The organism is Salibaculum sp., assembly GCF_035270045.1.
Taxonomy (GTDB): Bacteria; Pseudomonadota; Alphaproteobacteria; order Rhodobacterales; family Rhodobacteraceae; genus Salibaculum.
Genome location: NZ_DATFIP010000035.1, coordinates 1 through 56,208, shown reverse-complemented (window position 1 = coordinate 56,208; position 56,208 = coordinate 1). Strand labels below are relative to the sequence as shown.

The following is a 56,208-nucleotide window of genomic DNA, read 5'->3' as shown; positions in this document are numbered from 1 at the left end:
GGGATCAGCGCCTGGCCCAGTGCCGCCTGCGTTTCCGATGTCACCCGGTGATCGTTCAGCCTGTTGTAGCGGCCCTGCTGATAGTTTTCGAGGCTGTTGAGCTTGATCGGCATGATGCCATGGAAAACCTCGTCCAGCCGGGTTGACATCGAGGCCGCGACCGCGCGCGCGGTGCGGGCCTTGCCGCGCACGTAGCGCTGCGCCATGAGCGAAGGCGCCACCAGCAGAGGAATCCCAACCAGCGCCACCAGTGTCCATTTCCAGTCGATGTAAAGCGCCACGCCGAACAGCCAGAACACGGAGATGACGTCCCGCCCCAGCCCGGTGATGATGCCGATCCAGACCTGGCCCAGGGCCTGCACGTCGCCCTGCACCCGCTCGATCAGGGTGCCTGGCGAATGGGCCTGGTGAAAGGCCATGTCCAGCGTCATCAGGTGGGCCATGAGGTCGGTGCGCAGTTGCGCCGCGCTAAGCTCGGAGACCCGCTTGAGCAGCACACGGTGCACCACCGAGGTGATGGCGCGCAGGAAGAAAACCCCCATGATAATCAGCCCGACCACCCAGAGCGCGGTCATGTCGCCGCCGATGAAGACGTTGTCGAACATGGGCTTTGTCATGTAGCTCATGACCCCCAGAGTGGAGCCCTCGATCACCATCACGACCAGCGCGATCGAGATGATCCGCAGGTGCCGACGCAGGTATCCCGACCAGAGCCAGCGCCCCATGGAATGGCGCCGCGCGGTCATGCCCGGCCCCGCCGGGCGGCGAAATTGGCCGCGGTGGTTTCGGGGTCATAGTCCTGGGCCACCCAGTCGCGAAAGCCGATCTCGCCCTCTTCCCGGCGCGCGGCGTAATCCTCGACAAGCTGGTCCAGCACCCCGGTGGCGGTGCTGCGCAGGTGCAGGTAGCGCCAGGACAACATGCGCCGGGCGCCCGCGATATCTGTCTCGTCACGGATCAAAAGGACGACGGCACTGGCCAGCCCCGCCCTGTCGGCGCCGGATTTGCAATGGATCAGCAGCGGTGTCTCCAGCGTCGCCAGATGGTCGATCAACTCCAGCAAGGCCGCGCGCGGCGGCGCACGGCGCGCGCTCAGGTGCAGATCGACCAGCGTCAGTTCGAGGGCCGCGCAGGTCTCGCGCTCGAACAGGTAGGCTGAATGGGCCGTCGCGCCGCGCAGATTCAGCACCGTGCGGATGCCGCGTGCAGCCATGCGCCGCAGGCGTCGCGGGTCCGGCTGGTTTGATCGGTAGATGCCGGGTGCGACCCGGTCGTGGTTTGTCCAAAGGTGGCGCAGGATGCCGTGATCGAGAAACTGGTAGTGCCACCACGCGCCGCGCCGTGCCGCGGGGGTGGAGATATCCCGTCCCAGCCGGTTGTGCAGGTCCCGCTCCCAGCGGTGAATTCTTTGGAACAATCCCGAAACCATGGGCGCGCGGGGCCTTTCGATGCCGATCATCCGCGGGGTTTACGCGGAATCGCAGCGGGCGAAAAGGGGCGGCGCAACGCGGTCCGGATTGACGCCGGGGCGGCGTGGCGTAATCTCGCCACGAGGCAATCGAGGACCCTTGGACCGAAATGTTTGCGAAAGGCCTGCCCTATCTGGCGATTCCCGGCCCCTCGGTCATGCCGGACCGGGTGCTTCGGGCCATGCAGCGGCCCGCGCCCAACATCTATACCGGCGCGCTGCACGAGATGACCCATTCGCTGATCCCCGATCTCAGGGCCGTCGCGGGAACGACCGGGGATGCCGCAATCTACATCGCCAATGGCCACGGCACCTGGGAGGCGGCGCTGGCCAATGTCGTGTCCGAGGACGATCGGGTGCTGGTGCTGGCGACCGGCGTCTTCTGCAAGGGTTGGGGGGAAATGGCCCGGGGTCTGGGCGTCGGCGTCGAGTTGCTGGACTTCGGCGAAAGTGCGCCGGTCGATCCCGGCCGGGTCGAGGCGGCGCTGCGCGCGGACCGCGCAGGCCGGATCAAGGCGGTGCTGATGGTTCTGGTCGATACCTCGACCGGGGTGCGCAATGACGTGGCCGCGGTCCGCGCGGCCGTGGATGCCGTCGGGCACGATGCGTTGTTGATGGTGGATGCCATCGCTTCGCTGGGCTGCGATATCTACGAGATGGACGCCAGCGGCGTGGATGTCACCATCGCGGCCAGCCAGAAGGGGTTGATGACGCCACCGGGGCTGGGCTTCGTCTGGTTCAACGAAAGGGCGGACATGCAACGCGGCACCTTGGCCCGCGTCAGCCGCTACTGGGATTGGCGGCCGCGGGTCAACCCGGACGAATACTGGAAGTATTTCGACGGCACTGCACCCACGCATCACCTGTTCGCCCTGCGCGAGGCGCTCGACATGATCGCTGAAGAGGGGCTGACAGCGATCTGGGCGCGGCACGATGGCCTGGCCCGGGCGATTTGGGCGGCTTGCGAGGCCTGGGGGCAGGCGGGGCCCCTGCGGCTGAACGTGCCCGACGCGGCGGCAAGGTCGCGCGCCATCACCTCGGTCGGCCTGGAGCCGGGCCAGGGTGACGCCCTGCGCAGGTGGGTCGAGCAAGCGGCCGGCGTAACCCTGGGCATCGGGCTGGGCCGTGATCCGGCGAGCGCCTACTTCCGGATTGGCCACATGGGCCATGTCAACGCGCACATGGTTCTTGGCGTGCTGGCCAGTATCGAGTGCGCTCTGATCGCCCTGGACATCCCGCACGGCCCGGGAGGTACGGCGGCGGCCAGCGCGGTGCTGGCCGATCTGGCGCAGGATTTGCCGGTCTAGCGGCGGCGCGCACCCAAAGCTCGCAGGACCAGCTCGAGCCCGGTGGCGCTGATCACGACCCAGAGAAACCCCGCGACCGAGGCGATGGTCCAGAGAGATACGAACAGGATGACTCCGACCATCCACAAGAAGGGCGTCGTGTAATTCTCGACCCGGCGGGGGTAGTGATACATGGCGGCCTCCGGCAGTACCCTGCGGGCCACAATAGCGCAGTTTCCCGGAGAATCACCTATGGCTTTCGGGCATCCTCCAGCGCGCCGGGCAGGGCCTCGGCCAGCAGGTCCAGGTCTTGCGGCCGGCCCGCGCTGATGCGGATGCACCGGTCCTGCGGCGCGATAAAGGCCATGCGCGCGAAGATGTCGCGCGTCAGCAGCCCCGATAGCACCGATTTGGCAAAGGCTCCGTCGCCACCGCAATCCACGGCCATGAAACTGGCCGCCGAGGGCAGGGTGACCAAGCTGTTATCAGCCGCGATCGCCCGGATCCGGTCGCGGGCTGCGGCGACCTCGGCCTGCACATGCGCCAGCCAGTCGATATCCTGCGCCGCGGCCAGCGCCCCGGCCTGGCTGACCCGGCCGATTCCGAAGTGATCGCGCACCAGGTTGAAGGCGCCGATCAGGCCCCGGTCACCGATGGCATAACCCACCCGGGCCCCTGCCAGACCATGCGCCTTGGAAAAGGTGCGCATGCGGATGACACGGGGGTCTTCGGGGTCGATCCCGGGGGCGGTGCCTTCGGGCGCAAAGTCGATATAGGCCTCGTCAAGAACCAGCAGGCTGCCTTCGGGAACGGCCTCGATCATGCGGTGGACGGTCGCAGCGTCGTGCCAGGTGCCCATGGGATTGTCGGGGTTGGACAGGTAGATCAAACGCGCGCCGACCTCTGCGGCCTTGGCGATCAGGCGTTCGGGGTCCTCGTGATCGGCGGTATAGGCGACCTTGTGCAGCACTCCGCCGTGGCCGGTGACGTGGTAGTTGAAGGTGGGATAGGCGCCGTCCGAAGTCACGACCGCAGCCCCCTGCGGCACGGTCAAACGCACCAAAGAGCCCAGTAGCCCGTCGATGCCGGCACCTATGACGATGTTTTCCATGGGCACGTCATGCCGGGCGGCCAGTTCGGTGCGCAGGTCAAAACTCTCGGAATCACCGTATTTCCAAGCCTCCTGTGCGGCCTCCTGCATGGCCGTCACCGCCCGTGGCGACGGGCCGAAAACGCTTTCATTGGCCCCCAGCCGCGCCTTGAACGGACGGCCGCGGTCGCGTTCATGCGCCTCGGGGCCGACGAAGGGCACGGAGCGGGGCAGGCTTTGGACGAGCGGTGTCAGTCGCGGATCGGTTGTCATGTCTTCAGAGTGACGCGCGTCCGGCCGTTTGTCCATCAAGGGGCGGTCCTTTCAGGGCTGCATGAACTTCCGCCGCGCTTCGCGCGCGATGTTGTAGCGCAGTTCGAGATCGGCGATCAGTGCCATGGCCAGTCGTGTTTCATCCTCGGTGACGGCCGCAGCATGAGTGGCCCTGGCCGCCTCAAGCGCCTTCTTCAGCTTGAATTCCTCGGGCAGGGCGCCGGCCTCGGCCATGATGCGCGTGGCCACCTCTGTCGCCATGTCGGTGACGCCGCTGCGCCTCGGCAGGGGTTTGCCCTCGCCGGACAGGCCCGATAGCTGGCCCTCGGTCAGCGCCTTCTGGATCTGTTGCTCGGTCAGTTGGCGAAACGAACGGCTCATGCCCCGATCCTGGCACAACCGGCCAGCGCGGGGCATGAGTTTATTTGCCAAGATGAAGCAGCGCCGGTCAGCCGATTTCTTCCAGCCGCGTCATGGCGGCCTGCAATTGCGCCAGTTCCTCTTGCCGCAGGGCGAGATTTTCGCGGGCTTCGTCGACCACTTCCTGGGGCGCGCTTTCGACGAATTTGGGGTTGTTCAGGCGCCCGGCCAGACCGCCGATTTCCTTTTCCAGCTTGCCCATAACCTTGGCGATGCGGGCCTTTTCGGCCTCGACATCGATGATATCGGCCAGCGGCAGCGCGAAATTCGCACCATGGGCCGTGACGGAAAGCGACCCTTTGGGCGCCTGATCCGCATCCTCCAGGCTTTCGATCCGGGCCATGCGCTTGATCAGCGTTTCATTGTTGGCCCAGGCCCTGCGGGCGGCGGTGTCCGCTTCCAGTTGCAGGACGGGGATATACAGCCCGACCGGCACGTTCATCTGGGCGCGGGCCGAGCGGACCCCTTCGATGAAGGAAATGACCCAGCGCATTTCGCGCTCGGCCTCGGCATCGACAAGGTCGGTCCCGTAGCCGGGCCAGTCTTGGTGGATCAGCATCTTGTCCCGGTCACCCAGCGTGCCCCAAAGCTCCTCGGTGATGAAGGGCATGATCGGGTGCAGCAGGATCAGGCACTGGTCCATCACCCAGGCCATGGTGGCTTGGGTCTCGGCCTTTTCTGCCTCGCCTCCGTCCAGCAACAGCGGCTTGGAGAATTCGACATACCAGTCACACACCACGTTCCAGACGAAGTGATAAAGCGCCGAGGCGGCCTCGTTGAAGCGATAAGCGGCCAGCGCCGCGTCCACCTCTTCGCGCACGCGGGAGGTTTCACCGATGATCCAGCGGTTCACCGTGGCCTCGGGCCGCGGGATGGTGCCGTCCGATCCTGTGGCGCCGTTCATCTCGGCAAAGCGGCAGGCATTCCAGAGCTTGGTGCCGAAGTTCCGGTAGCCCTTGATGCGGTCCTCGGACAATTTCAGCACACCGCCGATGGCCGCCATGGCCGCATTGGCAAAGCGCAGGGCGTCGGCGCCGTAATCCTCTATGACCGCGATGGGGTCGATGACATTGCCGGTGGTCTTGGACATCTTCTTGCCCTTGGCGTCGCGCACCAGCCCGTGCAGGTAGACGGTGTGGAACGGGTCCTGCCCGACGACCGCCTGCTGCATCATCATCATCCGCGCGACCCAGAAGAACAGGATGTCCTGCCCGGTGATCAGCACGTCGGTGGGGAAGTACTTGGCGTATTCCTCCGTCTGCTCGGGCCAGCCCAGCGTGCCGATGGGCCAGAGACCCGAAGAGAACCAGGTATCGAGCACATCCGGGTCACGCCAGACCGGATAGACCAGTTTCGTCAGGTCCTGCGTGACGTTGTATTCGGCCAGCGCGGCGGCGAAGCTATGCATAGCCTCGTGCTTGTCGGCGACCTCGATAACGCGGGCATGGCTGATCGGGTTGGGCACGTCGATGTTGTCGTTCTCGAAAAGCGGGATGACTTCGTCGAAGCTGAAGGCGCAGTGGCTGACCTCTTGCCGATGCAGCATCCCGCCCTCGGTCAGAAGGCCCAGCAGGCGGACCTCGTCCAACTCGCCGCTCGCGTTCAGGTCGTCGTCGACACCCAGGTTCAGCCCATACCAGACAGGGATCTGGTGCCCCCACCACAGCTGACGAGAGATGCACCAGGGCTCGATGTTTTCCAGCCAGTGGAAATAGGTCTTCTTGCCGCTTTCGGGCATGATCTCGGTGCGGCCCTCGCGGACGGCTTCCAGCGCGGGACCGACGACCTTTTGCGCATCCACGAACCACTGGTCGGTCAGCATCGGCTCGATCACCACCTTGGAACGGTCGCCGAAGGGCTGCATGATCTTCTTGTCCTCGACCTCGATCATGAGGCCCTCGGCGTCGATGTCCGCGACAACGCGCTTGCGCGCTTCGAAGCGGTCCAGCCCGCGATAGGCCTCGGGGACAAGGTTGATCGCATCGACCTGCGCCATGGTGAAATCCGCGCCTTCGGCAAAGTGCCGGGCGCGCCCAGCCTCTTCGGCGTAGGGGGCGCCATCCGCGCGCATGTGCCCGCTGGTGTCCATCAGGCGATACATCGGGATGCCGCCGCGCTTGGCGACCTCGTAATCGTTGAAATCATGCGCACCGGTGATCTTGACCGCGCCGGATCCGAAATCCGGATCTGGGTATGCGTCGGTGATGATCGGGATCAGCCGGCGATGGTCCTTGGGGCCGACGGGAATTTCACAGAGCTTGCCGACGATGGGCGCATAACGCGCATCATCGGGGTGCACCGCGACGGCCCCGTCGCCCAGCATGGTTTCGGGTCGTGTCGTGGCAATGGATATATAGTCGCGCGTCTCGCGCAGGGTGACGTTCCCGTCCTCGTCGCGCTCGACGTATTCGTATGTCTCGCCACCCGCCAGCGGATACTTGAAGTGCCACATGTGGCCGTCGACCTCGATGTTCTCGACTTCCAGGTCGGAGATCGCGGTCTCGAAATGCGGGTCCCAGTTGACCAGCCGCTTGCCGCGATAGATCAGCCCCTTGCGGTGCATGTCCACGAAGACCTTGATGACGGCATCATGGAAATTGCCATCGTTGCCCGCGGGGGCGCCGGGGGCGCCGGACATGGTAAAGGCGTTGCGCGACCAGTCGCAGGACGCGCCGAGCCGTTTCAGCTGGCCGATGATCTGGCCGCCGGAGTTTTCCTTCCAGTCCCAGACGCGCGCCAGGAAATCCTCGCGGCTCAGATCGGTGCGGCGCTTGCCTTCTTCGGTCTTGAGCTTCTTTTCCACCTGTAGCTGCGTGGCGATGCCGGCATGGTCCTGACCCGGCTGCCAGAGCGTGTCGTAGCCGCGCATGCGGTGCCAGCGGATCAGGATGTCCTGAAGCGTGTTGTTGAAGGCATGTCCCAGGTGCAGCGCGCCGGTCACGTTGGGCGGCGGGATCATGATGGAAAAGGTCTCGTCGCGTTTGGCGTTGGCGCCCGCCGCGAAGGCGCCGCTGTCTTCCCAGGCCTGGTAGATGCGCGGTTCCGCCTGGGCGGCGTTGAAGGTCTTTTCCATGGGCATGATATGCGTTCCCTGACTGTCGCGCTCCCCCTGTAACCCGCACGGGCGGCGGCGAAAAGAGGGACCGAGCGCACGGGCTGGACACGGCCCTTGGAACCGGTAGGGTCGCGGCAACAACCACGAGAGGCCAGCATGGAAAAATTCGGCAAATCCCAATCGGTCCGCCGGGTCGAGGACCAGCGCTTCCTCACCGGCCATGGCCGCTACGTCGATGACATCGCGCCGGCCGGGGCCCTGCGCGCCGTTTTTCTGCGCGCGCCCGTGGCGCACGCCCGCATCACCGACCTCGACGTGGCCGAAGCGCGCGCGGCGCCGGGCGTGCACCTGGTGCTGACCCTTGCCGACCTTGAGGCAGAGGGCTTGCAGGTGACCATGAAAAGCACCGTTGTGCGCAACGCCGACGGCAGCCGCGGTGCGCGCCCCGACCGCCCGCTGCTGGCGGGTGACCGGGTGCGCTACGTGGGCGAGGCCATTGCCATGGTCGTTGCCGAGACGCTCCAGCAGGCCCGCGATGCGGCCGAAATGATCGCCCTGGACTTCGAGGATGAGGAGGCGCATGTCGAGGTGGCCCCGGGTGGGCCGCAACTGCACGCGGGCGTGGACAATAACGTTGCTTTCGACTGGGCGCTGGGCGATGCCGCGGCGGTGGACAGCGTCATGGAAAATGCGGCGCATATCCTGACCTACGAGATCAGCGACAACCGCGTCATCGTCAATTCCATGGAACCGCGCGGGGCTTACGCCGAGCCCGAGGGCAATGGCCGGCTGCATATCGCCGTGAACGGCCAGGGGGTCTGGGGCCCCAAGGAAAGCGCCGCCCGGCACTTGGGCCTGGCGCCCGAGGATATCCGCGTGACCAATCCCGACACCGGCGGCGGCTTCGGCATGAAGGGGATGGACCACCCCGAGACCTTCGTGGTGGCCCAGGCGGCACGGATGCTCAACCAACCCGTCCGCTGGATGTCCGAACGCACCGAGGCCATGCTGAGCGACAACGCCGGGCGCGATCTGCGCACAACGGCCACGCTGGCCTTCGACAGGGATCACCGGCTGGTCGGCTACAGGCTGGACACGCTGGCCAATCTCGGCGCCTACAACTCGCAGTTCGCCCAGCCGATCCAGACCGACCTGTTTTCCAAGGTGGCGCCGGGTGTCTACGATTTCCAGGCGATCCACCTGCGCTGCCGCGGCATCTATACCAACACCGCGCCGGTCGATGCCTATCGCGGCGCGGGCCGGCCCGAGGCGATCTACGTTCTGGAACGGGCCATGGACTATGCCGCCCGCGACCTGGGCGTCGATCCGTGGGATCTGCACCGTCGCAACTTCATTCCGGCGGACAAGTTCCCTTACACATCCGCGACCGGACAGCCCTATGACGTGGGCGATTTCAGCCGGGTTCTTGACCGTTTGGAACACAATGCCGACCGGGCCGGCTTCGCCGCCCGCCGTGCCGCGTCCGAAGCACGGGGCAAGCTGCGCGGCCTGGGGTTGTGCTACTACATCGAGAGCATACTGGGCGATCCCGAGGAAACCGCCCGGGTCGATTTCAACGCCGATGGCACCGCCTCGATCTTCGTGGGCACCCAATCCAACGGTCAGGGGCACGAGACCGTCTTCGCCCAGTTTCTGGCCGATCAGACCGGCATCCCGGCGGACCGCATCACCGTGGTGCAGGGCGACAGTGACCTGATCGCCCAAGGCGGGGGGACAGGCGGGTCGCGCTCGGTCACGGTGCAGAACACCGCGACGCTGGGCGCGGTCGAAGCCATCACCGGCGCCTTTGCCGCTTACTTGGCCGAGAAGGAAGACACCGTGGCCGCGGACATCAGCTTCGACGATGAACGCTTCCGTATTCCCGGGTCGAACCTGACGCCAACCATGCTTGAGGTGGCCGATATGGCGAGGGCCGAGGGACGCGAAGACCTGTTGAGCCATTCGCGCACCACGAAGCTGGAAAACCGGTCCTTTCCCAATGGCGGCCACGCGGCCGAGGTCGAGATCGACCCGGACACGGGCAAGGTCACGCTTGATCGCTACACGGTGGTCGATGACTTCGGCAATCTCATCAATCCCATGCTGGCCGAGGGCCAGGTGCATGGCGGCGTCGTGCAGGGCGTGGGCCAGGCCCTGACCGAACAGGCGCACTACGACGCCGACGGTCAGCTGATCACGGCGACCTTCATGGATTATGCCATGCCGCGCGCAGATGATGTGCCCATGTTCAGCTTCGATACCGAGTCCACCCCTTCGCTCTATAATCCGATGGGGATGAAGGGATGCGGCGAGGCAGGCACGGTGGGGTCGATGGCCGCCACGGCCAACGCGGTGCTTGACGCGCTGGCCACGCGCGGGGTGGCCAGCGCCGACATGCCCTTCACCCCCAACCGGGTCTGGCAGCTTCTGCACGAGGCGGGGAATGGGGTTTCGTGACCGGATCCTGTCGTTCTTCGGCCGCGGCCCCTGGGCCGAGGCCGGTTCGCAGCGTCACCGAGGACCCGCGACGCATGTCATCATCATCGACGGCACCATGTCCTCGCTCGTGGAGGGCGACGAGAGCCACGCAGGCCAGCTCTACAAGCTGGTCCTGGAGGCCGGGCGCAGCGCGAACCTGACGGTCTATTACGAGGCGGGCATCCAGTGGCGGGACTGGTCGCGCAAGGTTGACGTGATGATGGGCCGGGGCATAAATCGTCAAATCCGGCGCGCCTACGGCGTGCTGGCCTCGCGCTACCGACCCGGCGACCGGATCATCCTCGCAGGGTTTTCGCGCGGGGCATACGCGGTGCGGTCGCTGGCCGGGATTGTGGATCTGGTGGGACTGGTGCGCGCCGATTGCGCGACCGAGCGGATGATCCGCCAGGCCTATCGACACTACCAGTCCGGCGCGCGCGGCCCGGTGGCCGAGACCTTCCGCCGCGACTACTGCCGGCAACCGGTCGAGATCGAGGCCATCGCCGTCTGGGACACCGTCAAGGCCCTCGGCCTGCGCCTGCCGCTGTTGTGGCTGTTGACCGAGGAAAAGCACAGGTTCCACAGCCACGCCCTGGGTCCCGTGATTCGGCACGGCTTCCATGCGCTGGCCCATGACGAGACGCGCGAGGCCTATGCCCCGGTCCTCTGGGCTTGCCCGCCCGAGCGCGATGCACGGGTCGAACAGGTCTGGTTCCGGGGCACACATGGCGATGTCGGCCGGCAGTTGGGCGGATTTCAACCGGCGCGTCCGCTTTCGAATATCTCGCTCGTCTGGATGCTGGAACGGCTGGAGGGGTGCGGGCTGCCCCTGCCCGGGGACTGGCGCGCCCGGTTTCCCTGTGACCCTGACGGCCCCTCGGTCGGGACATGGCAGGGCTGGGCCAAGCTGTTCTGGTTGCGCAAGCCCCGTGTCGTGGGGCGAGATCGGTCCGAACGCCTGCACCCGACGCTGGCCGCACGCCGTCAACCGTCTCGTGCTTGCGGCGCTTGGCGGGGGTCTTGATGTTTCCCGATGCGGGAGAATGCGCCCTGTCCTGCATCCATCGCATGCCTGCAAATCAGGCGACCACACCACGCCGGGACTGAACCACTAGAGCACCAGGTGCCGCGCCCGGGCGCCGCGTTCGATGGCGGCGGCGTGCAGGCGGTCGATGTGCAGCTCGTATCGAATTTCCTCGAGCAGGCGCAGTTCCGCCTGCGGGATGTCGCCGTCCGCCGCAGCCACGTCGCAGGCCAGGGCATAGGCGGTCTCGAACAGGTGTTCGGGCAGGGCGTCGCGGACCAGCCCGAAAAGCGCGTCGAGACCGTCCTCCTGGCTGAACAGGTCGAACACCACCGCCGAGACCTTGCTGATCTTGTCGGCGTCGTAATTTCCGAAGACCGGCAAGTGATTGACCGTGCTGGTGATCTTCACCAGTTCCGCCGTTCGGATGTCCTCGTCGCTGGCTGAGACCGCGACCATGATGGCGACAAGAGCGTCCTGGGCGGTCAGGGCTGCGGGGGTCATCGGCCAATCTCCTCTGTGCGATGGCTCACCTTTATTGACGCTTTCGCGGCACTGCAATAGGACGCGAACCAGTCGGCCGGGGACGGCCGGGTCAATCCCACAGGAAAGCCGAAGACATGTCCGATCTGCGCGACGCCGCGATGAGTTCGAAAGCCTGGCCCTTCGAAGAGGCACGGGCGCTTCTCAAACGCGTGGAGGCCTCGGGCAAATCCGAGGTTCTCTTCGAGACGGGCTACGGCCCCAGCGGGTTGCCGCATATCGGCACCTTCGGCGAGGTCTTGCGGACCACAATGGTGCGCCGCGCCTTCGAGTTGATCTCCGACATCCCGACGCGGCTGATCTGCTTTTCGGACGACCTGGACGGAATGCGCAAGGTGCCCGGTAACGTGCCGCATCAGGATAGCCTGGCCGAGCACCTGCACAAGCCGCTGACATCGGTACCCGATCCTTTCGGCACCCACGACAGTTTCGGTGATCACAACAACGCGATGCTGCGGGGGTTCCTCGATACCTTCGGCTTCGAGTACGAGTTCGTCTCGGCCCGCGACTTCTACCAGTCGGGCCGGTTCGACGCGGTCCTCAAGCGCGCGGTCGAACGCTATGACGACGTGATGAAGGTCATGTTGAAATCCCTGCGAGATGAGCGCCGGCAGACCTACTCCATCTTCCTGCCGATCCACCCCGAGACGGGCCGTGTCCTTTACGTGCCCATGAAGGAGGTGAACGCCGCCGATCACACCGTCACCTTTGACGACGAGGACGGGCGCGAATGGACCCTTCCGGTGACCGGCGGGAACGTGAAGCTGCAATGGAAACCCGATTTCGGCGCGCGCTGGGCCGCGCTGGGCGTGGATTTCGAGATGTACGGCAAGGAGCATGCCACCAACACGGCGATCTACGACCGCATCTGCGAGATTCTGGGCGGTCAGAAGCCGAACCATTTCACCTACGAGCTGTTCCTCGACGAGAACGGCCAGAAAATCTCCAAGTCCTCGGGCAACGGCATCTCGATGGATGATTGGCTGTCCTATGCCAGCACCGAAAGCCTGTCCTACTTCATGTATCTCAAGCCCAAGACGGCCAAGCGGATGCATTTCGACGTGATCCCCAAGATGGTGGACGAATACCACCAGCAGCTGCGGGCCTATGCGACGCAGGACATTGCGCAGCGTGTGAACAACCCGGTCTTTCACATTCACGGCCACAACGCGCCAGCATCGACCATGGTCGTACCGTTCTCGATGCTGCTGAACCTGGCGGCCGTTTCGGGCGCCGAGCAGAAGGAAAAGCTCTGGGGCTTCATCCAGCGTTACGCCCCCGAGGCCAGCCCTGGGGGGAACCCGGACCTGGACCAGGCCGCCGGGTTTGCTATTCGCTATTACAACGACTTCGTGAAGCCCACGCGCCAGTTCCGCCTGCCTGACGATACCGAACGCGCCGCATTGGAAGAGCTTGCCGCCTGCTTGCAGGACGAAGGCAGGGCGCTGGACGTGATCGCCCGAAAGAACGCGCAAGAGGGCAAGGACACGCCCCTGCCGACGGTGGACTGGCATGACGACGAGTTCCTGCAATCCATCGTTTTCGCCATTGGCAAGACCCATGGGTTCGAACCGCTGCGTGCCTGGTTCGGCACGCTCTACGAAGTGCTTCTGGGCGCCAGCCAAGGCCCGCGTTTCGGAGGGTTCATAGCGCTCTACGGGATCCAGGAGACGGTCGCCCTGATCGAAAGCGCGTTGCGCGGCGAGCTGGTGAAGTAAAACCAATCCCCCGGTTCGTCCGTACCTGTTCCAGATACGACCAACCGGAGGGCCACCATGAAACGCCTTGTGACCGCCATTTTCTTGCTAGCGGCAGCTCCTGCCGTGGCGCAAGACGCCGATATTCAATCCGTTATCGAGGGCCAGATGCGGGCCTTCCAAGCTGAAGACAGTGCCGCGGCCTTCGAATTTGCCAGCCCCATGATCAAGGGCATGTTCGGCTCCCCGCGGACCTTCGGCATGATGGTCCGCCGTGGCTACCCGATGGTCTGGAACAACGCTGAGACACGGTTCCTGCAGCTGCGGGAAATCGACGGTGAGTTCTGGCAGAAGATCCGTATCCGGGACGAGGCCGGCGGGCTCCACCTGATGGATTACCGCATGGTGGAGACACAGAACGGCTGGCAGATCGACGGCGTGGTTGAACTGCCAGCACCTGACGTGGGCGTCTGAGCCCGGCGGCGTTGCGCCGCCGGGCCTGACACCGTCACGGTGGTCCAAGTCCGCGTTTACCTTGGCCCAATACCCCTTTCGCCCAGACACAGGGTTTTGATCGGCGCTGCCGGGAAAGGGAAAACATGAACAAGGTCATTACCGACGGCGTGGTGCTGATGCCCCCGGCCTTCGCGGGCGGTCTGGACGTCTGGTCGAGCGGGGACGGCACGCCGGGTTCGGATACCTACGCGGGGTCTGGCAGCGGGGTCTTCGTGCCTGCCGATCAGGATTTCGGCGGATGCCTTGAGCTTGCCAAGACCAATGCGGTGCAGAAACTGCGCTACATGGGCGAAACACCCATCCTGCCGGGTTGCTATCTGCGGGTCACGGCGCGGGTCAAGGCGGTCTCGGGCGCGCTGCCAAGCGTTCGCATCGCCGGATTTCCGCTCTGGCCCGACGGGTCGGTGCTGGGTGGGGTGACCAAGGCGGGTTCCGAGATTGCCCTGACCGGTTATGGCGAGGTGGTCGAGATCAGCGCCATCGTCGGCACCGGACCGCGCGGTGGGGTCGACATGGTCTGGTCCAAGGCCGGGTCGGCCCATATCGGGCTGGATCTGACAGGCCCCAACGGTGGCCTGATCCGCGTCGACGATATCCGGGTCGAGGATGTCACCCGCGCCTTTCTGCGTGACATGATGGGCGTCGTCGATGTGCGTGACTACGGCGCGGTGGGCGACGGTGTCACCGACGACCGCGAGGCTTTCGAGGCCGCCGACACACATGCCGACGGACGCGAGGTGCTGGTATCGGCAGGGACCTATTTCCTGGGCGACAACGTCACGATCCAGAACCAGATCCGCTTCGAGGGCACGGTGACCATGGCCGCCGAACACCGGCTGGTGTTCCAGAAGAACTTCGACTTTCCGACCTATGCCGATGCCTTCGGTGACGAGGAACTGGCCTTCAGGAAGGCATTCCAGGCGCTGCTGAATTTCTCGGATCACGAGTCGCTCGACCTGGGCGGGCGGCGCATCAACCTGTCAGAGCCTGTCGACGGCTTTGCCGCCGTGGTCAACAAGCCCGCCTTCGAGGTGCGCCGCGTGATCCGAAACGGCCAGTTGCAGCCCGACCCGGGCGCAGCCTGGGATACCGAGGTCGTGACCGCGCAGGCGAGTTATTCGGTCAGCAACGCCCGGACGCTCACCAACGTGAGCAATGCCGCCACGATCCCGGTCGGCGCGCTTGTGACAGGCAACGGCGTTGGCCGCGAGATCTATGTCAAGGCGGTGGACGTGGCCGGACAGGAGGTCACGCTGTCCTCGTCGCTCCATGACGCCGAGGGGACGCAGGACTTCACCTTCACGCGCTTCAAGTACCTGCTCGATTTCACCGGGTTCGAGCGGCTTTCCGCGCTGGAACTGGAAGACATCGACTTTCACTGCAAGGGGATCGCATCCTGCATGATCCTTGCCCCCGACGGACATTCCATGCGGGTGCGCGACTGCCAGTTCAACAAGCCCAGGGACAGGGCCATCACCAGCCCGGGCAAGGGTTGCACGGGCCTGGACATTTTCGGCTGTATCTTCAACTCGAACGAACAATCCCTGCCGCTGACCGAGCGCACGAGCCTGTGTTTCAACATCAACCATAACGATGCGACGGTTCGTAACAATCGCGCGGCGCGGTTCCGGCACTTCGGGTTCCTCGGTGGCAATGGCAACCTGATTACCGGCAACCACTGGTTCATGGGAGACGACGAATCCCAAGGCTTGCGCCAGGCGGGGATCGTCCTGACCTCGCACAACAGCGTTTCGTCGATCACGGCGAACTACTGCGACAACAGTTTCATCGAGATCACCAACGAACACGATGCCCATCCCGACGCGCAGAACGAATACACCTTCGGCGGGCTGACGATCACCGGCAACATCTTCGTGTGTTCGGACGTGGCGCCGTGGTTCAGCTGGATCGTGGTCAAGCCTTATGGGCAGAATCATTCGATTCAGGGGCTAGCCGTTACCGGCAACGTTTTCCGCACCTACAGTGGCAACATCGACCGGGTCGAGCACATCGACACCACCTATGCCGACATGGACTTCAATACCATGCGCAACATTACGTTCTCCGGCAATGCCTTCAACGGTGTCAACGAACAGGTCCGCAACCCGTACAGCGACATCCACAATCAGCAGACCGAGGACAGCGTCTGGATCGTGGACACGGGCAGTTTCCTGCCCTTCGGTGGCTGGACCCGCACGATCGAGAGCATCGCGCCGGTGCAGGCCATCACGAATACGGCCGGGGCCCCGGTGTTCCACCAGCCTTACATCGACCCGGTCAACGGGTCCAACAGGCATGAATTCCGGGTGATCTGGCCCGAGCCGGTAAAGGGCAAGGTGCGTTTCTGCGTGCGGATGGACAACCCCGCCTGAGGTCGGTGGGCCGGAACGAAAAAGGCCCGCCGATCGGCGGGCCTTCTGCGATACCGGCACCTACGCCCGTCAGATATAGTAGAGATCCCTGAAGACGTGATGCGCGATGCGGTCGCGTGCAATGCCCATCTCGGCCAGTTCGGCATCGGATTTGGCGTGCAGTGCCTCGATCTGGCGGCGGCGCCCGGCGCGCGTGCCATGGGCCTCGGCGGCGGTCCAGAAGGCGCGGGCGAGTCCGCGCAGGATGTCGCGCGGGCGCGGCGCGGCAACGGGTGTGTCGGTCATGTCAGCCATTGGAAACCTCCGTATGGCATTGGTCGGGGTCCTCCCGACCGCCAACCTAGGCGGTGACGCCCCGGCGCACCACGCATGTTAGCGCAATCGCGCTATGCGCTGGCTGCAAGTCTCGCGCGACTGGCCATCAGCGCAGCCGCGCCCCCGTCGAGCCGTCGAAGAACATTGCGTCGGCGGTGTCGAAATCCAGCGAGACGGTGATGCCCTCTTGCATGGGTTCGTTGTCACGGCTTTCCACGATGATCCTCTCGCCGCCCGGCGGGATCAGGTAGTCGTAGGACACGCCACCGAGACGTTCGCGGATATCCAGCCTGATCTCGCTATCGCCGGGCGCGATCCGCAGGTGCTGCGGGCGCAGCCCGAGATGCACCGGCTTGCCCTCGGCCGGAAGCCCGACCGGTGCCTCGACCAGCCGGTTGCCCAACGACGGAACCCGCAGGCCCCCGCCCTCGACCGTACCCTCGATGAAATTCATTGACGGCGACCCGATGAAGCCGGCGACAAACTTGTTGTCGGGATCCTCGTATAGCTGCATCGGGCTGCCGACCTGTTCCACGCGGCCCGCGCGCAGGACCACGATCTTGTCGGCCAGTGTCATGGCCTCGACCTGGTCGTGGGTGACATAGATCATCGTGGCGCCGATATCCTTGTGCAGACGGGCGATCTCGACGCGCATGTCCACGCGCAACTCCGCATCCAGGTTGGACAGAGGTTCATCGAACAGGAACACCTCGGGGCCGCGCACGATGGCGCGTCCGATGGCCACGCGCTGACGCTGGCCGCCCGACAGCGCCTTGGGCTTGCGATCCAGGTAGTCGTCGAGTTTGAGGATGCGGCTGGCCTCTGCCACTTTCTCGCGGATCTCCGTCTTGGGGTGGCCCGTCATCCGCAAACCGAAGCCCATGTTTTCCTCGACCGACATGTGCGGATAAAGCGCGTAGGTCTGGAAGACCATGGCAACCCCGCGGTCGGCGGCGTCCACCCGCGTCACGTCGCGGGGGCCGATGTTGATATTGCCCGAGGTCGTCTCTTCCAAGCCCGCGATCATCCGCAGAAGGGTGGACTTGCCACAGCCCGACGGGCCGACGAAGACGCAGAATTCGCCGTCCTCAACGGTCAGGTCGATGTCGTGGATCACTTGCGTGGCGCCGTATTTCTTGACGGCCTGTGTCAGGGTTACGCCAGTCATCAGGGTCTCCTCCTTGCGCGGTCAGTCGGGGAACTGCCAGGTCTCGGCAGCCTCGACGATCTTTTCGGCGGTTTCGGTCAGGGCCGGGCGCAGTCGTTCCAGCCCGTCCAGCGTATTGCGTTGGGTTGATGCCGTGATCGACAGCGCCCCCATCACCCGGCCGGCCGATGACAGGATCGGCGCGGCGATGCATATGATGCCCGGTTCGTGTTCCTCGCGGTCGAAGGACACGCCCGCGGCGCGGATCGCGGCCAGTTCCTCTGTCAGGGCCTGCGGCGTCGTCAGGGTATGGGCGGTGTGGGCAAAGAAGGACTGCATGTTCACTGCCTTTGCGCGGTCGTCGGGCGGCAAGAAGGCCAGCATGGCCTTGCCCACGCCGGTGCAGTAGCCCGGGCCGATCTTGCCGGCCTCCGAGAACATCTCGACTGGTCGGCGGGCGTTTCGCTTGTCCACGTAGAGCACTTGCCCCTGGTCCATCTGGGCCAGGTGAATGGTCTCGCCGACCTGTTCGGACAGGGCGTCCAGGTAAGGCCGCGCGATTGGTGCGAGGGAGCTTTGCTGCCAGGCGGCATGGGCCAGTCGGACCAGGCGCAAACCCGGCGCATAGGTCTGCCGGGCCTCGTCGTAGGCGAGCATCCCTTGGCTGGTGAGGGTCTGCAGCAGCCGGTAGAGCGTTGCCTTGGGGTGGTCGGATTCGGCCAGGAGCTCGGCAAAGCGGACGGGGCGGCCCCTCGCGGCGACGCGATCCATGACCTCCAGTGCCTTGCCGACCGTTCCGTCGGCGTGCCCGCCCTGCGTCGTCTGCCGGTTCATCTCCGCCGATGTCCTCCCTTGTCCCGACGGTTGCGGCCGGGGTGTTGACTTTCATAACCCGAATCCCGCATAGTTTCAATAGTTGGAATGAAGTTTCATTATTTGGAACTTTCCGACACTGCATTATGGGAGGACACCAATGCTCAAGAAACTCACTTCGGCAGCCGTGGCGCTGACGATGACCACGGGCCTTTCCGGCCCTGTATTCGCCGAGGCGCACTCGGAGCTCGAAGGCACTCTTCGCATCATCTCGGACATGTCGAACCCCGCGCCGCGCGAGGTCATGGAAGGCCTTGCGGCCGATTTCGACGAGATGCACCCGAACCTCGAGGTCGAACTGGACATCGTCGACCGCGAGGCCTGGAAGAGCCAGATCCGCAACGCGCTGTCGGCCAGCCCGCCGGACGTGGTGAACTGGTATGCCGCCAACCGGATGGAGCCTTACGTGGATTCCGGCCTGTTCATGGATATCACCGACTGGTGGGAGGCTGGCGACTACGACGGTCTCGAGTCCGTCAAGGGCGCGCTGACCATGGATGGCAAGCAGTGGGGTATCCCCTACACCTACTACCAGTGGGGCGTTTACTACCGCGAGGACATCTTCAACGAGCTTGGGCTCAAAGAGCCCGAGACCTTCGAACAGGAAATCGCGAACTGCGAAGCGATCCTGGAGTCCGGGCGCAAGTGCTACACGATCGGCAGCAAGTTCCTGTGGACCGCCGGCGGCTGGTTCGACTACCTGAACATGCGCACCAACGGGTTCGACCATCACATGGCCCTGGCCCGAGGCGAGCTGTCCTGGACCGAGGACGAGGGCGTTCGCCAGACCTTCGAGAACTGGCGCACCCTGATCGACATGGGCGCCTTCATTGACGACCACCAGACCTACAGCTGGCAGGAGGCGTTGCCCTTCATGGTCAACGGCGAAGCCGCGGCCTACCTGATGGGCAACTTCGTGGTGCCGCAGCTGCGTGATGCCGGTTTGGGCGACGACCAGATCGACTTCTACCAGTTCCCGGCGATCAACCCCGACGTTGCGATGGGCGAAGATGCGCCGACCGACACCTTCCACGTCGCCTCGGGCGCGCAGAACGTCGAAGCGGCCCGCGCATTCCTGAAATACGTGACTTCGGCCGAGGTGCAGTCGGAAATCAACGGTCCCGACGGGTTGGGCCAGCTTCCGGTCAACGCCAATGCCTCCGTGGCGGATGACGAGTTCATCCAGCAGGGCTTCACCATGCTGTCGGAGAACGCCACCGGCGGGATCGCGCAGTTCTTCGACCGCGATTTCCCGGCCGAGATGGCCTCGATCGGCATGGAAGGGCTGCAGGAGTTCATGGTGTTCCCGGACAACCTGGACGACATCCTCGCCCGTCTGGAAAGCGCGCGCGAGCGCATCTACGACTAAGCAGATGCAGGCCGGGGCCTCGGATGCGGGGCCCCGGCCGCGCCACCCGCATCCCATCCGCAAGCCCGATCCGGGGCTTCCGCATGTGTTGCCAGCGGCCAGCGCGCCGCAGCCGGAGGAGACGCCATGACCACCGCACCCGATCCACCCACCCAGGGCTGGCTGCAACGTCACCGCATGATCATCACGCCGTTGATGTTCCTGCTGCCAGGTATCGCCTTTTTCGCGGTCTACGTGATTTCGCCGATCTTTCAGAGCTTCTACATATCGGCGTTCGAGTGGAACGGGCTGGGCAGCCTGTCAGAACAGGGCGAATTCGTCGGTATGCAGAACTACCGCGAACTCATGTCGGACCGGAATTTCGAGGTTTCGCTCTGGAACAATCTCAAATGGCTGGTGCTCTACCTGCTGGCGATCCCCGGCGGGCTGTTCATCGCGCTGTTCCTCAATCAGACCATTGCCGGAATCCGGCTTTACAAGTCGCTGTTCTTTTTTCCCTTCGTCATCAGCCAGGTCGTTGTCGGCCTTGTCTTTTCCTGGTTCTACCTGCCCAACGTCGGGTTGCTGAACGTGGTCCTGGGCTGGTTCGGCAGCGAAGTGAACGTCCTCGGCAACCCCGACCTTGCGACCTACGGGATCATCGCGGCCGGGCTCTGGCCGCAGACGGCCTATTGCATGATCCTGTACCTGACCGGCCTGAACGCCGTGGACCCCGAGCAGATCGAGGCCGCGCGGCTGGATGGGGCCAAGGGGCCGCGGATGCTCTGGCACGTGATCCTGCCGCAGTTGCGGCCCGCGACCTTCATTGCCTTCGTGGTGACGATCATCGGCGCGCTGCGATCCTTCGACCTGATCTCGGTCATGACCAATGGCGGACCCTTCGGGTCCACGCGGGTGCTGTCCTTCTACATGTTCGAGAAGGCCCTGTCGGAATACGGATTCCGCATGGGCTATGGATCTGCCATCGCGGTGATCCTGTTTCTGATCATGCTGGTCTTCATCAGCTACTTCCTTTGGTCGATGTGGCGCGAAGAACGCGCCGCGCGGCACTGAACGGAAAGGGCGAGACATGTTTCCGACACCCATCGAAAAGCGGTCGCGCGCAGCGCAGGTCACCTATCAATCGCTGGTGCCCCTGGCGCTGATCCTGTGGCTTCTGCCCTTGCTGGCCGTGGCGCTGTTCTCGATCCGGCCCGCAGTGGATTTCTCGTCAGGCAACTACTGGGGCGTGCCCTCGTCCTTCGAGCTGTTCACGAACTACGGCAAGGTCTTTTTCGAAAGCGACATGCCGCGTTATCTGTGGAATTCGGTCCTGATCACGGTGCCCACGGTGATCGGTGCGGTGGCACTGTCCTGCATGACGGGCTTCGCGCTGGGAATCTACCGTTTTCGGGGCAATCTGCTGATCTTCTTCATGTTCATCGCGGGCAACTTCGTGCCCTTCCAGATCCTCATGGTGCCGGTGCGCGACCTGACGGTCGACGTGGGCCTTTATGACACCAAGATGGGGCTGGTGCTGTTCCACATCGCCTTTCAGACCGGGTTCTGCACGCTATTCATGCGCAATTTCATCCGCGCGCTGCCATACGAGCTGATCGAGGCCGCGCGGGTCGAGGGCGTCAAGGAATGGCGTATCTTCTGGTATATCGTCCTGCCCCTGATGAAGCCCGCCATCGCGGCGCTGTCGGTGCTGATCTTCACCTTCGTCTGGAACGATTATTTCTGGGCCGTGGTCCTGACCCAGGGGCCGGATGCGCAGCCCGTCACAGCCGGGATCACAAGTTTCAACAGCCAGTTCGTGGCGCAGTATCACCTGATGAGCGCAGGCAGCATCGTCGCGGCCCTGCCGCCGGTTGCGATGTTCTTCCTGATGCAGCGCCATTTCATCGCAGGCCTCACACTCGGAGCCGTCAAATGACCAAGCTGACCTTCATCGGTGCAGGATCCACGATCTTCATGCGCAACATCGTGGGCGACATGCTGCATTTCGAGGCGCTGCGCGACGCCGAGATCGCGCTGATGGATATCGACACGGGCCGGCTGGCCGAATCTGAACAGGTGGCGCGGCGCATGATCGCGACCATGGGCAGCGGCGCGCGGGTGACGACCCATACCGACCAGCGTCGCGCGCTGGAAGGCGCGGATTTCGTCGTCACTGCCTTCCAGATCGGGGGATACGATCCCTGCACGATCACCGATTTCGAAATCCCCAAGGCCTATGGGTTGCGCCAGACCATCGCCGATACGCTGGGCGTGGGGGGGATCATGCGGGGCCTGCGCACCGTGCCGCATTTGTGGAAGGTCGCCGAGGACATGACGGCGGTCTGCCCCGATGCGCTGCTCATGCAATACGTGAACCCCATGGCCATCAACACCTGGGCCCTCGCCGAACGCTATCCGCATATCCGCCAGGTGGGGCTGTGCCACTCGGTGCAGAACACCGTGCAGGAACTGGCCCATGACCTGAACATGGAAGAATGCGACATCCGCTACAGGGTCGCGGGGGTGAACCACGTGGCCTTCTTCCTGCGGCTGGAGGATACGGGCGGCGCCTCGCTCTATCCGCGCCTGCGCGAAGGCTACCGCGCCGGGCGGCTGCCGAAATCGCCGCTTCTGATGCCGCGTTGCCCCAACAAGGTCCGCTACGAGGTGATGGAGCAACTGGGTTACTTCTGCACCGAAAGCAGCGAGCATTTTGCAGAGTATGTGCCCTGGTTCATCAAGGACGGCCGCGAGGATCTGATCGAGGACTTCGGGATCCCGTTGGATGAATATCCCAAGCGCTGCGTCGAACAGGTTGCCGATTGGAAGGCACAGGCGGCCGATCTGGCCCAGCAGGCCACCATCGAGGTTCCCAAGAGCCACGAATTCGCCGCCGAGATGATGAACGCGGTCGTGACAGACCAGCCCTTCACCGCCTATGGCAACCTGCCCAATCGGGGGCAGATCCCGCAACTGCCTATGGGGGCCGCGGTTGAAACGCCCTGCCTTGTCGACCAGAACGGCGTGCAACCCTCTGTCGTCACGGACATCCCGCCTCAGCTGGTGTCGCTGATGCGCACCCAGGTCAACGTGCAGGAGCTGACTGTCCGTGCCTTGGTGGACGAAGCGCCAGAACACATCTACCACGCGGCCATGATGGACCCCCACACCGGCGCCGAACTGGACCTGCGCCAGATCCGGGCGCTGGTGGATGACCTGCTGGCGGCCCATGGCGACTGGCTGCCCGGCTGGGCGCAAGTGAAGAAAGCGGCCTGAGGCCCTAATTTCCGATTGGAACGGACAGGAATAAATGACCAAGACACGACGCAGCGCCGCCTGGTATGGCAAGCTCGACCGCGACGGGTTCATTCACCGCAGCTGGATGAAGAACCAGGGCTTTCCCGATCACGCCTTCGATGGGCGGCCCATCATCGGCATCTGCAACACCTGGTCGGAACTGACGCCCTGCAATTCGGGCCTGAGAGAGCTGGCCGAGGGCGTCAAGCGCGGCGTCTGGGAGGCGGGCGGTTTCCCCGTGGAATTCCCCGTCATGTCGCTGGGCGAGACCCAGATGAAGCCGACCGCCATGCTGTTCCGCAACCTGCTGGCCATGGATGTCGAGGAATCGATACGCGCCTACGGGATCGACGGCGTCGTGCTGCTTGGCGGCTGCGACAAGACCACGCCGGGCCAGCTGATGGGCGCGGCCAGCGTCGATCTGCCCTCGATCGTCGTGTCCTCGGGGCCGATGCTGAACGGCAAGTGGAAGGGCGCGGATATCGGCAGCGGCACGGATGTCTGGAAATTCTCCGAGGCCGTGCGCGCGGGCGAAATGACCCTGCAGGATTTCATGGCCGCCGAAAGCGGGATGTCCCGGTCCAAGGGCGTTTGCATGACCATGGGTACCGCCAGCACCATGGCATCGCTGGTCGAGGCGATGGGCATGTCCCTGCCCACCAATGCCGCCTTGCCGGCGGTGGATGCGCGTCGCATGGCGCTGGCCCATCTCACCGGCAAGCGCATCGTCGAAATGGTAGATGAGGATCTGAAACCCTCTGACGTGCTGACGAGAGAGGCTTTCATCAACGCCGTGCTTGCCAATGCCGCCGTGGGCGGGTCGACCAACGCCGTGGTGCATCTGCTGGCGCTGGCGGGGCGCGTGGGTGTGGACCTGAGCCTCGACGATTTCGAACAGGGCAGCGAGGTGCCGCTGCTGGTCAACTGCATGCCCTCGGGCCAATACCTGATGGAGGATTTCTGCTACGCGGGAGGTGTTCCGGTGGTCCTGCGCGAACTGGCCGAGCAGGGGCTTCTGACATCCTCCAGGACCGTTCTGGGCGGCGATATCGCGGCCTATGCCGAGGGCGCCGAGTGCTACAACGCGGACGTGATCCGGCCCTATGACAGCCCGGTGAAACCCGCTGCCGGGCTGCGGGTGCTGCGTGGCAATCTCGCGCCCGAGGGGGCCATCGTGAAGCCTTCGGCGGCCACCGACGCGCTTCTGGAACATGAGGGCGAGGCCCATGTCTTTGAAAACATCGAGGACATGAAGGCCAATATCGACCGCGACGACCTGCCCGTGACGCCGGAAACCATCCTTGTCCTCAAGGGCTGCGGGCCAAAGGGCTATCCGGGCATGCCCGAGGTGGGCAACATGCCGATCCCGAAAAAGCTGGTGCAGCAGGGCGTGCGCGACATGATCCGCATTTCCGACGCGCGCATGTCGGGCACCGCCTATGGCACCGTGATCCTGCACGTCTCGCCCGAGGCGCAGGCCGGCGGCACCCTGGCGCTGGTGCAGACCGGCGACCGTATCCGGGTGTCGGCCAGCGCGGGGCAGCTAGAGCTCCTGGTTGACGCGGCCGAGCTTGAGAGCCGCCGCGCGAACTGGCAGCCCGACGCGCCGCATTACACCCGCGGTTATGCCAAACTCTACATCGACCACGTGCTTCAGGCCGACCGGGGCGCGGACCTGGACTTCCTCGTGGGCAAGGATACACGCCCCGTGACAAGAGAGAGCCACTGATGAGCACAGCCACCTTTCATGACCTCGACGGTGCCTCCGTCTTCATCACCGGAGGCGGTTCCGGAATCGGTGCGGCCCTGACCGAGGGCTTCCTGCGGCAGGGGGCGAAGGTTTCCTTCGTGGGTCGGTCGGACGCGAGCGACTTCGTCGACCAGATGGAGCGGGAAACCGGCAACCGCCCGCTGTTCCTGCAGTGCGATATCACCGACATTCCCGCGCTCAAGGCAGCTATGGAGCAAGCGGCGACGGCCAATGGACCGATCCGTGCGTTGGTAAACAACGCCGCCAACGATAAGCGCCACACCACAGAAGAGGTCGACGAGTCCTTTTGGGACTGGATGATGGCGATCAATCTCAAGGCCTATTTCTTTGCCTGTCAGGCGGTGATGCCGGGAATGAAGGCGCTGGGCGGTGGGGCGATCGTCAACTTCAGCTCGGTCAGCTACATGATGGGCAATGCGGGATATCCGCTCTACACCACCGCGAATTCCGGGATCAACGGCATGACCCGCAGCCTGGCACGGGAATTCGGACCCGACGCGATCCGGGTGAACGCGCTGGCGCCGGGCTGGGTGCTGACCGACAAGCAACTCGAGCTCTGGGCCAAGCCCGAGGCCCTGGCCGCGCACATGGACCGGCAGTGCCTCAAGGAACATCTCAAACCGCAGGATATCGTGGATGCCACGCTTTTCCTGGCCTCTGATGCCAGCCGCATGATGACCGGCCAGGCCATGGTGGTGGACGGCGGCGTCGTGGTGACGGGGTAGTGCGTGACGAGGAGGGTGACATGATACCGGAATGGTTGGCCGTTGACTGGGGCACGTCGCACCTGCGGGTCTGGCTCATGGGACCGGATGGCGCGGTGCTGGACCAGCGCCAGTCCGACCGGGGCATGGGGCACCTGTCGCGCGACCAGTTCGAACCGGCGCTGCTGGCGCTGGTCGGCGATGCGCTGCCCGACGGCGGCAGCGTGCCGGTGATCGTCTGTGGCATGGCCGGGTCGCGGCAGGGCTGGGCCGAGGCGCCCTATTCGGCGGTCCCTTGCGCCCCGCCCTCGATCGGGTCGGCGGTTTCGGTGGACACCGACGATCCGCGCCTTTGCGTCTCCATCGTGCCGGGGATCAAGCAGGTCGCGCCGCCTGACGTGATGCGCGGCGAGGAAACCCAGATCGCCGGGTTCCTGTCCGAGACCCCGGGATTCGACGGGGTGCTCTGCTTGCCCGGTACGCATACCAAGTGGGTCCATGTCAGCGCCGGAGAGGTGGTCAGTTTCCGCACCTTCATGACCGGTGAACTCTTTGCCCTGCTCGAACAGGCGTCGGTGCTGCGGCATTCGGTGACGGGGGGCGACTGGGTGGACCAAGCCTTTGCCTCGGCGGTCGAGGACGCCATCGCGCGGCCGGCCACCGTGGCGGCAGAGCTTTTCTCGATCCGGGCCGGGGCCCTCTTGGAGGGTACTGGCGCAGGTGCGTCGCGCGCCCGGCTCTCGGGGCTGCTGATCGGCATGGAACTAGCCGGGGCGCGGCCTTACTGGCTGGGCCAGGACATTCGCGTGGTCGGCGCCGGCGGCATCGCCGGGGCCTATCACGCCGCACTCGCCGCCCAGGGCGCCAGTGTTGCCAGTGTGGCCGGCGATGGCATGGTCCTGCGGGGACTGCGCGCCGCTCATGACCGCCTGCGCGAGGCCGCGCAATGACCCGCGAGATCATCGCCATTCTACGTGGGGTGCAGCCGCACGAGGCGGTTTCCATCACCGAGGCGCTGACAGGCGCCGGGATCACCCGTATCGAGGTGCCGCTGAACTCGCCCGACCCCTATGACAGTATCGCGCGGATGATTTCCCACCTGGGCGACAGAGCGGTGATCGGGGCCGGCACGGTTCTGGACGCGGACGCGGTGGCGCGGCTGGCCGGTATCGGCGCCCAGATGGTGGTGTCACCCGATGCCAACCCTGAGGTCATTGCCGCCACCAAGGCCCATCGTATGGCCTCCTATCCCGGCGTCTTTACCGCGACCGAGTGTTTCACCGCCCTGCGCCACGGCGCGGACGGGCTGAAATTCTTTCCCGCCTTCAAGCTGGGGTTGGACGGGTTCAAGGCCCTGTCCGCGGTTCTGCCCGGTGCGGCCGCGACCTATGCGGTGGGCGGTGTCGGCCCCGACGATTTCAAGGACTGGCGCGCGGCCGGGATCACGGGCTTCGGGCTTGGCTCGAACCTCTACAAGCCCGGCTACGACGCGGCCCGCGTGGCCGACCTGGCGGCGGAAGTCGTCGCCGCCTACGACGCCGCCTTATTCTGACATTCCCAGCACTCGAGGTCCCGATGCAGCGCACCCTTGGCACCTGCTATTATCCCGAACATTGGCCCGAAGAGGTCTGGGAAGACGACGCCGCCCGCATGGCCGCGGCCGGTCTGACCTGGGTGCGGATCGGCGAATTCGCCTGGGGCCGGATCGAACCTGCGCCGGGTGATTTGCACTGGGACTGGCTGGACCGCGCCATCGAGGTGCTGGGACAGGCGGGGCTCAAGGTGGTTCTTGGCACACCCACGGCCACGCCGCCGCGCTGGGTGGTCAACAAGCACCCCGACATGCTGGCTGTCGATGCCGCGGGACGCCCGCGCAAGTTCGGCTCGCGCCGGCATTACTGTTTCAGCCACGCGGGCTATCTGGACGAATGCCGCCGGATCGTCACGCTGATGGCCGATCGCTATGGCTGCAATCCCCATGTCGCGGCCTGGCAAACGGACAACGAATATGGCTGTCACGACACGATCCTGTCCTATTCCGAGGCCGCGAGGGGCGCCTTTCGCGACTGGTTGGCCCAACGCTACCAGTCGCCCGAGGCGCTGAACCGCGCCTGGGGCAATGTCTTCTGGTCGATGGACTATGCCAGTTTCGATGACGTGGACCTGCCCAACCTGACCGTCACGGAACCCAACCCGTCGCACGTGCTGGACTTCCGGCGCTTCAGTTCCGACCAGGTGGTGCGGTTCAACCGGGTGCAGGTCGACATCCTGAGGGCGCGGTCCGAGGCCCCCATCGCGCATAACTACATGGGGCGGGTCACGGATTTCGACCACTACGCGGTGGGCGACGATCTGGATATCGCGTCCTGGGACAGCTACCCGCTCGGGTTCCTCGAAAATGTCGTGGGGGCCGAGGATGCCCACAAACGCCGCTACAACCGCCAGGGCGATCCGGATTTCCAGGCCTTTCACCATGACCTTTATCGTGCCGTCGGGCGCGGGCGCTGGTGGGTAATGGAACAACAACCCGGCCCGGTGAACTGGGCGCCTTACAATCCCGCCCCGCTGCCGGGCATGGTTCGGCTCTGGTCCTGGGAGGCCTTCGCGCACGGGGCCGAGGCGGTCTGCTACTTCCGCTGGCGTCAGGCACCCTTTGCGCAGGAACAGATGCACGCGGGCCTGTTGCGCCCCGACAGTGCAGATGCCCCCGCAATGGACGAGGCCCGCCAGGTCGCCGCCGAGATCGCCGAGGCGCCCCAGGTGCAGCCCCGACAGGTCCCCGTGGCGTTGGTCTTCGACTACGAGGCAGATTGGGCCTGGGACGTGCAGCCGCACGGTGCGGGACTGTCCTACTTCGGCCTGGTGCTGGAGTGCTATCGCGCCCTGCGCCGGGCAGGCCTGTCGGTGGATATCGTCCGCCCTGATCCTGCGCACCTCGCGGGCTACAAGGCGATCTTCGCGCCGGGGCTGATGATTCTGCCTGACGATCTGAAGGCGGCGTTTCTGGCCAGTGACGCGCAGGTGGTGCTTGGCCCGCGCGCCGGGGCGCGCAGCCGCGACATGGCCATTCCCGCGGCGCTGCCACCTGATCTGCCCGGCTTCGATCTCAAGGTGACGCGCGTTGAATCAATGCGCCCCGACATGCCTGTTGCCCTGTCGGGGGGCGGGGCCGTCACCGGCTATCTCGACGAGATCGAGGGCGCCGGCGACCCGGTCCTTGAAACGGAAACCGGCCGGCCCGTCGCCCTGGCCTTCGGAGGGCTGACATATCTGGCGGGCTGGCTGGACCGAGCCGGATTCGATCGGCTTGTGGCGCAGACGGCCGCGCGGGCAGGGGTGGCGACACGCCCGATGCCCGAGGGCGTGCGGATCCGCGACACGGGGACGGAGAGGTTCTGGTTCAACTACACCGCCGAGACCGTCAAGACCGATGCCGGGGACTTGCCGCCCGCCGGCGTCCTGCGTCAGCCTCTCTGAGCCGTTCGGGGTCGCGGCAACGCCCGGTCCGAAGATCCGAGGTTGCCCGACTTGCGCGGACATGGGAGATGGACCGCGCGCCCGCTTCGTGCGGTCAATCAGGAGGTGTTGCGCCGGATGATCCCCGTTTACGTCATCAACCTGGACCGCCAGCCTGAGCGCTGGGACAGGATCAAGCGCAACGCCGATGATATCGGTGTGACGCTGACCCGTGTGCCGGCCCTTGACCGCAAGCGGGATTACGGCCCCGACCTGGAAAAGGAATTCGGGCGGCGACGTGGACTGGACCATGACAAGGTCTCGGCCGGGGACATCTGCTGTTCTCTCAGCCATGTCCGGCGGACCTCGAAAACCACAGACTTTCCCATCGCGCAGAAGTCGAAGGCAGGGGCACTGTCCGTGGGGGAGAGGCATTGCGCAAAAGGTTGCGGATCGAGGCCGCGGGCCTGCGCCGATCGCTGTACAAGTTGACCGGCGCCCGAAAGGTTCAGGTGGAATTCAGCGGCGACCGGGTGCCGGGCGGCTGATCCGCGGTCAGGCCCTGTCGTCGCCGATCCAGTGGTGGCGCAGCCAGCCGCAGGGGCGGCTCCAGTGCCGCCACGAACCGCGATACCCGGCAATGGCCTCTTCCATGTGGGGCCGACCGTGAAAGCACATCACGCGACAGTCCCCGGGCAGGCGCGGGGCGACAAGGTAGTTCAACGGCAGGCGCGGGATCGCATCGCGCTTGAAGCTGCAGACAAGCGGACCAGGCAGGTAGGCAAGCTGCCCGGCCTGCAGCGCGGTCATCGAGGTGTAATACTGTTCGCTGCCCTTGTGCGCCGCGATCGACCCCTCGGGATCGGCGGCGAATGCCTCGTAGAGATAGGGGTGCAGGTCCGGGTCGAAGCAGAAGACGGAGCCGTGACCGCCCTCCTGGCCGCGCCACTCGTAGCGCCATTCGCGCCGCATGGTGACCTTGTCGGGGGCGTGGTCGACGATCGCATCGAGCGGCCCGGTGATGGCGACGTCCAGGTCCAAGCCCAGCCGGGGTCCCTGCATCCCTGCAAGCCCGGGCCGGAACAGAGAGATCTTGCGCCAGGCCCCTTTGCGCCCGGCGCGCGTCATTCCCGCGACGATGGCGTCCTCGAAATCCTCGCGGGGGAGGGGGTGGACCTCGACACCGGGCTCGATCCCCTCGGCATCCTCAGTGAAACACACGAAGCGGACCTCGCGGTCCAGCCAGCGGCGCACGCCCCGGTGCAGCCGGTTGACATAGGCCGCCGGGTATTTCGTGCCCCACTTGATGCAGATGACGTTCAACATGAGGCCGTCTGCTCCTTGGTCAGGCCGTAATCTGTCGCGATCCGCCCCGTGGCGAGGGTCTCGTCGATGATGGCCAGGTTGGCCGCGCGGACCTCGGCGCTCTTGTAGCTGCGCGGGTGGTCCAGGTGGAGGCAGAGCGTGGAATAGCGGATGACCCGTGGCGTGACGCCCGCATGTTGCAGGCGGTAGCCGAATTCCCGGTCGCCGCCGCCATAGCGGATGCGGGTGTCGAAGCCGCACAGGCGTAGGGCATCAGCCCTCCAGCACGAGGAATTGTTGCCGTTGAAGGTCTTCCTGGCCGGGCTGATCCGGTCGAGCGGGCCGCCGATACCCCAAGCCGGGCCCAGCACCTTGAGCCACTTGGAACTGACCCCGAGGCCATGCCTGCGCAGCCAGCGCAGGCGAAAGGCGGCGCCGCTTCGGATCGACCCGGGCGTGATGGCCCGGCTGGTCGCCATAGGAAGCCGGAAATACCCCCCCGAAAGGAACTGTCCCGGCGCGGCCAGCCTTGCATGGGTGGCCAGAAGGTCGGGATGGGGGATGCAGTCGCCATCGGTGAACACCAGGTAATCGCCCCGTGCCGCGGCGATGGCGTCGTTGACAATCTGCCACTTGCGGAACCCGGCATCGCCGTGGCGGACATGGGTCAGCTTGAACAGTCCCTCCTGTCTCCCCAGGTCCCAGAAGCGGTCGATGACAGCGCATGTGTCGGCGCCCGAACCGTCATCGGCGATCACGATCTCGAAAGGTGCGCTACGCTGGCAGGCATACCCCGCGAGGGCTTTCTCCAGCCAGGCGGGCGAATTGTAGGTCGAGATGATGACGGAAATCTCTGGCATGGCCTGTCAAATCGGATCCGGGGTGCACCCCGCCTTGTGGCGGGTTCTACAGCCAAACGCCATGGGTGTCCTGGAAGTGACGAACGGCGGCGGCATCGGCCTGGCGACGGTCGTGGTCCTCGATCGTCGCGTGAAGCAGGGGTGTTGTATCGTCAGCCTCTGTACACATTGGGTTCAGTTCGGCCGCAACGGCAAGCACCCAGATCGGCACACCCCGGCGGGCCAGGTGGCCCGACAGCATCAGGTCGTCCACGGCCCAGATCACCGGCGGTATGTCGAAACAGGCGTCATCGAACCAGTCCGGGTCGACGCAGACCCCGCAAACGCCGTTGAAATGATCGACGCGCCCTTCCTTGCGAAAGCGGCGGCGCGGGGGTTTGCCGGATGCCCTCTGTCCGAACAACCCGCGGGATTTTTGGGCGAGGCGCCGGGCGTGGTAGGGCATGTTCAGCGCCTTGCTGAACGACACGGCAGTGGGTAGGCCGTGGGTGTCCCGCGGTGGGGCGAACCCCAGCCTGTCGATGGTTTCCCCGCGGACGCAGATCGCCTTGTCCGGATGCCTTGCGGCGCCGTCGATCAGCGCCCGTGCCCAGCCGGGCGGGTAATCCTGGTCGTCATCGCAGAAGATGATCCTCCGCCCGCTGCCACGCAGGTCGCGGGCGCAATGCAGCACCTTGCTTGCCGGGCCCAGGTCGGTATCGGGCCGGACGACTGTCACCCCCTCGGGAACCTTGGGAATCCGGCCGTCATACTCCGGGAAGCGGCGGTAGTAATGGGGGATGTGCAGGCGGATCTCGCTGATCCCGCCGTCCTGGGCCAGCAGGCTTTCGAGCGTCGGCCCGACCTTGTCGAAGCGGCTGGGAATGGTTGAAAGGGAAATGACGGTCATCAGGGCCTCGCAAACGATGTTGGCGCCGGTTATGTTCGGCCCTGCCCAGAGTGCAAGCCGAATTTCGGACCGCTCCCCGGTTTGCGCAAGGCAGCGCCGGAGCAGGGTGGTTTCGGCCGAGACATCGACCCGGTAGCGGTCGTGCATGACCAAAACGCGTTTCAAGGGACAGACGCCGCATGACCTCATCCCCCCTTCGTGTCTGCTTCTCGCTTGATCACGGGTTCCTGTACCCGACACTCGTGGCGCTGCGCGCTGATCCGAACCAGCCGCACGCCGCTGGAGATCCATATCATCGGCGTCGACCTGGAGGAGGCTGACTGGCACGCCATAGAAACCGTCTGCGCGGCCCGCCCGGGTGGGGGCGCGTGCCTCGTGCGCCATCCCCTGGCATCGGCGGATCACGTTCCCGAGGTCGCCAGACGGCTGCCGATGCTGTCCGTTCTGCTTTTGCCGCGGTTGACAACGGGGCGCATCCTTTATCTCGACGGTGATGTGCTCGTGACCCGGGACCTGGCCGAGCTTTTCTTTCGTGACATGCACGGGAAGCCCCTCTCTGCCTGCAAGGCAGTGAAGAACCTGATCCATGTTGACCTGGCGCGGAACCGGAAGGCTGCGCTGGTGCCGTTTGTCCGGCGCAACGCCCGCAAGAAACTGTCAAATCTTGCACGCATTTTCGGTGACGACTCCCCCGAGGATTACATCAACTCCGGTGTGGTTCTGCTGGACCTGGACCGTATCCGGGCCGAGCCTGCGGTCAGGGATCGCATGACCGACCTGCGCGCGGCGGCGCAATGGCGCTGGCCCGATCAGACTTGGCTTTTCAAGACTTTCCGGGGCAGAATCGACGACCTCGAGTTGAAGTGGAACACCTATCGCGGCAATGCGTTTCGCGGGGCGGCGCTGCTATCCCCCGCGTTGCGGCAGGCCCTGGCCACGTCGGCCCGCAACGCGGCAATCGTACATTTCGTCGGGTCGCGAAAACCCTGGAAACCCTGGCGCGGCTTTCCGCCCATGGGCGCGCGATGGTTCCGCCGTTGGCGGGATATCGCCCGCGACTTGCCGCCCGATCGCTGATGGTGGCGCCAGGAGGGATCAAACCGCGGACCTCTGGCGTGCCCTGGCGAAATCGTCTTCTGCGGCCAAGGCTGCGTTCAAGGCGCGTGCGGATGGACCGGCGTGACAGATGGCGGCCTCAGCTGGATTTGGAAGCTGCGCTGCTATCCCGAGGCGTCACGAAATTTGACCTGTGTCATGTTCTCCGGCGCGACCGCCCTGCACACTTGCTTCGGGAGGAGAGAACCATGACGCAGGACAGCGGCACGAAGCTGACCGCGTCCGGTGCTGTCGCCGGCACTGGCACGCAGGGAGAGTCGATCAACACTTCGGGGAGTCGCTGGGCCGAGGCCCGCAGCCTGATCGACGGATGGAAGTCCGGTATCAACATCGCGCACGAGGCGCTGGATCGCCACGTGTCGGAGGGGCACGGTGCGCAGGTCGCACTGCGATGGTTGGGCAAGGACGGCGCCAAAGGCGACGTGACCTACAGAGAGATGACCGACTTGGCGAGCCGTTTCGCCAACGTGCTGGCCGAACACGGGCTGGAAAAGGGCGACAGTGTCTTCGCGCTCACGGGACGCGTGCCCGAACTTTACGCGACGGCGCTCGGCACGCTGAAGGCCGGACTGGTCTTCACGCCGCTTTTCTCGGCCTTCGGGCCAGAGCCCATCCGAACCCGGATGGAGATCGGGGAGGCCAACGTTCTGGTCACGACTGCGGGCCTCTACCGCCGCAAAATCGCCAGATGGCGGTCCGAGATACCGTCGCTGAAGCTCGTCCTGATCCTCGGAGATGAGGCGCCCGACGATTGTGTTGCGCTGGGCCCCGCCATGGCGGCTGCTTCCCCGGCGTTCGAAACGGTCGCGACTTCGCCCGAGGACCCGGCGCTGATCCACTTCACGTCCGGCACGACCGGGCGCCCGAAGGGAGCCGTCCACGTCCACGGTGCTGTGGTCTACCACGCCTGGTCTGGGCGCCATGCGCTGGGCCTGACTCCGGGCGTGCGCTATTGGTGTACCGCCGATCCGGGCTGGGTGACCGGCACGTCCTACGGCATTATCTCGCCGCTGGTGAACCGGGGGACGATGCTGGTGGACGAGGCCGAGTTCGAACTGGACCGCTGGTACGGCACGATCGAACATGAACGGGTGCAGGTCTGGTACACCGCGCCCACCGCCATCCGAATGATGATGCGCGCTGGCGATGCGGCGGCGGCCGGGTATGATTTCTCGTCGCTCATCTTCCTCGCCAGCGTGGGCGAGCCGCTGAACCCCGAGGCGGTGATCTGGAGCGAGAGCGTCTTCGGTCAGCCCTTTCATGACAACTGGTGGCAAACCGAGACCGGGGGGATCATGATCGCGAACCGCCCCGGCATGGAGGTGCGCCCGGGCTCGATGGGCACGCCCCTGCCGGGGATCGAGGCGGGTATCGTCGCACGAACGGACGCGGGCCTCGAAGAACTCGGCGCCGGGGACATTGGCGAGCTTGCGTTGCGGCCTGGCTGGCCGTCAATGATGCGCGCCTATCTTAACGAGACGGAACGCTACCGAAAATGCTTTCTCGACGGCTGGTACCTTTCGGGCGATCTGGCGATGCGGGACGCGGACGGGTATTTCTGGTTCGTCGGCCGGGCAGATGACCTTATCAAGACCTCCGGCCACCTGATCGGGCCTTTCGAGGTCGAAAGCACCCTGATCGAGCATGACGCCGTCGCCGAGGCCGGCGTCATCGGCATCCCCGATGAAACGGCGGGCGAGGTCGTCAAGGCCTATGTCACGTTGAACCCGGGCTTCGAGCCATCGGAGGCGCTGGAACAGGAGATCCGCGGTCATGCCCGCAAGCGGCTTGGCCCCGCTGTCGCACCGCGCGAGATCGTGTTCCGCACCACGCTGCCCAAGACCCGCTCGGGCAAGATCATGCGCCGCCTACTGAAGGCGCGCGAGCTTGGCCTGCCCGAAGGCGATATTTCCACGCTGGAGACGGACGAGACATGAGTGCCACCGAAAAGCCCCGACTCGACCGGACGCATGTGCTGGATCTCTTGCGCCAGATGATCCGCATACGCCGCTTCGAGGACAAATGCGCCGAGCTTTACACGCTGGAGAAGATCCGCGGCTTCCTGCACCTCTACGACGGGGAGGAGGCAATCGCCGCCGGTGTCATCCCGGTCCTGCGCGACACGGACCGCATCGTTGCAACCTATCGCGAACACGGCCACGCGCTTGCCCGTGGCGTGCCGATGACAACCGTCCTGGCCGAGATGTATGGCAAGGCCGAGGGCTGTTCCGGCGGGCGTGGGGGCTCGATGCACATCTTTGACGCCGCCGCCAATTTCTACGGCGGAAACGCCATCGTGGGTGGCGGCCTGCCGCTGGCGGGTGGCCTCGCGCTTGCGGACCGGATGCGGGGCGAAGCGAATGTCACGGCCTGCTTCTTCGGCGAGGGCGCCGTGGCCGAGGGTGAATTCCATGAGACCATGAACCTCGCAGAACTGTGGGATCTTCCCGTGCTGTTCGTTTGCGAGAACAACGGGTACGCGATGGGATCCGCTGTCGAGCGGACCGAATCCGAGACGGAGATCTTCGAAAAGGCCAAGGTCTACGGGATCGAGGCCGAGCAGGTGGATGGCATGGACGTGGTTGCGGTGGAAGCTGCGGCACGCCGGGCCATCGCCCGGATACGGGAGACCGGACGGCCACATTTCCTCGAATGCAAGACCTACCGCTTCCGCGCCCATTCCATGTTCGACGCACAGCTCTACCGCGAGAAGGACGAGGTGGCGACATGGCGGCTGAAGGGTCCGATCGTGCGTTTCCAGAATTGGCTTCTGGAGAACGGCTTGATTCACCAGTCAGACGTCGACGAGATCGAGGCCCGGGTTTCGGACGAGATCGCCGAGGCCGTCGAATTCGCCGAGGCGGGCAGTTGGGAGCCGCCCGAGACGCTGACGACCCATGTCCTGGGTACGCAGCCGGATCCGCCTGAGGCCGCAACCCCTTCGGGAAAGTTGCTGAAGGCGACCTACCGCGAGGCGGTGAAGCAGGGCATCCGCGATGCGATGCTGCGCGACGCGCGGGTATTTCTCATGGGCGAGGACGTGGGTGCCTACGGCGGCTGTTATGCCGTGACCAAGGGCCTGATGGCGGAGTTCGGCGAGGACCGCATCCGTGATACGCCGCTGAGCGAGTCGGGGTTCACGGGCGCGGGCATCGGCGCCGCGGCGGCGGGGATGCGACCCATCGTGGAGTTGATGACCGTCAACTTCAGTCTGCTCGCGCTCGACCAAATCATGAACACCGCGGCTGCAATCCGGCACATGTCGGGCGGTCAGTTCGGTGTGCCACTCGTGATCCGCATGGCAACCGGGGCGGGCAAGCAGCTCGCCGCGCAGCATTCGCATTCGCTTGAGGGATGGTATGCACATATCCCCGGATTGAAGGTGCTCGCCCCCGCCACGCTGGAGGATGCACGGGGGATGCTGGGCAGCGCGCTTGAGGATCCCGACCCGGTGCTGATCTTCGAGAACGTCATGCTCTACAACATGGCCGGGCAGATCGATGAGACGGCCGGAGCCGTCGACATCACGAAGGCAGCGATCCGGCGGGAGGGTACGGACGTGAGCCTCATTACCTATGGCGGCTCGCTCTGGAAGACGCTGGAGGCGGCGGAGAGCCTTGCGAAGGAGGGGATCAGCGCCGAGGTGATCGACCTGCGTACCCTGCGTCCGCTCGACGACCAGACGATTCTCGCATCGCTCGGCAAGACCCGCCGCGCGGTCGTCGTGGACGAGGGCTGGCGCTCGGGCTCGCTTGCGGCCGAAATCATGGCGCGCATCATGGAGCAAGGGTTCTGGTCGCTCGATGGGCCGGTCTCGCGCGTTTGTTCCGAGGAGGTTCCGATCCCCTATCCGGCGCATCTGGAACAGGCGTCGATTCCGCAGGTCGACAGGATCGTTGCCGCCGCCCGCGCGCAAATGGGGCGCTGAGATGGGCGTTTTCGTCATGCCCTCGCTCGGCGCGGACATGGAGGCGGGCAAGCTGGTCGAATGGCTGGTGAAACCGGGCGACACCGTTCATCGGGGCGACGTCGTGGCCGTGGTCGAAACCCAGAAAGGCGCGATCGAGATCGAGGTTTTCGAAGAGGGTACCGTGACCGAGTTGCTGGCCGAACTGGGCCGGGAGCTGCCTGTCGGCACGCCGCTCGCCATCGTGCTCGCCGATGGCGAGGCGGCGTCAGAGGCGCGACCTGCCGCGGCACCCGGACCCGCGCACGCAGCACCGGAACCGCTCACAAAGCCCGAGCTTCCCCAGGTCCGGGAACCGCGGCAGGCGATCGAACCACCAAAGGCCCCCGCTGCCCCGATGCGTCGCGCTCCTGGCGCGCTGCGCGCCTCGCCCGCCGCGCGTCAACTGGCCGAGAAACTCGGCGTCGACGTCGCGTCCCTGACGGGCAGCGGGCCGGGTGGCGCCATCCTGCTCGCCGATGTGGAACACGCAGCCCCGGGCCAGTCCGAGGCAAAGGCCTCTCCCATGGAGGAAATGCGCAAAGCCATCGCGGCCGCCATGACGCGGGCCAAGCGGACGATCCCGCATTTCTACATTTCCGAGACCATCGACGTCGACCCAGCGATCAGCTTCCTCGAGAAGGTGAACGCGGATCGCCCCCCGGCCGAGCGTATCCTCCTCGGCGCCCTTTTCGTTCGCGCTGCGACGCGGGCAGCGATCAAGAGTCCGGTGATGAACGGCCATTACCTCGATGAACGCGGCTTCGTTCCGTCCGAAGGGGTGAACCCGGGCGTCGCCATCGCGCTTCGCGGTGGTGGTCTGGTCGCACCCGCGTTGATGAACGCCGGCGCGATGACACTCGAGGAGACGATGGCCGGTATGCGAGACCTCGTCGCCCGCGCCCGCGCCGGACGGCTCCGGGCGTCGGAGATGACACAGGGAACCATCACGGTGTCAAGTCTGGGTGAGTCGGGGGCCGAGGCGATGACAGGCGTGATCTTCCCGCCTCAGGTTGCCTTGATTGGCCTGGGCGCACCCCACCTCCGCCCATGGGTGGTCGCTGGGGAGATCATCCCACGCCACGTCGTCACGGTGACTGTCTCGGCAGACCACCGCGTCAGCGACGGACGTCAGGTGGCCCGCTTCATCGCCGCATTCGAAAACGCCATCCAGACACCGGAGGAACAATGACCAGCACCGATTACAAAAGTATCTTTCTGGAGGAACTGGTCCGCGTCGCACCGGATATCGAGGCAGCGGATATCGGCGACGACGACCATATTCAGGACGATCTGGATCTCGACTCGATGGACGTGCTCAACCTTGTGACCGCGCTGCACGAACGGCTCGGGATCGACATCCCGGAAAGAGATTATCCCGAGATATCGACCGTGAACCGCGCGGAAGCCTACTTGTCCCGCCGCGGATCATGAAGCTTTTGTAGGGTCTTGACCCGATTCAAGGCGGTGTTCCGAGCGGGGGCTCTTGATCGACCAGACCATTAGGCGTGACGAGAGGGTGGCGCGGTAACGCATGCAAAATGGAGGTGCCGTCCCGGGCGAGGTCGCGAGCGACCGCCCAACCTGTTCAGAACGCGGACAAATACCTTGGAGGATTTGGTGGAGCCTAGGGGGATCGAACCCCTGACCTCTTGCATGCCATGCAAGCGCTCTCCCAGCTGAGCTAAGGCCCCGTTATTGTTGCCGGCTTGCGGCAACGAAGTGGTCTCTAAGGGTGGGCGCGGGCGAGATCAAGCGAAAATTCCCGCCGGCGCCAGATTCCTTGGTGACCTCAGGTCTCCTCGTCCGGTGCGGCCACGTCGGTAAGATCATCGAGCGAGACGTCGTCATCGTCGTCGTCGTCTTCCAGCACGTCGTCGCCCAAGCTGCCGTTCGACTCTTCCTCGCTATCGTCGAGGACGATTTCCTCGTCGTTCGAGGACTTTTCCTCGGCCTTCTTCGACTGGGCGTCAGCTGCATCGGCGACCATGGTGCGGGTCTTGCCGGTCTCGACCTGGACCACCTCGCCCGTGTAGGGGCTTACGATCGGGTTGGCATTAAGGTCGTAGAACCGTTTGCCGGTGGTCGGGCAAACCCGCTTGGTTCCCCATTCTTCCTTGGGCATCGTTGCTTCCTCTGTGCGATATGGCAGCACTTGGCGTGATCGTCGCCACCTGCCATAAGCGGATAGGCGTGTCAAAGGCTAACACGCAGGCAATTCGTAAAGGGTGCCTATGGGCCGTCTTGTCGTTGAAGGCAACCCCCCGGTCGAGGTCATTGTCCGGCGCAACGCGCGGGCACGTCGGCTGACGCTGCGCGTATCGCGGCTGGACGGGCGCGCCACCCTGACCCTGCCCGTGCGGGTGCGCGAGCGCGAGGCGCGGGCCTTTCTGCATGACAGGGCAGGCTGGCTGCGGGCGCAACTGGCCACTGTCATCCCGGAACAGTACCCTGCCTTCGGGCAGGTGATGCCCTTTCGCGGTCGATCCCTGACCGTTGTTCAGGGCAGCGGGCGCGGCGTTCGGCTGGTGGACGATCGTCTGCTTGTCCCGCCGGGGTCCGACAGGCTGGGTCCACGCCTGATGGGGTTTCTCAAGGCCCGCGCCCGGGATGCGCTGGTCGAGGCCTGCGATCGTCACGCGGGCGCGCTGGGCCAGACCTACGGCCGGATCACGCTACGCGATACGCGCTCCCGCTGGGGGTCGTGCTCGTCCCGCGGGGACCTGATGTTCTCGTGGCGGCTGATCATGGCCCCGGCCGAGGTTCTGGACTATGTCGCCGCTCACGAGGTGGCGCACCTGGCCCACATGGACCATTCCCCGGCCTTCTGGGCCGAGGTGGCGCGCCTTTTCCCCGGTCACGCCGGCCCGCGCCGATGGCTGCGGGATGAAGGCGCCGCGCTGCATCGCATCCGCTTTGATTGAACATATGAACGGGCGGTCGAGATTGACGGCGTCCCGATTTGTGATCACAAAGAACCATGCTCATTCATTCCAAGGCCACCGAACCCACCGGCGCCGCCCATGACCGGGTCTACCGAAGTCTGCGGTTGCGCATCCTGCACGGCGAGATGCACCCCGGACAGCACCTGACCCTTCGCGGCATCGGCAAGGATTTCGGTGTCTCGATGACACCCGCGCGCGAGGCGGTGCGCCGCCTGGTGGCGGAGGGCGCGCTTTCTCTGTCCTCGTCGGGGCGGGTCTTCACCCCCGAGTTGTCGAACGAACGGATCGAGGAACTGGCCGCGCTGCGCGCCCTGCTGGAGCCGGAACTGGCCAGCCGGGCCCTGCCGCGCGCCCACCTGGCGCTGATCGAGCGGCTGGAAGAGATCAACCACCGTGTCCGACAGATGATCGCCCGGCACGATGCGAGCGGCTACATCCGCCTGAACCTGGAATTCCATCGCACGCTCTACCTGCGGTCCCAGGCCCCGGCGATGCTGGCCATCACGGAAACCGTCTGGCTGCAACTGGGGCCGACAATGTCCAAGCTCTACGGACAGCTGCGCCGGACAGAACCGCCGCATAATCACAAGCTGATCCTCGCGGCCCTCAAGGCCGGGGACGAACCCGGTCTGCGCTTGGCCGTGCGCAGCGACGCAACGCAGGGGTTGCGGATGCTGAAGGTCTGATCAGGCGGTCTCGGCGCCCGGTTTCATGGTCGCCGCGATCCGTGCCAGGGCGTCGCGGAAGTCGGCCCCGCCGATGTGCAGCCTGTGTGCGATATGGCTGACCTGCCGGTATTCGCTTGGATGGATCTGGCCATCGGCCACGGCCACATGCAGCGCCGATTCCAGGACGATCCGGCATTCGTCCTCGGTCAGGCCCTCGCCCAGGGCGTCGATATCGCCAATGTGGGACTGCACCTGGCCGATCATGTCGCGCACCCGACCGAGATCGTAGTCACGCCCGGTCAACCTGCCCAGGATGCCGGCGATATGGCTGACCTCGCGGTCGTCCACATCGCCGTCCGAGATCGCCACATGGGTCATCGCCGCCAGCGCGTTGATTGCCAGGGTGTCCGAGATCCTGCGCCTGCGGCCGCGCTTGAGCCGCTTGTGGATCAACAAGGTCAAAACGAGGAAGAGCAACGCCCCGGTCAGGACAATCGGTCCGGCGTGGCCGAATACAAGCGCCTGCGGTGTCAGTTGTGGCGTGACCGGTAGATCGGTGGGCAGGGCCCCGACCGCCTGGCCCTGTGCGACATCCTCGGCCGACAAAGAGCGATATGCGGTCCCGACGCAGTCCGCGTCCGACAAGGCATAGGACTTGATGGTGGTATGGACCGGGATGAAGGCAATCGTCATGGTCTCGACAAGGTGACACAGGGCATAGGTGCCACCCGATCCGGTGGGAATTTCCGTACCGGACAGCAGGATGAGGTCTTTCCCCCACATCCCGACGCCCCGGTCGGCCTGGGCTGGAAACGCGACCGAGAGGGTCAGAAGAAGGGCGAGGGCGAGACGGGCAACAACCTGGCGCATCGGGTCAATCCTGCTGTGGCAATGATCAGCATCCAAGCTGGCCGTGCATTGGGGCAGGTTTTTGGCCACGTCGCGGCGATTTGCGGCCCGGAATCTAAAAGGACCCCGGCATGATGCGGGGTCCTGTCCTGCACTCGTCAGGGCGTTGGATCAACTGTGAATCGGGCCGTCGCCACAGGCCAGGGCCGCCTCGCGCACCGCTTCGGAATAGGTCGGGTGGGCGTGGCTGGTCCGCGCCAGATCCTCGGCCGCGGCGCCGAATTCCATGGCCACGCAGACCTCGTGGATCAGGTCGCCCGCAGCAGGGCCGATGATATGGCAGCCCAGGATGCGGTCGGTTTCCTTGTCGGCAAGGATCTTGACGAACCCGTCACCGGCGAAATTCGCCTTGGCCCGGCCATTGCCCATGAAGGAGAACTTGCCGACCTTGTAGGCGCGGCCCGCCTCCTTGAGTTGTTCCTCGGTCTGGCCGACATTGGCCACCTCGGGGTGGGTGTAGATCACGCCCGGCACCAGGTTGTAGTCCACGTGCCCCGCCTGGCCGGCCAGGGTCTCGGCAAGGGCCATGCCGTCGTCCTCGGCCTTGTGTGCCAGCATCGGCCCGGCGATGGCGTCGCCGATGGCATAGATGCCCGGCACGTTCGTGGCGAAATGCGCGTCTGTCTTGACCTGGCCACGGTCTGTCAGTTCGACGCCCACAGACTCCAGCCCCAGCCCGTCGGTGTAAGGCTTGCGGCCCGTGGCCACCAGCACGGTATCCGCGTCCACGGTATGCTCGCTGTCGTCCTTGCGCATCTTGTAGGTCACCTTGGCCTTGGTCTTGAGCGTCTCGACCCCCTGTACGGCCGCCCCCATGACGAAGGTCAGTCCCTGCTTTTTCAGAAGTTTCTGGAAACTCTTCTGCACCTCGGCATCCATGCCGGGAGTGATGGCGTCAAGGTATTCGATCACCGTCACCTCGGCGCCAAGGCGCTGGTAGACGCTGCCCAGTTCCAGGCCGATGACACCAGCCCCGATCACCACGAGCTTTTTCGGCGGCTTCTTGAGGCTCAGCGCCCCGGTCGAGGAGACGACGGTTTCCTCGTCGATCTCGACGCCGGGCAGGGTGGCCACGTCGGACCCGCTGGCGATGATGATGTGCTTGGCATCAAAGGTGTCGTCGCCGACCTTGACCTTGCCGGCCCCGGGGATCGACCCCCAGCCCTTGAGCCAGTCGATCTTGTTCTTCTTGAACAGGTATTCGATGCCTTGGGTGTTCTGGCCGATGGTTTTTTCCTTGTAGGCCATCATCTGTTTCCAGTCGACCGAGGGGCTTTTGCCCTTCAGGCCCATCTCGGTGAAGTTGTGCTCGGCCTCGTGCAGCATGTGCGTGGCGTGCAGCAGCGCCTTGGACGGGATGCAACCCACGTTCAGGCAGGTGCCGCCCAGTGTCTCGCGCCCTTCGACCACGGCCGTTTTCAGGCCCAGCTGCGCACAGCGGATCGCGCAGACATAGCCGCCGGGGCCGGAGCCGATGATGATGACGTCATAGGATGCCATGGGGGGTGTTCCTTCGTTATTGGTGCGGGTCGCGCCGCGATCAGATCAAAGCTGCCAGAAGCAGGGCCATGGTTGCAAGAAAACCCAAGGCCCAGATCAGGCTGCGCCACGGGGTCCAGCCCAGCAGGTAGGCGGGCACGTAAAGGACGCGCGCCGCCAGGTAGACCCAGGCGGATGCGGCGGTGAAACCGCCGGATTTGTCGGCGAGGGTTATCACCAGAACGGCAGGCGTAAAGAGGGCAAGACTCTCAAAATGGTTATTCAGCGCCCGCTGCGCCCGGCCCGCCGTGCCGGTCAGCTGACGCGGTTCGTCGCGGGGCGAGGCGGCGTAATCGGTGCCGACCTGTTTCTGTGCGAGGCCCGAGTAGAGCGTGAACTGCACGGCCTGCAGCAGAACGGCGAGGGTGAGGGTGAGGAGTTCGGGGGTCATTGGGGTGTCTCTTGTGTCATCGTCGGACTTGCTCCGACGATCTCTGGCCACAAATCACGCCAAGCGGCATTGGACGACTCGATCAGGTCCACTTTCCACGCTCGATTCCAACGCTTGAGGGATTTTTCACGCTGAATGGCCGCTGCCGGTGCGGCGTGCTGCTCGAACCAGACAAGGCGTTCGAGGTTGTAACGATCCGTAAAGCCCTCGATCGCGTGTGTCCGATGTTCGTGGACACGGCGGATCAGATCATCCGTGACGCCGATGTATAGTGTTCCATTGGGTTTGTTCGTCATCATATACACGAACATGAGGAAAGCCTGAATGCATGAGACCCTCGGGTCGAGCCCGAGGGTGACGGGGCAAGGAAGGCGCGTTCTGAAGTCATTGGGCGGGTACCTGCGATGCACCTACGATCAGAATGCTCAACGCAACTATGAACGCTGACAACGAAACGGCACCCAAGATCGAATTGAGCGTGACGATATGATAGTTCCAGAACTCTGAAAATTTGGATCCGGGCGTTGTTGCCGTGAACGCATAAGAAACCAGCAGACCGAGCATCATCGTCGAAATAGCGACCAAGAACCAGAACATTGCCCATTTGATGCTTTGCAACGGTATTGTCACCATTGTTTGTGCAGAGGCGTTTCCCAAGAACGTGAGCAAAGCTAGTATTCCTCCACCATTGAGAAGCAGAATGGAACGAAGAAAAGCCAAGCCAAGGCTGGTAGCCCGCTCCTGTCGGGAGATTTCCAGACCTTCATCATTCATTGCGAAATGACACCCCTCATAGTGTGTAGCCGCACGGTCAGCGCCCAACTCTCGTCTCGGCCGGGCGCTTTGCGCCCACCCGGCGGCCGGGCGCTGCCCTGTGATCGGCGCGGTGTCATCGGCAAGCCTTCTTACAAATCCATCAACAGCCGCCGCGGGTCTTCCAGGGCCTCTTTCACGCGCACGAGGAAGGTCACGGCGCCCTTGCCGTCGACGATGCGGTGGTCGTAGGACAGCGCCAGGTACATCATCGGGCGGATCTCCACCTGGCCCTTCACGGCCATGGGCCGCTCCTGGATCTTGTGCATGCCGAGGATGCCCGACTGCGGCGGGTTCAGGATGGGCGAGGACATGAGCGAGCCGTAGACCCCGCCGTTGGAGATGGTGAAGGACCCGCCCTGCATGTCGGCCATGCCCAGCTTGCCGTCGCGGGCCTTGGTGCCCAGCTCGGCGATTTCCTGTTCGATGGCGGCAAAGCTTTTCAGGTGCGCGTCGCGCAGCACCGGCACGACCAGCCCGTTGGGCGTGCCCACGGCGACGCCCATGTGCACGTAATCCTTGTAGACCACGTGATCGCCGTCGATCTCGGCGTTGACGTCTGGCACCTCGCGCAGGGCGTGGCAGCAGGCCTTCACGAAGAACGACATGAAGCCCAGCTTGACGCCGTGTTTCTTGAGGAACAGGTCCTTGTATTCGTTGCGCAGGTCCATGACGGGGCCCATGTCGGCCTCGTTGTAGGTGGTCAGCATCGCGGCGGTATTCTGCGCCTCTTTCAGGCGGCGCGCGATGGTCTGGCGCAGGCGCGTCATCTTGACCCGCTCCTCGCGGCTGGCGTCGTCGGCGGGCACCGGGGCGCGGGCCGGGGCCTTGGCGGCGGGCGCCTCTTGCGCCTTGGGCTCGGACAGGGCCTTGAGCACGTCCTCTTTCATGACCCGGCCATCCTTGCCGGTGCCCTTGACGTCGGACAGGTCGTTCTCGGCCATCAGTTTCTTGGCACTGGGGGCGTTCTCGACATCCTTGCCGCTGCTGCTGGCCGACCCGGTGGACGCGGGGGCCGCCTCTTTCGGTGTGCTTTCGGCCGGGGCGGCTCCGTCCTCGGTGGACATCACGGCCAGCTTGCCGCCCGCCTCGACGGTGCTGCCTTCCTCGGCCAGCACTTCGGTCAGGACACCGGCGGCCGGGGCGGGCACCTCGACCGAGACCTTGTCGGTCTCAAGCTCGCAGAGCATCTCGTCGGCGGCGAAGGCCTCGCCCGGTTTCTTGAACCAGGTCGAGACGGTCGCCTCGGACACGCTCTCGCCAAGGGTGGGCACCATGACGTCCATCTCGCCCCCGCTCGGGGTGGGCTGGTCGGACTTCTCGTCCTTGGCCTCGGCCCTTTCGCCGTTCTTCTTCTGGCTGCGTTCGGTGGTTTCCTCGGGGCCGGCATTGTCAGCCGCCGAGATGTTGGCGAGCAGGGCATCGACGCCAACGGTCTCGCCCTCGCCCGCGACAATCTCGGACAGGGTGCCGGCGGCCGGGGCGGGCACCTCGACCGTCACCTTGTCGGTTTCCAGTTCGCAGAGCATCTCGTCTGCGGCGACACTGTCGCCGGGCTTCTTGAACCAAGTGGCCACCGTGGCTTCGGTGACGCTTTCGCCCAGGGTGGGGACACGGACTTCGGTCATTGGATCATTTCCCTTCGATGGTCAGCGCGTCGTTCACGAGCGCCTCTTGTTCGGACTTGTGGCGCGAGGCGAGGCCCGTGGCGGGCGACGCGGCGGCGGGGCGGCCCGCGTAGATCGGGCGCGTGTGCTTGGCCTTGATGCGGGTCAGGACCCACTCGATGTTGGGTTCGATGAAGAACCAGGCGCCCTGGTTCTTGGGCTCCTCCTGGCACCAGGCCATCTCGGCGTTGGGAAAACGCTGAAGCTCCTTTACGGCGGACTGGGCCGGGAAAGGGTAGAACTGTTCGAACCGCATCAGGTAGACGTCGTCGATACCGCGCCTGTCACGTTCCTCCAACAGGTCGTAGTAGACCTTTCCCGAACACATGACGACGCGCCTGATCTTCTCATCCTCGGCCAGCCTGGTGTCGGACAACCCGTATTGGGCATCATCCCACAGAACGCGGTGGAAGCTGCTGCCTTCCTGGAATTCCTTGGCCGTGCTGACCGCCAACTTGTGGCGCAACAGGGATTTCGGGGTCATCAGGATCAGCGGCTTGCGGTAGGTGCGGTGCAACTGCCGGCGCAGGATGTGGAAGTAGTTGGCCGGCGTGGTGCAATTGGCCACGATCCAGTTGTCGCCACCGCACATCTGCAGGAACCGTTCCAGCCGGGCCGAGCTGTGCTCGGGGCCCTGGCCCTCCCAGCCATGCGGCAGCAGGCAGACCAGGCCCGACATGCGCAGCCACTTGCTTTCACCCGAACTGATGAACTGGTCGAACATGATCTGCGCGCCGTTGGCGAAATCGCCGAACTGCGCTTCCCAAAGGGTCAGGGCGTTGGGTTCCGCCAGCGAATAGCCGTATTCGAAGCCCAGGACCGCGTATTCCGACAGCATCGAGTCGATGGCCTCGAAGCGCGCCTGTCCCTCGCGGATATGGTTGAGCGGGTAATAGCGTTCCTCGGTTTCCTGGTTGACGATACCGGAATGGCGCTGGCTGAAGGTGCCGCGGGTGCTGTCCTGCCCGGACAGCCGGACCGGGTAGCCTTCGGTCATCAGGCTGCCGAACGCCAGGGCCTCGGCGGTGGCCCAGTCGAAGCCCTCGCCGGTTTCGAACATCTTCTGCTTGGTCTCCAGCAGGCGGCCAACCGTCTTGTGGATCGGAAAGCCCTCGGGGACCGTCGTGAGGGCGCGACCGATATCATCGAATGTCTTCTTCTTGATGGCCGTCTCGCCGCGCTGGTAATTCTCGTCCTTGCGGTCCATGTGGGACCACTTGCCATCGAGCCAGTCGGCCTTGTTCGGGCGGTATTCCCTCCCCGCCTCGAACTCGTCATTGAGGTAGCTCTGGAACTTGGTCTTCTGCTCGTCGATCTCGCCCTCGGGGATAAGCCCGTCCTTGACCAGCCGCTCGGTGTACAAGGTCAGCGAGGTCTTCTGCTGCTTGATCTTCTTATACATGATCGGGTTGGTGAACATCGGCTCGTCGCCCTCGTTATGACCGAAGCGGCGGTAGCAGATGATGTCGATGACAACGTCCTTGTGGAATTTCTGGCGGAACTCGGTGGCGACCTTGGCCGCGTGGACAACGGCCTCGGGGTCATCTCCGTTGACGTGGAAGATCGGCGCCTCGACCATCAGTGCGATGTCCGTGGGATAGGGCGAGGACCGCGAGAAATGCGGTGCGGTGGTAAAGCCGATCTGGTTGTTGACGACCAGGTGCATGGTGCCGCCCGTCCGATGGCCGCGCAAACCTGACAGGCCAAACCCCTCGGCCACGACGCCCTGTCCCGCGAAGGCCGCGTCGCCATGCAACAGGATGCCCATGACGGCCGTCCGGTCGGTGTCGTTCAACTGGTCCTGCTTGGCGCGGACCTTGCCCAGGACGACCGGGTTCACCGCTTCCAGGTGCGAGGGGTTGGCGGTCAGCGACAGATGCACCGAATTGCCGTCGAATTCGCGGTCGCTCGAGGCGCCGAGATGATATTTCACGTCGCCCGAGCCGTCCACGTCCTCGGGCTTGAAGCTGCCGCCCTGGAATTCGTGGAAAATGGCGCGGTAGGGCTTGGCCATGACGTTGGCCAGGATGTTCAGGCGGCCGCGGTGCGGCATGCCGATGACGATATCCTTGAGGCCAAGGTTGCCGCCGCGCTTGATGATCTGCTCCATCGCCGGGATCAGGCTTTCGGCCCCGTCGAGGCCGAACCGCTTGGTGCCCATGTACTTGACATGCAGGAACTTCTCGAAGCCCTCGGCCTCAACCATCTTGTTGAGGATCGCCTTGCGGCCGTTCTGGGTGAAGGCGATTTCCTTGCCCAGCCCCTCGATCCGTTCCTTCAGCCAGCCGGATTCCTCGGGGTTGGAGATGTGCATGTATTGCAGCGCGAAGGTGCCGCAATAGGTGCGCTGAACGATGGCCAGAATGTCGCGCATCGAGGCCACTTCGAGCCCCAGCACGTTGTCGATAAAGATCGGCCGGTCCATGTCCTTGTCCTCGAACCCGTAGGACCTGGGATCGAGTTCGGGGTGTGGGGTCTGGTCGCGCATGCCCAGCGGGTCAAGGTCGGCCACGAGATGACCGCGGATGCGGTAGGCGCGGATCAGCATCAGCGCACGGATGCTGTCCAGGACCGCGTGACGGACCTGTTCCTGGGACAGGCCGACACCCTGTTCCTCGGCCTTTGCCTTGATCTTCTCCGCCGCGGCCTTGGCCTCCTTGGGGTCGGCGGGCCACTGGCCATCCAGCGCCGCGGTCAGCTCGTCGTTGGGCTGGGGTGGCCAGTCAGGGCGCGCCCAGCTCGGCCCGGCGGCCTCGGCACGTGCCTCGGCGGGGGCATCGCCGAGCGCCTTGAAGAAGTCGCGCCAGCTCTCGTCGACGGCGCCCGGGTTCGAGGCATACTTGGCGTAGAGCTGTTCGATGTATTCCGCATTGTGCCCCTGCATGAAACTGGAGGCATGGAAAACGTCGTTGGGGGATTGGTCGGTCATGGCGCGACTACCTTTCGATGCAGCAGGGGTTGGCGCCCCCCGTATGCGCAACGGGCCCGGGCACATCGGCCCGGGCCTGCGCGGCCAGAACGATAAGGCCCAGACACAGGCACAACACGAAGAAGAGGGCCGAGGCGAGGGCCTCCTTGCGCGTCCGTGCCTGGTGCTTGTCCGGGTCCATCATGATGTGGTCTTTCGGGCTCAGCCCTTCTCGATGGCTGCCATCACGGCTTCGCCCAGTGTGGCGGGGCTGTCGGCGACAACGATCCCGGCGGACTTCATCGCCTCGATCTTGCTTTCCGCGTCGCCCTTGCCGCCGGCCACGATGGCCCCGGCATGGCCCATGCGGCGGCCCGGTGGGGCGGTGCGGCCCGCGATGAAGCCCGCGACGGGCTTCCACCGGCCCTTTTTCTTCTGTTCGGCCAGAAACTCCGCCGCCTCTTCCTCGGCCGAGCCGCCGATCTCGCCGATCATGATCATCGACTGGGTCTCGTCGTCCTCAAGGAACATGTCCAGCACGTCGATGTGTTCGGTTCCCTTGATGGGGTCGCCGCCAATCCCCACGGCGGTGGACTGTCCCAACCCCATGTCCGAGGTCTGCTTGACCGCCTCGTAAGTCAAGGTGCCCGAACGCGAGACCACGCCGACCGAACCGCGCTTGTGGATATGGCCCGGCATGATGCCGATCTTGCAGGCGTCGGGCGTGATGACACCCGGGCAGTTGGGCCCGACAAGGCGCGAGCTGGAGCCTTCCAGCGCGCGCTGGACCTTCATCATGTCCAGCACCGGGATTCCTTCGGTGATGCAGACGATCAGCTCCATCTCGGCGTCGATGGCTTCAAGGATCGAGTCCGCGGCGAAGGGTGGCGGCACGTAGATGACAGAGGCGTTGGCCTCGGTTGTCGCCTTGGCTTCGTGAACCGAGTTGAACACCGGCAGGTCCAGATGCGTCGTGCCGCCCTTGCCCGGCGTCACGCCCCCGACCATCTTGGTCCCGTAGGCAACGGCCTGTTCAGTGTGGAACGTGCCCTGCGACCCGGTCAGGCCCTGGCAGATCACTTTGGTATTTTCGTCAACGAGGATTGCCATCGGGGTTAGCCTTTCACTGCCTTAACAATTTTCTGCGCGCCGTCCTTGAGGTCGTCGGCGGCGATCACGTCCAGGCCGGAGGAATTGATGATCTCCTTGCCCTGTTCGACGTTCGTGCCTTCAAGACGCACCACCAGCGGCACCTTCAGCCCGACGTCCTTGACCGCGGCCACCACGCCCTCGGCGATGACGTCGCAGCGCATGATGCCCCCGAAGATGTTGACAAGGATGCCCTTCACGTTCTCATCCGAGGTGATGATCTTGAACGCCTCGGTCACCTTTTCCTTGGTGGCGCCGCCGCCCACGTCGAGGAAGTTGGCCGGTTCCGCGCCGTAGAGCTTGATGATGTCCATGGTCGCCATGGCCAGGCCGGCGCCGTTGACCATGCAGCCGATCTCGCCGTCCAGCGCGATGTAGTTGAGGTCGTACTTGGAGGCTTCCAGTTCTTTGGAATCCTCTTCGGTGGTGTCGCGCAGCTCGCCGATGTCCGCATGGCGGTAGATGGCGTTGCCGTCGAAACCCATCTTGGCGTCAAGGCATTTCAGGTCGCCCTTGTCGGTCACGATCAGCGGGTTGATTTCCAGCTGTTCCATGTCCTTCTCGACGAACATCTTGTAAAGCGTTCCCATCAGGGCCACGCATTGCTTGACCTGTGGGCCCTTCAGGCCGAGTTCGAAGGCGATCCGGCGTCCGTGGAAGGCCTGGTAGCCCGTGGCCGGATCCACTGAGAAGGACAGGATCTTCTCGGGGCTCGTCTCTGCGACCTCCTCGATGTCCATCCCGCCCTCGGTCGAGGCCACGAAGGACACGCGGCTTGTGGTGCGGTCGACCAGCAGCGCGAGGTAGAGCTCGGTTTCGATGCCAGAGCCGTCTTCGATGTAGATGCGGTTGACCTGCTTTCCCGCCGGGCCGGTCTGCTTGGTCACCAGGGTGCGGCCGAGCATCTTCTTGGCTTCGTCTGCGGCTTCCTCCACCGACTTGGCCAGGCGCACGCCACCCGCGTCGCCGGCGCTGTCTTCCTTGAAGGACCCCTTGCCGCGGCCGCCCGCGTGGATCTGTGCCTTGACCACCCAGAGCGGTCCGTCCAGTTCCCCCGCCTTGGTCTTGGCCTCTTCCGCTTTCAGGACAACACGCCCGTCACTGACAGGCGCACCGTAGGAGCGCAGCAGAGCCTTTGCCTGGTATTCGTGGATATTCATGGTTGTCCCTCGATCAGATGGATTTACCTGCGATCAAACATGCGACACCCGGTGGTCAAAAGAACATTTTCCCAGATTGCCGGGAAAAAGCGACATTTGTGATCACACCTCATTTGCTGTGATCACAAAATTCGGTATACTACGGTATCCCGAGCCCGTGCCCAAACGAACCGGCCGAGAATCACCGCCCCGGGGGGCAGGCGGAGCCGTGTGGTGGCCAGGCAGCAAAAAGGGGCGCCCGAAGGAACGCCCCTTTCGCAATCTGTCCGGATGGGCTCAGGCCAGGCTCTCGTCGATGCCCTTGCAGGCGCTGACAAGGTCTTTCACCGCGTCGACCGAGTGGTTGAACATGGCCTGTTCTTCCTTGTTCATCTTGATCTCGACAACGCGCTCGATTCCGCCCGCGCCGATCACGGTGGGCACGCCCACGTAGAAGCCGTTGAGCCCGTAGGCGTTGTCCACGTAGGCCGCGCAGGGAAGCAGGCGCTTCTGGTCCTTGAGGTAGGCCTCGGCCATCTCGATGCCGGCGGTGGCGGGTGCATAGAACGCCGAGCCGGTCTTGAGCAGGCCGACGATCTCGGCGCCGCCGTCGCGGGTGCGCTGGACGATGGCGTCCAGCTTGTCCTGGGTGGTCCAGCCCATCGCGACCAGGTCGGGCAGGGGAATGCCGGCGACGGTGGAATAGCGCGTCAGGGGCACCATGGTGTCGCCGTGGCCGCCCAGCACGAAAGCCGTCACGTCCTTCATCGAAACCTTGAATTCCTCGGCGAGGAAGTGGCGGAAGCGGGCGCTGTCCAGTACCCCGGCCATGCCGCAGACCTTTTCATGGGGCAGGCCCGAGAATTCGCGCAGCGCCCAGACCATGGCGTCCAGCGGGTTGGTGATGCAGATGACAAAGGCCTCGGGGGCGTGCTTGCCGATGCCCTCGCCAACGGCCTTCATGACCTTGAGGTTGATGCCCAGCAGGTCGTCCCGGCTCATCCCCGGCTTGCGGGGCACACCGGCTGTGACGATACAAACATCGGCGCCTGCGATATCGGCGTAATCCTGCGTGCCTTTCAGATTCGCATCGAACCCTTCCGAAGGGCCGGATTCCGCGATGTCGAGGGCCTTGCCCTCGGGTGTGCCCTCGGCGATGTCGAACAGCACGACGTCGCCGAGTTCCTTGATCGCGGCGAGATGGGCAAGCGTGCCGCCGATCTGACCGGCGCCGATAAGGGCGATTTTGGGTCTGGCCATGATGAATGGATCCTCTGTCCGTTCTGTTTGTGGTCGGCGCTTGGGTAGTCCTTTGCAAAGCGCCGCGCAAGCCTGACCGGGCAGGGTGTTGTAACCGTGGGATTGTTTGCGCTAATGCTCGCGCGCGTCACCGAAGCCGCGTTCAGCTTCCGCGGTACCGGGGTGCAGGTGATTCCCGATACGGCCGGAGGGCATAGACAAGATGGACGGGCCCCTGTTCTGGTCGCTGGCGCTGCTGGCCTCCGTCTGTGTCGGAATGGGCAAGGGTGGCCTGCCGGCGGTGGCGATGCTCTCGGTACCGCTGTTGTCTTTGGTCATCAATCCCGTGACGGCGGCGGGGCTCTTGTTGCCCGTCTACATCGTCTCGGACATCTTCGGCGTCTGGGCCTATCGCCATGTTTTCGACCGGCGCGTGCTGACAATCGGCATGGCCGGGCTGACCATCGGAACCGGCATCGGCTGGGTTACGGCCGGGGTCGTGCCGGAATGGGTGGTGCGCCTGATCATCGGCGGGATTGGCACCAGCTTCGCCGCGAGCCTGCTGCTGAGCCGAGGGCGTGACGCGGCGGCCCGGCCCGCCAACAAGGCGTCTGGCCTGTTCTGGACCTCGGTGTCCGGGTTCACCAGTTTCGTAAGTCACTCCGGCGGCCCGCCCTGGCAGGTCTGGGTGTTGCCGCTGCGCCTGTCCAAGCTGACCTTTGCCGGCACGACGACAATCGCCTTTGCCTATGCCAATGCGCTCAAGCTGGTGCCCTACGCGGCCCTTGGTCAACTGGGACTCGAGAGCCTCCGCGTCGCGGCGGTACTGGTCCTGCCGGCGGTGCTGGCGGTGTTCGTCGGGTTGAAGCTGGTGAAGATCCTTCCCGAGGCGCTGTTCTTCCGGTTCGTGACCTGGGCGCTTCTGGGGGTTTCGACCAAGCTGATCTGGGACGGCCTGACCGGGGGGCTGGCGGGGTAGGGCGCGCGCAAGGCGTTGCTGCATTGCCGCATTTTTCGACTTGCATGATCACAATGAATGTGGCCCTTTCTGCGCAAGATTGTTACCTGGAGGCCATGCAATGACGCGACCGTGCCGCTCGGCCCTGTATATTCCCGGCTCGAAGGCCCGAGCGCTGGACAAGGCCCGGGGGCTGGCCGCCGACGTGATCCTCTTCGACCTGGAGGATGCCGTCGCCCCGGATGAAAAACCCGGCGCGCGCGCCACCCTGGCCGAGGAACTGGGCAAGGGCGGCTACGGGCCGCGGATGCGGATCGTGCGGATCAATGCGCTGGACACCCATTGGGGCGCCGAGGATGCTTGCGCAGTGGCCCGGATGGACTGCGACGCGGTGCTGCTGCCCAAGGTGACGGGTCCGGGGGATATCGACGCCATCGCCGCGCTGGTCCCGGACAAGCCCATCTGGGCCATGATGGAAAGCCCGGCGGGCATCCTCAATGCCGCAGCCATCGCCGCCCACCCGGCGCTGGGGGGATTCGTGATCGGCACCAATGACCTGGCCAAGGATCTCGGCACGCGGACCACGCCGGACCGCGCCGCGCTTTGGACCGCGCTGCAGACCTGTGTGCTGGCCGCCCGTGCCCATGGCGTGGTGGTGCTTGACGGCGTCTATAATGCGTTCAAGGACGCCGAGGGGCTTCGCGCGGAATGCCAACAGGGCCGCGATTTCGGCATGGACGGCAAGACGCTGATTCACCCCGCCCAGCTGGAAATCGCGAATGCCGTCTTCGCCCCCTCCGAGGCCGAGCTCGAGACAGCCCGCCGCCGGATCGCCGCCTATGACGCGGCGATCGCGGAGGGGCAGGCCGTTGCCGTCGTGGACGGCCAGATCGTCGAGAACTTGCATGTCGAGACCGCCCGGGCGACCTTGGCCAAGGCAGAGGCAATCGCGGAACTGGAATCGGCATGACACTACTTATTCTCGGCATCCTTCTTTGGGTCGGTGCCCATCTTTTCAAGCGCGTGGCGCCAGATGCCCGCGCCAGCATGGGCGACAAGGGCAAGGGGCTGGTTGCGCTGGTGCTCCTGGTCAGCCTGGTGCTGATGGTGATCGGCTATCGCGGCGCGGCCTTCGTCAACGTCTGGTATCCGCCCAGCTTCATGGTGCACATCAACAACCTGTTGATGTTGATCGCCTTCTTCGTCTTCGGGCTGTCCGCGACCACCGGAAGCCTGCGCGGCAAGCTGCGTCACCCTCAGCTGCTGGCGGTCAAGATATGGGCGGTGGCGCACCTTCTGGTGAATGGCGACCTGGCTTCGATCGTCCTGTTCGGGTCGATGCTGGTCTGGGCCGGGGCCGAGGTGGCGGTGATCAACCGCGCCGAAAGCTGGGAGCGGCCGACGCCGGGCGACCCCAAGCGCAATGTCCTTCTGGTGGTCATCACGGTCGTGGCCTTCGCCGTCACGGCTGCCATCCACGCCTGGCTGGGCGTCTGGCCCTTCCCGCGGTGAGACAGTGAAACTTTATCGCTTCCTGACCGCGGATGACACCCCGGCCTTCTGCCACAAGGTCTCCGAGGCGCTTTCCAAGGGCTGGGACCTTTACGGCGATCCGCAATACACCTTCGACGAGGCCAATGGCGTGCTGCGCTGTGGTCAGGCCGTGACCAAGGAAATCGACGGGGCGTATCACCCCGCCATGAAGCTGGGGCAGCAATGACGACCAAGACCAACCAGGGCCGCTTCTTCGAGGATTACGCCTTGGGGCAGGTGATCGACCACGCCGTGCCGCGCACCGTCGGGGCGGGCGAACGGGCGGTGTATCACGCGCTCTATCCCGCGCGGCATGCCATCTCGTCCTCGGACGAGTTCGCCCGCGGCTGTGGACTGCCCGAAAGCCCGCTGGACGACCTGGCCGCCTTCCACGTGGTTTTCGGAAAGACCGTTCCGGACATCTCTCTCAATGCTGTCGCCAACCTTGGCTATGCCGAGGGCCGCTGGTTGCGGCCCGTGTACGCGGGGGACACGCTGCGGTCTTCGTCGGAGGTCATCGGGCTCAAACAGAATTCCAACGGCAAGACCGGCGTGGTCTGGGTGCGCACCACCGGCACCAACCAGCGCGGCGAGGCAGTTCTGGACTACGTGCGCTGGGTCATGGTGCGCAAGCGCGATGCGCGGGCGCCAGCGCCCGAGACCAACGTACCGGAGTTGAAGAAGGCTTTGTCGGTCGACGACCTTGCGATCCCCGGGGGGCTGGACTTCTCGCGATACGATTTCACGCTGTCCGGCGAACCGCATCGCTGGGGCGACTATCAATCGGGTGAGGTGATCGACCACGTCGACGGCGTCACCGTCGAGGAGGCCGAGCACATGCTGGCCACGCGGCTGTGGCAGAACACGTCCAAGGTGCATTTCGACACCACGGTCAGGCCGGACGGCAAGCTTCTGATCTATGGCGGGCACATCATCTCGATGGCGCGCGCGCTCAGCTTCAACGGCCTCGCCAACGCGCAGATGATCGTGGGCCTGAACGGCGGCGCGCATGCCAATCCCGCCTATGCCGGCCAGACCGTGCGAGCGTGGTCCGAGGTGCTGGACAAGGTCGAGACGGTCGCGCCGGGCGTCGGCGCG

53 protein-coding genes and 1 tRNA gene (1 of these 54 only partly in view) are annotated in these 56,208 nt (G+C 64.8%); 28 read left to right on the top strand and 26 right to left on the bottom strand.

All coding sequences use genetic code 11. The annotated features are described in order from the left end of the window. Together VJ897_RS05910 and VJ897_RS05905 are read right to left on the bottom strand one after the other, a co-directional pair. Positions 1-746: the beginning of an ABC transporter ATP-binding protein gene (locus tag VJ897_RS05910; protein WP_324054150.1), read on the bottom strand. 1,111 nt of this gene lie to the left of the window's left edge; 746 of the gene's 1,857 nt are visible here — the first part of the coding sequence; the start codon lies at positions 744-746; its stop codon lies beyond the left edge, outside the window. After that, the gene (locus VJ897_RS05905) at positions 743-1,459 is read right to left on the bottom strand and encodes a tyrosine-protein phosphatase (protein ID WP_324054148.1); all 717 of its coding nucleotides are present in this window, start codon (positions 1,457-1,459) and stop codon (positions 743-745) included. Before VJ897_RS05905 ends, VJ897_RS05910 begins: the two co-directional genes overlap by 4 nt. A gap of 119 nt (positions 1,460-1,578) precedes the next feature. Here VJ897_RS05905 and VJ897_RS05900 point away from each other — a divergent pair, with 119 nt between their 5' ends. Next, complete coding sequence (locus VJ897_RS05900; RefSeq protein WP_324054146.1) at positions 1,579-2,775, top strand: pyridoxal-phosphate-dependent aminotransferase family protein; 1,197 nt, start codon at positions 1,579-1,581, stop codon at positions 2,773-2,775. Here the strand turns inward: VJ897_RS05900 and VJ897_RS05895 are convergent. The 4 genes from VJ897_RS05895 to VJ897_RS05880 form a co-directional block, all read right to left on the bottom strand. Continuing rightward, the gene (locus tag VJ897_RS05895) at positions 2,772-2,948 is read right to left on the bottom strand and encodes a hypothetical protein (protein ID WP_324054144.1); all 177 of its coding nucleotides are present in this window, start codon (positions 2,946-2,948) and stop codon (positions 2,772-2,774) included. The genes VJ897_RS05900 and VJ897_RS05895 overlap by 4 nt on opposite strands. 56 nt (positions 2,949-3,004) lie before the next feature. Then, complete coding sequence (locus VJ897_RS05890) at positions 3,005-4,117, bottom strand: pyridoxal phosphate-dependent aminotransferase (RefSeq protein ID WP_324054142.1); 1,113 nt, start codon at positions 4,115-4,117, stop codon at positions 3,005-3,007. A gap of 51 nt (positions 4,118-4,168) precedes the next feature. Then, positions 4,169-4,498 carry a DnaJ family domain-containing protein gene (locus tag VJ897_RS05885; RefSeq protein WP_324054141.1) on the bottom strand — a complete coding sequence of 110 codons (330 nt, stop codon included), beginning with the start codon at positions 4,496-4,498 and terminating at the stop codon, positions 4,169-4,171. A 67-nt stretch (positions 4,499-4,565) separates the two neighbouring features. Further along, complete coding sequence (locus VJ897_RS05880; protein ID WP_324054139.1) at positions 4,566-7,616, bottom strand: valine--tRNA ligase; 3,051 nt, start codon at positions 7,614-7,616, stop codon at positions 4,566-4,568. A 132-nt stretch (positions 7,617-7,748) separates the two neighbouring features. On the opposite strand from VJ897_RS05880, the gene VJ897_RS05875 reads away from it, so the two are divergent. Further along, the gene (locus VJ897_RS05875; RefSeq protein WP_324054138.1) at positions 7,749-10,049 is read left to right on the top strand and encodes a xanthine dehydrogenase family protein molybdopterin-binding subunit; all 2,301 of its coding nucleotides are present in this window, start codon (positions 7,749-7,751) and stop codon (positions 10,047-10,049) included. Beyond that, positions 10,036-11,094, top strand: a complete 1,059-nt coding sequence (locus VJ897_RS05870) for a T6SS phospholipase effector Tle1-like catalytic domain-containing protein (protein WP_324054136.1) — start codon at positions 10,036-10,038, stop codon at positions 11,092-11,094. The genes VJ897_RS05875 and VJ897_RS05870 overlap by 14 nt, the downstream gene beginning before the upstream one ends. 87 nt (positions 11,095-11,181) lie before the next feature. On the opposite strand, the gene VJ897_RS05865 is transcribed toward VJ897_RS05870, so the two are convergent. Further along, a complete protein-coding gene (locus VJ897_RS05865; protein WP_324054134.1) occupies positions 11,182-11,598 on the bottom strand; it encodes a tellurite resistance TerB family protein in 417 nt (138 codons plus the stop codon). A 116-nt stretch (positions 11,599-11,714) separates the two neighbouring features. On the opposite strand from VJ897_RS05865, the gene VJ897_RS05860 reads away from it, so the two are divergent. The 3 genes from VJ897_RS05860 to VJ897_RS05850 all read left to right on the top strand — a co-directional run bounded on the left by VJ897_RS05860 (position 11,715) and on the right by VJ897_RS05850 (position 16,222). After that, positions 11,715-13,355, top strand: a complete 1,641-nt coding sequence (locus VJ897_RS05860) for a lysine--tRNA ligase (protein WP_324054132.1) — start codon at positions 11,715-11,717, stop codon at positions 13,353-13,355. A gap of 57 nt (positions 13,356-13,412) precedes the next feature. After that, positions 13,413-13,808, top strand: coding sequence for a DUF4864 domain-containing protein (locus VJ897_RS05855; protein ID WP_324054130.1), 396 nt, complete (start codon positions 13,413-13,415; stop codon positions 13,806-13,808). Positions 13,809-13,933: 125 nt separating this feature from the next. Then, positions 13,934-16,222: a glycosyl hydrolase family 28-related protein gene (locus VJ897_RS05850; protein WP_324054129.1), complete on the top strand. Its 2,289-nt coding sequence runs from the start codon at positions 13,934-13,936 to the stop codon at positions 16,220-16,222. Between the two features lie 69 nt (positions 16,223-16,291). On the opposite strand, the gene VJ897_RS05845 is transcribed toward VJ897_RS05850, so the two are convergent. The 3 genes from VJ897_RS05845 to VJ897_RS05835 all read right to left on the bottom strand — a co-directional run bounded on the left by VJ897_RS05845 (position 16,292) and on the right by VJ897_RS05835 (position 18,518). Then, positions 16,292-16,516, bottom strand: a complete 225-nt coding sequence (locus VJ897_RS05845) for a hypothetical protein (protein WP_324054127.1) — start codon at positions 16,514-16,516, stop codon at positions 16,292-16,294. Positions 16,517-16,643: 127 nt separating this feature from the next. Beyond that, positions 16,644-17,705 carry an ABC transporter ATP-binding protein gene (locus VJ897_RS05840; RefSeq protein ID WP_324054126.1) on the bottom strand — a complete coding sequence of 354 codons (1,062 nt, stop codon included), beginning with the start codon at positions 17,703-17,705 and terminating at the stop codon, positions 16,644-16,646. Between the two features lie 21 nt (positions 17,706-17,726). Next, positions 17,727-18,518, bottom strand: coding sequence for an IclR family transcriptional regulator (locus VJ897_RS05835; RefSeq protein ID WP_324054124.1), 792 nt, complete (start codon positions 18,516-18,518; stop codon positions 17,727-17,729). Positions 18,519-18,657: 139 nt separating this feature from the next. Here VJ897_RS05835 and VJ897_RS05830 point away from each other — a divergent pair, with 139 nt between their 5' ends. The 10 genes from VJ897_RS05830 (at position 18,658) to VJ897_RS05785 (ending at position 29,628) form a co-directional block, all read left to right on the top strand. Beyond that, on the top strand, positions 18,658-19,926 hold the full coding sequence (locus tag VJ897_RS05830) for an ABC transporter substrate-binding protein (protein WP_414706682.1): 1,269 nt from the start codon (positions 18,658-18,660) through the stop codon (positions 19,924-19,926). Between the two features lie 126 nt (positions 19,927-20,052). Then, on the top strand, positions 20,053-20,979 hold the full coding sequence (locus VJ897_RS05825; protein ID WP_324054122.1) for a carbohydrate ABC transporter permease: 927 nt from the start codon (positions 20,053-20,055) through the stop codon (positions 20,977-20,979). Between the two features lie 16 nt (positions 20,980-20,995). Then, a complete protein-coding gene (locus tag VJ897_RS05820; protein ID WP_324054120.1) occupies positions 20,996-21,844 on the top strand; it encodes a carbohydrate ABC transporter permease in 849 nt (282 codons plus the stop codon). After that, a complete protein-coding gene (locus VJ897_RS05815; protein ID WP_324054118.1) occupies positions 21,841-23,184 on the top strand; it encodes an alpha-glucosidase/alpha-galactosidase in 1,344 nt (447 codons plus the stop codon). Before VJ897_RS05820 ends, VJ897_RS05815 begins: the two co-directional genes overlap by 4 nt. A 34-nt stretch (positions 23,185-23,218) precedes the next feature. Further along, the gene (locus VJ897_RS05810) at positions 23,219-24,934 is read left to right on the top strand and encodes an IlvD/Edd family dehydratase (RefSeq protein ID WP_324054116.1); all 1,716 of its coding nucleotides are present in this window, start codon (positions 23,219-23,221) and stop codon (positions 24,932-24,934) included. Continuing rightward, positions 24,931-25,701 carry an SDR family NAD(P)-dependent oxidoreductase gene (locus VJ897_RS05805; protein WP_324054173.1) on the top strand — a complete coding sequence of 257 codons (771 nt, stop codon included), beginning with the start codon at positions 24,931-24,933 and terminating at the stop codon, positions 25,699-25,701. Before VJ897_RS05810 ends, VJ897_RS05805 begins: the two co-directional genes overlap by 4 nt. 20 nt (positions 25,702-25,721) lie before the next feature. Continuing rightward, positions 25,722-26,630, top strand: coding sequence for a 2-dehydro-3-deoxygalactonokinase (locus VJ897_RS05800; protein ID WP_324054114.1), 909 nt, complete (start codon positions 25,722-25,724; stop codon positions 26,628-26,630). Then, positions 26,627-27,232 carry a 2-dehydro-3-deoxy-6-phosphogalactonate aldolase gene (locus tag VJ897_RS05795; RefSeq protein ID WP_324054112.1) on the top strand — a complete coding sequence of 202 codons (606 nt, stop codon included), beginning with the start codon at positions 26,627-26,629 and terminating at the stop codon, positions 27,230-27,232. The genes VJ897_RS05800 and VJ897_RS05795 overlap by 4 nt, the downstream gene beginning before the upstream one ends. A gap of 23 nt (positions 27,233-27,255) precedes the next feature. After that, positions 27,256-29,157, top strand: a complete 1,902-nt coding sequence (locus tag VJ897_RS05790; RefSeq protein ID WP_324054111.1) for a beta-galactosidase — start codon at positions 27,256-27,258, stop codon at positions 29,155-29,157. Positions 29,158-29,274: 117 nt separating this feature from the next. Further along, entirely contained in the window at positions 29,275-29,628 is a 354-nt protein-coding gene (locus tag VJ897_RS05785; protein ID WP_324054109.1) for a glycosyltransferase family 25 protein, read from the top strand. Positions 29,629-29,691: 63 nt separating this feature from the next. Here the strand turns inward: VJ897_RS05785 and VJ897_RS05780 are convergent, their stop codons facing one another. The 3 genes from VJ897_RS05780 to VJ897_RS05770 are packed head-to-tail and all read right to left on the bottom strand — an operon-like array spanning position 29,692 to position 32,337. Continuing rightward, positions 29,692-30,462, bottom strand: a complete 771-nt coding sequence (locus VJ897_RS05780) for a glycosyl transferase (RefSeq protein ID WP_324054108.1) — start codon at positions 30,460-30,462, stop codon at positions 29,692-29,694. After that, positions 30,456-31,301 carry a glycosyltransferase gene (locus VJ897_RS05775; RefSeq protein WP_324054106.1) on the bottom strand — a complete coding sequence of 282 codons (846 nt, stop codon included), beginning with the start codon at positions 31,299-31,301 and terminating at the stop codon, positions 30,456-30,458. Before VJ897_RS05775 ends, VJ897_RS05780 begins: the two co-directional genes overlap by 7 nt. 46 nt (positions 31,302-31,347) lie before the next feature. Then, entirely contained in the window at positions 31,348-32,337 is a 990-nt protein-coding gene (locus VJ897_RS05770) for a glycosyltransferase family A protein (RefSeq protein ID WP_324054104.1), read from the bottom strand. A 66-nt stretch (positions 32,338-32,403) separates the two neighbouring features. Here VJ897_RS05770 and VJ897_RS05765 point away from each other — a divergent pair, with 66 nt between their 5' ends. The 5 genes from VJ897_RS05765 to VJ897_RS05745 all read left to right on the top strand — a co-directional run bounded on the left by VJ897_RS05765 (position 32,404) and on the right by VJ897_RS05745 (position 38,686). Then, entirely contained in the window at positions 32,404-33,267 is an 864-nt protein-coding gene (locus VJ897_RS05765) for a glycosyltransferase family 8 protein (protein ID WP_324054102.1), read from the top strand. Between the two features lie 227 nt (positions 33,268-33,494). Beyond that, positions 33,495-35,243 carry an acetate--CoA ligase gene (gene acsA, locus VJ897_RS05760; RefSeq protein WP_324054100.1) on the top strand — a complete coding sequence of 583 codons (1,749 nt, stop codon included), beginning with the start codon at positions 33,495-33,497 and terminating at the stop codon, positions 35,241-35,243. Next, positions 35,240-37,234, top strand: coding sequence for a pyruvate dehydrogenase (acetyl-transferring) E1 component subunit alpha (gene pdhA, locus VJ897_RS05755; RefSeq protein WP_324054098.1), 1,995 nt, complete (start codon positions 35,240-35,242; stop codon positions 37,232-37,234). The genes acsA and pdhA overlap by 4 nt, the downstream gene beginning before the upstream one ends. A 1-nt stretch (position 37,235) precedes the next feature. Then, positions 37,236-38,444: a dihydrolipoamide acetyltransferase family protein gene (locus VJ897_RS05750; RefSeq protein WP_324054096.1), complete on the top strand. Its 1,209-nt coding sequence runs from the start codon at positions 37,236-37,238 to the stop codon at positions 38,442-38,444. Continuing rightward, a complete protein-coding gene (locus tag VJ897_RS05745; protein ID WP_324054094.1) occupies positions 38,441-38,686 on the top strand; it encodes an acyl carrier protein in 246 nt (81 codons plus the stop codon). Before VJ897_RS05750 ends, VJ897_RS05745 begins: the two co-directional genes overlap by 4 nt. A 184-nt stretch (positions 38,687-38,870) precedes the next feature. On the opposite strand, the gene VJ897_RS05740 is transcribed toward VJ897_RS05745, so the two are convergent. Both VJ897_RS05740 and VJ897_RS05735 read right to left on the bottom strand, forming a co-directional pair. Next, positions 38,871-38,946, bottom strand: a tRNA-Ala gene (locus VJ897_RS05740). A 98-nt stretch (positions 38,947-39,044) separates the two neighbouring features. After that, positions 39,045-39,377 carry a TIGR02300 family protein gene (locus VJ897_RS05735; protein WP_324054092.1) on the bottom strand — a complete coding sequence of 111 codons (333 nt, stop codon included), beginning with the start codon at positions 39,375-39,377 and terminating at the stop codon, positions 39,045-39,047. Between the two features lie 109 nt (positions 39,378-39,486). Between VJ897_RS05735 and VJ897_RS05730 the strand changes: the two genes are divergently transcribed. Beyond that, the gene (locus tag VJ897_RS05730; RefSeq protein ID WP_324054090.1) at positions 39,487-40,176 is read left to right on the top strand and encodes a M48 family metallopeptidase; all 690 of its coding nucleotides are present in this window, start codon (positions 39,487-39,489) and stop codon (positions 40,174-40,176) included. A 56-nt stretch (positions 40,177-40,232) separates the two neighbouring features. After that, on the top strand, positions 40,233-40,883 hold the full coding sequence (locus tag VJ897_RS05725; RefSeq protein WP_324054089.1) for a GntR family transcriptional regulator: 651 nt from the start codon (positions 40,233-40,235) through the stop codon (positions 40,881-40,883). Here the strand turns inward: VJ897_RS05725 and VJ897_RS05720 are convergent, their stop codons facing one another. The 11 genes from VJ897_RS05720 to mdh all read right to left on the bottom strand — a co-directional run bounded on the left by VJ897_RS05720 (position 40,884) and on the right by mdh (position 52,640). Beyond that, positions 40,884-41,735, bottom strand: coding sequence for a tellurite resistance TerB family protein (locus tag VJ897_RS05720; protein WP_324054087.1), 852 nt, complete (start codon positions 41,733-41,735; stop codon positions 40,884-40,886). It lies immediately after the preceding gene. 150 nt (positions 41,736-41,885) lie between these two features. Further along, positions 41,886-43,274 (bottom strand): dihydrolipoyl dehydrogenase, encoded by a 1,389-nt coding sequence (gene lpdA, locus VJ897_RS05715; RefSeq protein WP_324054085.1) that lies wholly within the window; start codon positions 43,272-43,274, stop codon positions 41,886-41,888. Positions 43,275-43,314: 40 nt separating this feature from the next. Beyond that, positions 43,315-43,704, bottom strand: coding sequence for an MAPEG family protein (locus VJ897_RS05710; protein ID WP_324054084.1), 390 nt, complete (start codon positions 43,702-43,704; stop codon positions 43,315-43,317). Then, positions 43,701-44,015, bottom strand: coding sequence for a GIY-YIG nuclease family protein (locus VJ897_RS05705; protein WP_324054082.1), 315 nt, complete (start codon positions 44,013-44,015; stop codon positions 43,701-43,703). The genes VJ897_RS05710 and VJ897_RS05705 overlap by 4 nt, the downstream gene beginning before the upstream one ends. A gap of 73 nt (positions 44,016-44,088) precedes the next feature. Then, positions 44,089-44,478, bottom strand: a complete 390-nt coding sequence (locus VJ897_RS05700; protein ID WP_324054080.1) for a hypothetical protein — start codon at positions 44,476-44,478, stop codon at positions 44,089-44,091. Between the two features lie 131 nt (positions 44,479-44,609). Beyond that, on the bottom strand, positions 44,610-46,145 hold the full coding sequence (gene odhB, locus VJ897_RS05695; protein ID WP_324054078.1) for a 2-oxoglutarate dehydrogenase complex dihydrolipoyllysine-residue succinyltransferase: 1,536 nt from the start codon (positions 46,143-46,145) through the stop codon (positions 44,610-44,612). A 4-nt stretch (positions 46,146-46,149) separates the two neighbouring features. After that, complete coding sequence (locus VJ897_RS05690) at positions 46,150-49,113, bottom strand: 2-oxoglutarate dehydrogenase E1 component (protein WP_324054076.1); 2,964 nt, start codon at positions 49,111-49,113, stop codon at positions 46,150-46,152. Positions 49,114-49,120: 7 nt separating this feature from the next. After that, a complete protein-coding gene (locus tag VJ897_RS05685; protein ID WP_324054074.1) occupies positions 49,121-49,297 on the bottom strand; it encodes a hypothetical protein in 177 nt (58 codons plus the stop codon). 17 nt (positions 49,298-49,314) lie between these two features. Beyond that, positions 49,315-50,202, bottom strand: a complete 888-nt coding sequence (gene sucD / locus VJ897_RS05680; RefSeq protein ID WP_324054072.1) for a succinate--CoA ligase subunit alpha — start codon at positions 50,200-50,202, stop codon at positions 49,315-49,317. Positions 50,203-50,207: 5 nt separating this feature from the next. Further along, the gene (gene sucC, locus VJ897_RS05675; RefSeq protein WP_324054070.1) at positions 50,208-51,401 is read right to left on the bottom strand and encodes an ADP-forming succinate--CoA ligase subunit beta; all 1,194 of its coding nucleotides are present in this window, start codon (positions 51,399-51,401) and stop codon (positions 50,208-50,210) included. Positions 51,402-51,677: 276 nt separating this feature from the next. Next, complete coding sequence (gene mdh, locus VJ897_RS05670) at positions 51,678-52,640, bottom strand: malate dehydrogenase (RefSeq protein ID WP_324054068.1); 963 nt, start codon at positions 52,638-52,640, stop codon at positions 51,678-51,680. Between the two features lie 202 nt (positions 52,641-52,842). Between mdh and VJ897_RS05665 the strand changes: the two genes are divergently transcribed. The 5 genes from VJ897_RS05665 to VJ897_RS05645 form a co-directional block, all read left to right on the top strand. Next, complete coding sequence (locus VJ897_RS05665) at positions 52,843-53,598, top strand: sulfite exporter TauE/SafE family protein (protein WP_324054067.1); 756 nt, start codon at positions 52,843-52,845, stop codon at positions 53,596-53,598. A gap of 100 nt (positions 53,599-53,698) precedes the next feature. Next, complete coding sequence (locus VJ897_RS05660; RefSeq protein WP_324054065.1) at positions 53,699-54,547, top strand: HpcH/HpaI aldolase/citrate lyase family protein; 849 nt, start codon at positions 53,699-53,701, stop codon at positions 54,545-54,547. After that, complete coding sequence (locus VJ897_RS05655) at positions 54,544-55,089, top strand: NnrU family protein (protein WP_324054063.1); 546 nt, start codon at positions 54,544-54,546, stop codon at positions 55,087-55,089. The genes VJ897_RS05660 and VJ897_RS05655 overlap by 4 nt, the downstream gene beginning before the upstream one ends. 4 nt (positions 55,090-55,093) lie before the next feature. Continuing rightward, complete coding sequence (locus tag VJ897_RS05650; protein ID WP_324054061.1) at positions 55,094-55,297, top strand: DUF1737 domain-containing protein; 204 nt, start codon at positions 55,094-55,096, stop codon at positions 55,295-55,297. Next, positions 55,294-56,208: MaoC family dehydratase (locus VJ897_RS05645; protein ID WP_324054060.1), on the top strand; the 915-nt coding region annotated here is incomplete at its 3' end. The genes VJ897_RS05650 and VJ897_RS05645, both read left to right, overlap by 4 nt.

Bases quoted from the DNA above. Each gene is read 5' to 3' on its own strand.
- VJ897_RS05875 (WP_324054138.1), top strand. From the start codon at position 7,749: ATGGAAAAATTCGGCAAATCCCAATCGGTCCGCCGGGTCGAGGACCAG.
- VJ897_RS05825 (WP_324054122.1), top strand. From the start codon at position 20,053: ATGACCACCGCACCCGATCCACCCACCCAGGGCTGGCTGCAACGTCAC.
- VJ897_RS05810 (WP_324054116.1), top strand. From the start codon at position 23,219: ATGACCAAGACACGACGCAGCGCCGCCTGGTATGGCAAGCTCGACCGC.
- VJ897_RS05745 (WP_324054094.1), top strand. From the start codon at position 38,441: ATGACCAGCACCGATTACAAAAGTATCTTTCTGGAGGAACTGGTCCGC.
- VJ897_RS05690 (WP_324054076.1), bottom strand. From the start codon at position 49,113: ATGACCGACCAATCCCCCAACGACGTTTTCCATGCCTCCAGTTTCATG.
- VJ897_RS05710 (WP_324054084.1), bottom strand. From the start codon at position 43,704: ATGACCCCCGAACTCCTCACCCTCACCCTCGCCGTTCTGCTGCAGGCC.
- VJ897_RS05730 (WP_324054090.1), top strand. From the start codon at position 39,487: ATGGGCCGTCTTGTCGTTGAAGGCAACCCCCCGGTCGAGGTCATTGTC.
- VJ897_RS05850 (WP_324054129.1), top strand. From the start codon at position 13,934: ATGAACAAGGTCATTACCGACGGCGTGGTGCTGATGCCCCCGGCCTTC.
- VJ897_RS05795 (WP_324054112.1), top strand. From the start codon at position 26,627: ATGACCCGCGAGATCATCGCCATTCTACGTGGGGTGCAGCCGCACGAG.
- VJ897_RS05860 (WP_324054132.1), top strand. From the start codon at position 11,715: ATGTCCGATCTGCGCGACGCCGCGATGAGTTCGAAAGCCTGGCCCTTC.
- pdhA (WP_324054098.1), top strand. From the start codon at position 35,240: ATGAGTGCCACCGAAAAGCCCCGACTCGACCGGACGCATGTGCTGGAT.
- VJ897_RS05820 (WP_324054120.1), top strand. From the start codon at position 20,996: ATGTTTCCGACACCCATCGAAAAGCGGTCGCGCGCAGCGCAGGTCACC.
- VJ897_RS05905 (WP_324054148.1), bottom strand. From the start codon at position 1,459: ATGATCGGCATCGAAAGGCCCCGCGCGCCCATGGTTTCGGGATTGTTC.
- VJ897_RS05890 (WP_324054142.1), bottom strand. From the start codon at position 4,117: ATGACAACCGATCCGCGACTGACACCGCTCGTCCAAAGCCTGCCCCGC.
- VJ897_RS05720 (WP_324054087.1), bottom strand. From the start codon at position 41,735: ATGCGCCAGGTTGTTGCCCGTCTCGCCCTCGCCCTTCTTCTGACCCTC.
- VJ897_RS05800 (WP_324054114.1), top strand. From the start codon at position 25,722: ATGATACCGGAATGGTTGGCCGTTGACTGGGGCACGTCGCACCTGCGG.
- VJ897_RS05855 (WP_324054130.1), top strand. From the start codon at position 13,413: ATGAAACGCCTTGTGACCGCCATTTTCTTGCTAGCGGCAGCTCCTGCC.
- VJ897_RS05785 (WP_324054109.1), top strand. From the start codon at position 29,275: ATGATCCCCGTTTACGTCATCAACCTGGACCGCCAGCCTGAGCGCTGG.
- VJ897_RS05735 (WP_324054092.1), bottom strand. From the start codon at position 39,377: ATGCCCAAGGAAGAATGGGGAACCAAGCGGGTTTGCCCGACCACCGGC.
- VJ897_RS05770 (WP_324054104.1), bottom strand. From the start codon at position 32,337: ATGCACGACCGCTACCGGGTCGATGTCTCGGCCGAAACCACCCTGCTC.
- VJ897_RS05655 (WP_324054063.1), top strand. From the start codon at position 54,544: ATGACACTACTTATTCTCGGCATCCTTCTTTGGGTCGGTGCCCATCTT.
- VJ897_RS05880 (WP_324054139.1), bottom strand. From the start codon at position 7,616: ATGCCCATGGAAAAGACCTTCAACGCCGCCCAGGCGGAACCGCGCATC.
- VJ897_RS05750 (WP_324054096.1), top strand. From the start codon at position 37,236: ATGGGCGTTTTCGTCATGCCCTCGCTCGGCGCGGACATGGAGGCGGGC.
- VJ897_RS05885 (WP_324054141.1), bottom strand. From the start codon at position 4,498: ATGAGCCGTTCGTTTCGCCAACTGACCGAGCAACAGATCCAGAAGGCG.
- VJ897_RS05665 (WP_324054067.1), top strand. From the start codon at position 52,843: ATGGACGGGCCCCTGTTCTGGTCGCTGGCGCTGCTGGCCTCCGTCTGT.
- VJ897_RS05725 (WP_324054089.1), top strand. From the start codon at position 40,233: ATGCTCATTCATTCCAAGGCCACCGAACCCACCGGCGCCGCCCATGAC.
- sucD (WP_324054072.1), bottom strand. From the start codon at position 50,202: ATGGCAATCCTCGTTGACGAAAATACCAAAGTGATCTGCCAGGGCCTG.
- mdh (WP_324054068.1), bottom strand. From the start codon at position 52,640: ATGGCCAGACCCAAAATCGCCCTTATCGGCGCCGGTCAGATCGGCGGC.
- acsA (WP_324054100.1), top strand. From the start codon at position 33,495: ATGACGCAGGACAGCGGCACGAAGCTGACCGCGTCCGGTGCTGTCGCC.
- VJ897_RS05870 (WP_324054136.1), top strand. From the start codon at position 10,036: ATGGGGTTTCGTGACCGGATCCTGTCGTTCTTCGGCCGCGGCCCCTGG.
- VJ897_RS05660 (WP_324054065.1), top strand. From the start codon at position 53,699: ATGACGCGACCGTGCCGCTCGGCCCTGTATATTCCCGGCTCGAAGGCC.
- VJ897_RS05780 (WP_324054108.1), bottom strand. From the start codon at position 30,462: ATGTTGAACGTCATCTGCATCAAGTGGGGCACGAAATACCCGGCGGCC.
- VJ897_RS05775 (WP_324054106.1), bottom strand. From the start codon at position 31,301: ATGCCAGAGATTTCCGTCATCATCTCGACCTACAATTCGCCCGCCTGG.
- VJ897_RS05865 (WP_324054134.1), bottom strand. From the start codon at position 11,598: ATGACCCCCGCAGCCCTGACCGCCCAGGACGCTCTTGTCGCCATCATG.
- VJ897_RS05900 (WP_324054146.1), top strand. From the start codon at position 1,579: ATGTTTGCGAAAGGCCTGCCCTATCTGGCGATTCCCGGCCCCTCGGTC.
- VJ897_RS05830 (WP_414706682.1), top strand. From the start codon at position 18,658: ATGCTCAAGAAACTCACTTCGGCAGCCGTGGCGCTGACGATGACCACG.
- VJ897_RS05895 (WP_324054144.1), bottom strand. From the start codon at position 2,948: ATGTATCACTACCCCCGCCGGGTCGAGAATTACACGACGCCCTTCTTG.
- odhB (WP_324054078.1), bottom strand. From the start codon at position 46,145: ATGACCGAAGTCCGTGTCCCCACCCTGGGCGAAAGCGTCACCGAAGCC.
- VJ897_RS05705 (WP_324054082.1), bottom strand. From the start codon at position 44,015: ATGTTCGTGTATATGATGACGAACAAACCCAATGGAACACTATACATC.
- sucC (WP_324054070.1), bottom strand. From the start codon at position 51,401: ATGAATATCCACGAATACCAGGCAAAGGCTCTGCTGCGCTCCTACGGT.
- VJ897_RS05700 (WP_324054080.1), bottom strand. From the start codon at position 44,478: ATGAATGATGAAGGTCTGGAAATCTCCCGACAGGAGCGGGCTACCAGC.
- lpdA (WP_324054085.1), bottom strand. From the start codon at position 43,274: ATGGCATCCTATGACGTCATCATCATCGGCTCCGGCCCCGGCGGCTAT.
- VJ897_RS05790 (WP_324054111.1), top strand. From the start codon at position 27,256: ATGCAGCGCACCCTTGGCACCTGCTATTATCCCGAACATTGGCCCGAA.
- VJ897_RS05845 (WP_324054127.1), bottom strand. From the start codon at position 16,516: ATGGCTGACATGACCGACACACCCGTTGCCGCGCCGCGCCCGCGCGAC.
- VJ897_RS05840 (WP_324054126.1), bottom strand. From the start codon at position 17,705: ATGACTGGCGTAACCCTGACACAGGCCGTCAAGAAATACGGCGCCACG.
- VJ897_RS05815 (WP_324054118.1), top strand. From the start codon at position 21,841: ATGACCAAGCTGACCTTCATCGGTGCAGGATCCACGATCTTCATGCGC.
- VJ897_RS05685 (WP_324054074.1), bottom strand. From the start codon at position 49,297: ATGATGGACCCGGACAAGCACCAGGCACGGACGCGCAAGGAGGCCCTC.
- VJ897_RS05835 (WP_324054124.1), bottom strand. From the start codon at position 18,518: ATGAACCGGCAGACGACGCAGGGCGGGCACGCCGACGGAACGGTCGGC.